The following is a 56,107-nucleotide window of genomic DNA, read 5'->3' on the forward strand; positions in this document are numbered from 1 at the left end:
CGTTGTCGCTGACGATCATGCCGGGCTTGCCACGCTGGGCGATCAGCTCGGTCAGCTCGCGAACGACACGGCGACCAGAGATCGAGGTATCCGGCACCGCTGCGAGACACTCCCTCGTCACGTCATCGACGACGTTGAGCACGCGGAACCGCCTGCCAGACGCCATCTGATCGTGAACGAAGTCGAGGCTCCAGCGCTGGTTCGGTAAGGCGAGCACCGGAGCAGGTGCCCTCGTGCCGACTGCGCGCCTGCGGCTGCGTCGACGCCTCACCGCCAAGCCTTCCTCCTTGTAGAGCCTCTGGGTCTTCTTCCGGTTGATCATGATCCCCTCCCGACGCAGCAGGATATGCAGACGGCGATAGCCGAACCGGCGACGCTGGTTGGCCAGCTCCCGCAGCTTCTCTCGCAGACCGGCATCATCGTCCCGGGTGGAACGGTAACGCACGCTCTTGCGATCGGCATCGATGACACGGCACGCCCGCCGCTCGCTCATCCCGTGGCATGCCTGAAGATGAGCGACAGCTTCCCGCTGCGCGGCGGGCGTCAGAACTTTTTTGCCAGAAGATCCTTCAGCGCAGCCTTGTCCAACATCGCATCGGCCAGCAACCGCTTGAGCTTGGCGTTCTCGCTCTCCAGCTCCTTGAGCCGCCGGGCATCGGATACCTCCAGCCCGCCATACTTCGACTTCCAGTTGTAGATCGTCGCTTCCGAAACCCCGTGTCGCCGGGCCAGGTCGGCGGTCTTCGCTCCCGCCTCCGCCTCCTTGAGCACGCCGATGATCTGCTCTTCTGAAAACCTCGTTCTCTTCATCTCGTCCGTCCTTCTGTCAGGGCCGGACTCTAATCCAACTTGGAGGAAAATCAGGGGGTCACGTCAGGTCGCTTCTACCATCTCCGATTTACGCGCTTTGAGCTGTGCGGTGGTGATCGTGCCTTCCGTATCGTGCCTTCCGTGACAAACTGAGCACAATCGGATGAGATTATGACGGTAGTGCGAGAGGGTCGCAGCCCACGACCCGATATGTGCAGTTTCTATCCGACTGCCGCTTCCACACCACGCGCATTGATTGCGGCTTTCCGCTTTGAGGTGGGCAACAATAGCAGCTGGTATTGATGGACGATCCTTCGCGCTTTTGCTCCAAGGCCGCTGCAAGATGCCGTCGAATGCATCGAGTTCGCTTTCAGCAAAGTGGATCGGGCCGGTGCTCTCCAGGGACCTGAGTGGCCGCGATGTTGCTCGCCCCGGTGCAAAGTTCGGCCGAGCATAAGCGGTCAGGAGTTCCGGCGTGATTCCGAGATGATGCGCAGCTTGAAGCGCTGAAAGGATACGATCAGACATCCGTCCCTGTTTCCAGGCGGGCAATGAAACTGCCAAGACGGCTCAATTCAAGAAGAACCCAGTCTTGATATCCAATTTTGCTCGCTTTGGTGTGTATGGAGAGCGTCATTGGAAACAATGAATGTCTCCCCATTAGTCCAGTGAAGGTTCGCATTCGGGTTCAGTGGGCAACAGGCCGCTACGTATCGCCTCGTCGCGACCGACGGCGTCGGACTGCTCTCTGTCCTTCACCAGGATGATAACCCCTGCCTTTGGCAAGTCTTTCTTTCCCAAGGCCTCAGGAGCGAAATCGTAGTTCCACGCTAACAGTCCCATCTTCGCTAGCGCCTGTTCTCCGCTGATCGAGGGTATATGGGTCCAACTATCTGATTTCGCTGAATTGAGGTCTAGTCCGGTTTCGAGCAGTTTGCGCAGATCCTCGGAGCTCTGGACATGAGAAAGAACAGCCCGCGCACCGGGCGCTACAAGATCGGGGTCCAGCTTATTGAGAGCATCCAAGACGCCATCGCAGCTTACATCGGTCATGACCAACCTCAGGGCCGGCTTCCCATTATCTTCTCGTCCAACGAAGCAGACCGCCCCGTCATTGAGAGCTGGAATATCTAGTCTTACCGGCACTCCTTCGCTGTCCGGATAATAGATCTCGACGTCGACAGCGAATGTCGCTGGCATAGCTGCCACCAGACCTACGCGTCCGAGGCCTGACAATACGCGTTGCTGGAGTTCCAAGGCATGCGCCTCGCGCAGACGTGCCACTACCTTCAGATCGTTATCGTCAAATGCCTTGCTCAGCTGTTCATGCGACACCGTATCGATATGCTTGAGGTTCCATTTTATCCAAGAAACCTCGTCGTCGAGGCGGATCGCTGCAGTCCGGGCATCGTCGCCGTACTTCCAGCTCGTTACTCCGAGTGGTTGCGTCTTGCCGACTAGGAGCAGAATGCGCGGAGCTCCGTTGCGCTGGAGATCGCACACCGGCGTGAGGACAAGAAGGACCGTATTGGCATCGAGATCGACGGCTATCGTGGTGCGAAGTCGGTCGAGGTCTGATCCTTCTGTGACCTGCAACACATCTCCAAAAGTCACTTGAGCTTCCAGCGAACCGGGAAGTCGCAATCGTTCGCTGTTTTGGGTCAGGAGACGTTCCACCAGTTCCTGAAGTGCGGGGGATCCGGCAACGTAGGGCGAAGGATGACTAACGGCGGAAAAGGCGTTTAAGGGAATTGCCGCATCGATGATTTGCCGCTCACGTTCGATCTCGTGTTGCAGAACACGATCGAAGACATCGACCAGATAGCTTCCCGCCGGTTCGCCCTCGGCGTTGAGTAGCAGTTGCTGGATCTGACCGATGTCCGAGAGGCGGAGATTTCGCAAAAGTTTGAGCGTTCGCGAAGTGGCGTCAGCCATTCCCTGTTCGAGGGATTCAAAGAATCGCGCGAGCATGCGGGAGTCATCCGCATTGTGGGCAAGGCGCTCAAGCTGGCGATCGAGTTTGCCTGCCTCTTCTAGCTCCGATTTCCTTATGATCCTGAAACCCGAGTCCAAGAGGCCCACTTCGTCTCGAAACTCTTCTCGCTTGTCTTCGAGCCGAGGACTGCGTGACATAAGGATAACCAGGGGCGGCGTGGCTCGACGCTTCTCTATGGCGTTGCGCAGCATCCTTTTGGATGCGTGAAGGGCCGCCTCGTCCTGCGCTTTGTTGAAGAACAGGTCGATAACAATGAGATCGACCTCCTGCGCAGCTTCGATGAAGTCGCGCCCGGATGTCCGACACTCGAGCCCGAGCTCTTGAAGCTTCTGGACCACCACATCGACATAAGTTTGGTCAGATGCCTGATCGGCAAGATACTGCTCGAACAAAGGAGCGGCGACTTCCGTAAGGGTATCGCGCAAGCCCCATACGGCTGCCACATAGGCATCATCGGACACCAGCTCATCGAAACTTCTGTCTTTCGCATCCTCATATGCAGCTTCGATAAGCTGGCGTTGTTCGGCGGTAAGGTCGTCATTGAAGATCGCCCAAGCCTCGTTCTCGGGTCCAATATCCGTCGCTGTCGGCACGGCGTCGCAGACGTCATCCACCACGAGAGCGGTTGTTATTCTCTTTTGCGCCAGAAGGTCTCCAAGCGTCACACCTGCGCTCCTGCTGGCAATTCGAGAACGAATTTGTGGAGTCTGCCGGTCTCCGGATCGCGCTCCTCGTCCAATTCAAGTGTGCCGCCGTTATGCATGGCCGCCTCGCGGGCGATGTAAAGGCCAAGTCCGCGCCTCCTGCGCGTATCCTTGAGCGAAAAGAACATCTTGAAAACCTGGTCTCGATTTTCCGGAGCAATGCCTCGCCCATTGTCTTCGAACATCATTACGGGTGGGTCACTTTCAAGCGAGATTGAAATTTTCGGCTTGAAGGAAGGTTCTCGCTCCGCGCGCATATCGAGCCAATAGACTGAATTCGAAATCAAATTTTCAATGATTTGAACGATCATTCCCTTGACTGCCCTGATCCGCAGAGGTCGCGTAGTCAGGTCGGTGGTCACGTCGATCTTGTGACGCTTGAATTGGGCATGATGGGCTTCAATGGCGTCCCGAATGACTTCGTCGAGTGCAAAGACTTCCGATCGTTGTCGACCAGAGACGCTCATCGGGTCGAGAACGCGCACGCGCTTGCTGACACTCTTCATTTCCGCCTGCAACGTATTGAAGTAGCTGCGCAGGCGGTCTGGGACATCGCGACCCTTCATATGGGCAAGAGCCTTCAGTGCATTTTCGGATGAGCGGGCTAGTTCGTGTGCGACCACTTCGACCATGAGGCCAACACCTGCCATCTCGATCATCTGTCGGCTTTCCTGTTCGACTTCCGCGATGCGCTGGCGCGCGCGCGCCGCGAACTCGGAGAACTCGAAAAGAGTTTGCTGGAGCTCCTCTATCGCGTCGTCGCCCTCGGACGGTGTAAGTCTCTTGAGTTGACGGATGGCGTTTTTGGCTCGGTCCTCGAGCTTGGTAACCTGTGCCTGCGCGTCGGACAGATCCACTTTTTGATGTTTGTACTGCCGTTCGACATCCTTCATGAATTTGCCGAGCATATCCTGCACGGCGTACCGCAGGACTTCCAAGAGCACATATTGCTCCGAAGTCTCGCGCAGCCCTTCACGGTTCGTTTGATCCAGCAGCTGCGGGTTCGCGATCCGCGAAATATTTACCCGCCCAATAAATTGGGTTTTGTTGAGAGTGTAGCCAGATCGACGCAGAGCCCGGCGGTCAAGTTCAAGCCAGTCGTCCTCATCCTCGCCGTAGGGAAAAACACGGAAGCGATCGCGGAACAGCAAGATCCCCGACCATTTCTGTTGCAACTCACGAACAGCTTTTTGCTCGCCAATAGTGTCGATTGCGCCGAGTCTGCGGCGGTTGTACCAATGTGCCTCGAATGAGAATGGCCCGATTGTACGCAGCGCACTATCCTCGACAGGTCCGTCTTTCCCGATGATCGTGGCTTGAAGATCTTCTTCCGTGAGCTTTACGGTTTGCGTCTCTCGCGGATGCTCGAACCCGAGATCCAACGCCTCGAAAGTGCAGGTCAGAACGGGTGCGCCATCGATAAGCTCATATGTGCCTGACACGCGTGCATGGGCAGCATCGAGCAGGGCACCGGACATTATGGGAATGCCGATCCTTTCTCCGTTCCAGAAGATGGCGATCCGAGGTCGCGTCGTCGCATTGGCGAAAGGGTCGGTCAGGCGGGCAAATTCATAGTCCGCCATGTCGCGGACCCTCGCTTCGGTCCAATTCTCGACAAGGTCGCTGATCGTCAAAGCTGTGCCGGACCACTCGGCACTGGGTTTTTTTCCTCCTTTCGTCGGGGCCACCGCAATTTGATCGAGCATTGCATCGACATTGCTGAACTCGGTCCAATCGATTTCGAGACGATTGAGTTTCTTGTCGGTTGAACGGGCCGTCTCAACCAGCAACCGCTCGCCAAGACGCATTGCCGAAAGGCGCCCGATACCTTTTTCGCCGAGATACGGGGTGCTCTTGTCTCCACGCGCAAGCGCTGCTTCGACCTCTTTTTTCCTTGATGGCGTTCCGATCACGAGGAAGCTTCGATCCAAATCCTCTAGCGACATTCCGCTTCCCGTGTCTGTCACGGTGATTGTGTTGAAGCGTCGCTGAGCTTGATCGAGCTTTTCGGTAAGCTCTTGTTTTGTAGTCGCTTCATCGATCAAATCGACGAAGCTCCCGTACGCTGCCTCTGAAGCAGTTGGAAGAAGTTCGTCTTTTATGAGCTTTTTCAGGTCCGGGAGGCTGGCTTTACCGTGGATTGTACCCTTGAGGCGTAGAAATGCTCTGCGTGTCAGAACAATGTCGAACTTTACGTCGACCCCTGCTTTTGTTCTAGCGTCGAAACCGTTCTTGATAAGCTCATAAAACGCGATAATATCCGAACTGATTAGTTCAGAGCCAAGTTCGAGAACAGTTCGGGCGGTAATACGGAACAAGCTTTAAGTCCTCTCGTGACGCCAAGGCATTGGTTTGCAACTGCGCGACACGGCCGTCAGTCCAACCATGGCCGTAAGCGATCCCATGCAATTTCCGCCAACCTTCGCGAGCGTTGACGCACAAATTCCCCGTCCCAGTCGGACGGACATTCGACGAGCGGGATCAACAATCTCGCGTGGGTTGCTTCGGCGAGGATCGCTTCCGATCTTTCGGGCAAGTCATACCCCAACTTTCTGGCTTCTTCGCGCGCGGCCTCGAACGCTTCGGGCGTTCTCGATGCCAAGGCGCGGTAGCTTGCCATCTTTTTCGGTTGGGGATGATTTGACACCACGATGTTGTGGTCGCGATGCAGCAGCGTGAGGTTGCCCAGAGTCTGGAACAGCTCTCGTTCATCGTAGAGGTCAGCGGGCCAGTCAGTGCTCGCCCCTTGCTGTGGAGCGATGTGCTCGACTTGCATGGGCGAAAGCAGGTTCCAGGCATCCAGCGTCAAGGTTGGATGAACACCTTTCCGGCCGGATACGACCAAACCCGGATTCTTGAGGTCGGGTTCTACGTCGTGCGCCGAAGCTATCAGAAGGAATTTCGCAACCTCGGTCGCGTGCTTGGCTAACAGGCTCGTTTCGACTTTACCGGACCAGCTCCCTTTCTCCGAAATGCCGGCCTTTTCCAGCGCATCGCACAGGACGCGTTTGTAAAGTGCGATGTCGAGCGCGCTCTTGCGTTTGGTGGATGGGTTTCCTGAGAAGGGCCGTGCCGCAAGGGCAGCCTGCCCGTCGCCGGAAAGCATGACATCGCGATACACCGCATCGATGCCCGACGTCGTGCCGAATGCTCCGCGCCAGATCGCAGTGAAGGCAGCGCTCGCCTTGATTGCATCGGCAAAGGCCACCGATTTCTGAAGGCGCTCTTCCGGATCGGCGGATAATGCGGCCCCGAAAAATCTGCTGAGCGGTGGAATCGTGACCGTATGCTTAAGTCCACGCAGAAACTCGAACGCGACCTTCGCCGGCTCGTCGATGTTCGAGAGGCCGCCGAAGCTGGGATTAAGGGTTTCTGCAGGATCCCACGAAGTCGACATGAGATCGGACACATCGCCCAAACGCTTTACGAAGCCCCGCCGGAATTCCGTCCGGGTCTTGTCGTCCGGATCGCCGTATTGTGCGCGCAAGTAACGCCGTTGCTCGTTGAGCTTCTTACCCAGCTTCTGGCCCGTTTCTGCGAGCGCGAAAGCGACAAGAAGTTCGGAGGTCGTGCGCTGCAGCTTGCTCGCGTCCTTGGCGTAGCGATCGACGTATTTCTCGGTCCGCAGCATGTCCGCGTGCGAAGGGGTGGATTGATAATCCTCTAGCCCTTCCGCGTCGATCACCCGGGGCCGAAAGGTTTCGAAGGCGGTGAGCGGTTCGCCGGTCGTATTGAGAGCCTCGAACATATCGAAAGCGTCATCTTCGCCTTCGCTTTCGACAACTGTGAAGGCCATTCGCCTTTGCAAATAGTGAGCAAAAATGATCGCGGCAAAGGCAAGCCGGAAACGCTTGCCCGTGGTCGTCTCGTCATCCTTGCGGAGCCTTTCGGCGACTTCGGATGGGACTTCGAAACCAAAGAGTGCTTCGCCGAAGCCCGCTTTGAGCGCGTGCTCGATCAGGCTGGGCATCTCCTCCTGCGGTTGCACGAGGTCGCGAAGGCGTTTGTTCATATGCCGGAAGACGGCGGCCACATTCTTGTGCGTCGAAGCTTTTTCGCCATCGGGCTCGCTCGGACGAAACTGCTTGGCCTCGGTCTCCTCGTTCTCGATATGCTTGAGGTAGTCCCAAATCAGGCGGGCGATCGCGCTCGAATACCGGGCTTCCGGTTTTGAAGACCACACATCGTCGAAGGATCTGATGAGACGTGGATAGTACCTGTTGAGCGCCTTTCCGCTGCGTTTGTCGAGAATGAAACAATCGCGAAGTTCCGCCATCATCTTCTGAATTTCTTCAAGCAGCCAGGCGCTGCCTTCTTCGTCATCTTTCTCGACCGAGGGCAGGCAGGTCGCCAGAAGATTGTGAATTGCAACAAAAAGCAGAATGAACGTCGAGATGCGCTGCTGGCCATCGATGATCGTCATCACCGGCCGTGGCATCTCGTTCCGGAAATGCGGCTTCACGGTCACATACTGGGTGTCGTGGATCGCGATGATCGTACCGAGGAAGCTGATCGTTTCCTCGCGCTCAGGGAGCAGGCTCAGGCCGTGAAGCGCATCCTCGAACAGTCGATTGACGTTTTCTTTATCCCACCGGTATTCCCGTTGATATGCGGGAATGTAGCAACCCTGCCCCGGGACCTGCAGGAATTGTAAGACGCTTCTTGGATTTGCCCGAAAGGCCTTTTCTACATCGATGGTCAAGAGACCCTACCCCCAGCGGTTGTATCCATGTGCTTTGATTACCTAGCGATATTTCGGCTGGTAAGAAAAGCATGCTCGGGCAAGAGGCAACAGAATTGTGATAGAAGAATTCTCGGACCCGGGACACTCCGAGGCATATACTGGGTGCGGGTTCGCGCCTTCGTTGAGCAGAAAGCTGGCGGCTGGCTATTTGTGGCAGACGAGGCAGCCGCTCTCCTCGTCGGCCAGCATCTGTTCCACCGTCTCATCGGTGATCCGTGCTCGCAGCGGATTTGGCATTCTGCGAGCGAGCGCCTGTGCCTTGCGCTCTTCATGATTACGCTCGATCTCGGAAACCCGCTCCGGCCGCGCCAGTTCTTCGAGACTTTCGTTCTGGGTCCAGGTGAACGGCGAACCGTGCTCGATGGCTGATTTTTCGTAGCGCTTGGCTTCCTCGAAGGCGTCCGGGTGCTCGCGCATCAGCCGCACCCATTCGATTTTCTGCTGGTAAAAGCAGAATGTGCAACCGCTGCGAGAGCGCCAGCGGTAATAGTCCGGCAGGCCGAGTCCGGAGTTTTCCAGCAGGCCGATGACCGATGCCTTGTCAAGACCGGCCTCCCTCAATGGGAAATGGACGTGCATGTTGGGGTGGGTTGCGATCATCCCCGAACGGCTCGGTTCGTCGGCGCGGATCGCGACATAGGAATGCACCTCCACGCCTGCGTCGAGATGCGGTTTGAGCCACTTCTGGAATGGCTGAATTTTCAACTGCCGGGTGCACCAGCGTGTCCGCGGGGAAGGCAGAAAATGGCCGTATTCGGCTAGCCAGAAATCGAAGTCCCGACCAGGGTTGAGCATTTCAATGGGCTTGCCAAGGAAGCCCTCAAGGCGGCCGAGATAATCGTAGACCTCGGGTAGCTCCTTGCCGGTGTCGGTGAAGAAATACCGCACATCGATGTCCGGGCGGTGATCGCGCATCCAGACCGCGAGGGCAGCGCTGTCTCGTCCACCGGACAGACCCAGAACATGCATCGCCTCGCCGGTCACGCTTCCTTCTCCGCGCTGATGGGCACAGTGACATCGCGCTCGCCGTCATCCTCGATATAACGCTGTGCGAGCTCCGCGATCACGGCGAGCACCATATCGGGCTCGAGCTGTGCGGCGTCGAGCGTCTTGCCGATCTCGTCGAGGAGTGGCCCGAGGCGCTTCTGCGCCTCGGTTGCAATCTGTGCTCTGCGGACGACGCTTCGTTCGGTCGACCCGACACCCGCCATCACCATCACCGCGGTCTGGGTCGGTTGCTGGTCGCTGTCGCCGAACAGTTCCACGCGGCGGAACCGGTAGGCGTATTCCGACAGCTGCATCCCCGCCCGACTCGGCTCGAGATCGTGCCACGTCGTCACCGGCTTACCCATCACGAGACCGCAAATTTCCGCCATGCTTTCCGTCGACCCATCGAACTCGGCCAGCCTCGTGATGAAGCCTCGAAGCTTGAGGTCGTCTCCCCCGTGACCCGCTATTCGCTTGGCTCGTTCCACCAACTCGGAGAGATTTCCTGCATCGCGGTGTTTCAGGCCCTCCAGCATCCGGGTTTTCAGATCCTCGATCATGTCTGGGTAAGCGTGATCAAGTTCGCTCAGGACCGTGCGCAGCGCAGGTGCGGTGCCTTCGCCCGAAGCCTCGAGCGCTTCGGGGATGTCGACGAAGAGGAGCTGGTAGGGATCGTCCGCATCTAGCAACAAGCGACGCACATCGATTGCTTGCTTGGAGAGCGTGGCTTGCGCCTTGCGCGACCAGTTGGGAAGGCTGTACGCAAACTGCACGAGCGCCTGTGCTATCTCGAGCGGCTCCTCCGACGGCGCCTCTTCGACGAATTCGCTCGCGACGGCTGCAAACTCCTTCAGCGCGACCGCATTCGCGGCATCGGTCGGAACCGATCTCAGCGCAATATGGTCGGGGTCCTGCAGCAGAAGATCCATGACCAGATCGGATATTGCCGGCTGGAAGGCCTCTTTCGCATAGATCGCAGTGCTGTGACGGCGCGAGAAAAGATAGGTCACGAGCAATAGGGGCATCACGCCTTGCTGCACGCCGTAAGGCGGCTCGCCCCAAGCCCGGTAGATGTCGGCAACACCAACCTGCTCGCCGGCTTCGAGCAGGCCATCGGTTAGCGACCAGAGAGGGGCGAACGTGCTGGTTTCGCCGGGCGGAACGAAGTCCCACCGCTCGCCTTGCCGGACATAGAGACCCGCGCGTTCCAGAACGGTAACCGCTAGGCCCTTCTCGGCCGGATAGCCCTTGATCCCGAAGTGCTGCTCGCCGCGGCCCACTACAATAGCATGCAACAGGGCTCGCAACGCCGCATTGGAATTGCTCGAAGGCCGCCGACGATTGATGAGTTCGGAATGCACGATCGGAGCCTGCCGGAAAGTCCGCCGGGCGATATCGCTTGCTGCTTGCGACAGGCCATAGGAAAGCGACTGCAAATCGAGCGGCTTACCAGTGTCGAACCAGTGCGCGCGCTCGAAACCCTCTCTCAGGAGACCTTCCAGCTGCGCGGACAAATGGGCAATGCGGGCATCGATCTCGCGCCTGGCGGCTGCATCTCCGGCCAGTTCGGGGCTTTCGTTGCGCACGTCTCGCGCGGCTTCGAGCTCGATCGCTGTTTTGCGAATGTCCGCACTGTTCGATGCAAGACCAACAATTACGGGCAGACCGTGCCGATGCTCCGTGCGCGAGACTTCGATCAGACTCGCCTCCGCTTGGCCGGGATCGACGTCGATCCCAGGCAGAAGCAGCAGGAACTTGCCAGCAGCCCCGGCGCTAACCCGAACGTCTTTCGGACCAAGCCCTTGCGGCGCCAGTTCGCCGATTTGTGCGTCGAACCAGCGCGGCGTGCCATATTCGGCGTAATGCCGCTTGGCCAGAATCGGCTGCAGCGAGGCGAGATCGTTCAGAGACGCTATCTCGAGCCGCCCGCGTTCGGCGATGCGGGCCTCGATTTCGCCCTCAATGTCGAAATCGCTGCCGGCATAGATTGCATAGGCGCCGAGATGGCGACGGTAGACCAGCGCCGAAATCTTCACGAGATCGGCAAGCTGCTCTTCGACGTCCGCATCGGAATGACCGAGGCTTGCCGCAATCGTCCGGGATGAGGCTGCCAGACCCGATCCATTGCTGAACAGATCGATGACCGCCACGGTCTTCGCGATCTGCAAGCGCAGGTGGGTGCCGTCGCGGCCCGCCCTCGCTATGGCCTCTGCGGCCTGTGCCCATCGATGGCCGTCGGGCGAAGCCATGATCGCAGGCTCCAGATTGACCTGCAGATAATCCCAAAGTTCTGCCGGTCCGAAGGTTCTTCCCGAGGCGAGTGTCGTGCGCTGAAGGAATTCGGTGAAGCCGCTGGGTTCCGCCGAGGCAAGAAAACCGAACAGGCTGCGTTCGTTCTGGCTGAAGCGCCGCCGGGTGATCGGCCCGAGCAGCGCTGCCGCCGCAGGGTTGAGAGGCCAGCAGTCGTCGAGCCTTTCCGCAAGATCCTTGGGCACACCTGGTCGCCGTTCGGCAATCTCGCTGGCAACAATAGCGGCAATTTGATGCGACTGAGGGTGCGAACGCTCTGTCGTGACGGCACGACCGACCAATTCGATGACCTCGTCGACCGCCGTAATGATCGGGACATCCGCAAAGCGGCCCTGAACCTTGCGCCATTCGTCCTGGACGCTTTGCCCGAGGCGATCCGCATAGCGCTCGAAAGCCTGGTGCAGCACGCCCACAACGATAAGTCTTCCCTCGCTGCGATTGGCCGCCTCTGCGAGATCCTGGAAGAAATGGATGTCGACGGCGTGATCGGCAGCACCTTCCAGATATTTGCCCAGTTCGTCGACAACGACGAGAACCCCGCCCTTGGGACGCGCTTCAACCTCGCGTTGCAGCCGCTCGACGATATCGCGCCCGTCAGCGGCTTCCATCCTGGACCGCTTGGTCCGAGCGTGGCCCGGCTCGCCAGCGATTGCGGATGCGACCGCTTCGCGCAGGTCCGCCACCGGGTTGCCCCGCCGACCGCTCACCGGCACGCAGAGCCAGTCTTTGGGCGCACGCCCGAAAACGTCGGCCACTTCGGGCACATCGCCAAGCAGTTGCTTCGCTTCCCTGTAGGCGGGCCCGCGCCCGAGCGAGTAGGAGGCAAGCGCAAGCGCGAGGCTCGACTTGCCGCCGCCGTAAGGGCCCGTCCAGGTGAACGCGCCCTGGCCGTTTGTCGCGAGGCGGAGCGTGGTGGTCAACGCATCGCGCGCCGATCCTTGAAGTACATAGCCGGAGAGGGGATCGGCCTGGCCAAAATCGGCATCGATCCTGATCGATCTTTGGTAGCGCGGGGCGACCGAAACATGGTCTGAGAGATAGGCCTGCGTCATGCCGCGAGCGCCTTGGTGTGCGGATAGGCGCTGGCGATGAAGGAGGCCGGATCAGGCAGGCCTTCTCCCCGCCTGGCAATCGCGCGCACACCTGCGCTGTCGGTCCACAGAAAGGCGCCCTTGGCGACCCTTTCGATATCGACAAGCCGGTCGATCAGCGCATCCTCGTCTAGCTTGAAGATCCGCCCCGGCGATCCGGGCTCGTATACCAGCGTATCGATGGCGAGCGTTGCTTGCTCGGGCGCACGCCTCGCCCAGAAATCTGCAAGCGCAAAAAGGAAGATACCGTCGGGCAAGCCGGGCTTGGGCCCATGGCGGAAAGCGAACGATCGCGATGACACTTCGCGCATAAGGCCAAGTTCGCCAAGTACGGTTTCCACCTGATCGTCAACCGCGCCCGCGCCGACCTTGGCGACATAGGATCTGACAAAGCATTCCACGTCGCGCTTGATCGTTGTGGAGGAGGCCCGCGACCGGTCGAGTTGGGCACACAGCAGCCGGATCGGCTCGGCAATGCCGTCGCGGTCGAACCCATGTGCATTCAGATGGTTGAACGCATAATACCACGTCGTGGCGCGCTCGAAATTGCTGGCGATCTGCCAATGGAGCAGCCATGTGGTCGCGAGGCTTTCCATGAACGGATCGAGACCTGAATCGCGGTCAAAGATGAGATCTCCGAAGGGCGTTGCCTTCAAGGCACCGACACCCCTCTCCGGGTCTTCTTCAATGATTCGGCACGCGAGCGCCCAATGCTTGATCGCCGCAACCATATTCTTGCCGACCCCGAACCGGATGATCCCTTCGTCCTTGTCGAAGGTATTGGGGGCCGGAGCTTCCGAATCCTCGCAGACGGCATCGTAAGCCTTGCGCAGCCACAGCCGCCTCAGCGGGAAGGTTTCATGTCCCGCGAAGCGCGTCTTGACGCCGGGCTGTCCAAGGGGTCCTCTGAGCATGATTTGTTCCTACTGGGGATTTCCCCCAGTTGGCAACCCTGCCCGCGCCTCTTGTACGAAGTTTTAGGCTTCAGGCAGCGGCGCGGTAGGCTTTCTCGTACGCAGCCAAGAGCGCAGTGACGGCACGGTCAATGTCCGCCTCGGAAGTGGTTCGGCCAATCCCGATGCGAACGGACGACGAAGCCTCGTCAAAGGAAAGCCCTTGCGCCAACAGGACGTAAGACGGCTCGATGCTGCCTGAGTTGCAGGCTGAGCCTGTCGATGCCGATAGTTCGCCGCGGGCATGCAAGAGGATGTCTTCCGCATTCACTCCCTCGGCCCTGAGGCTTGTGCAACCCGGGATGCGCTCGGCATGCGGATTGATAGTAAAAGGGCATCCCTTCCTGGTGATCCGATCTTCGAAAAGTCTTTGTAATGATTGAATATGTGTGCGTGCCGACTGGCCGTGGCGCTCGTAAAGCCGCGCCGCCGCTGCAAGCCCGGCGCAAAGCGGAACCGGCACTGTACCGCTGCGTCCGAGAGGCTGCTGTCCACCGCCATCAAGCTGCGGAACGAGCCGTAACCGCTCGGCGCGCGACACGGCAAGCCCGCCGATGCCTTTTGGACCGTAGAACTTGTGACCGGAGAAACTCAGCAGATCGGCACCGATATAAGTGAAATCGACATCGATCTTTCCGACGGTCTGCGCCGCGTCTGTGTGAAACAGGACACCTTGGCGATGACAGATTTCGGCAATCTCGCGCACGGGTTGAATGACGCCGGTTTCGTTGTTGGCGTGCATGACCGATACGAGCGCCGTGTCGGGCCTCAGGGCCTGCGCGATGGCTTCTGCGCGAACGCGGCAATCTGCCCCCGGTTTGACTTCGGTGACCTCGATCCCGGTTTTCACGAGCGAACGGGCGGCTTCCAGCACGCATTTGTGCTCGATCGACGACACCACCAGATGGTTTCCGCGTCGTTCCGCTGAGCTCATGACACCTTTGATGGCGAGGTTGTTCGCCTCGGTTGCTCCGCTGGTGAAGAGGATTTCGTCCTCTCCGGCACCGAGCAGCGTTGCGAGCGCTTCGCGCGATCGTTCGACAATTTTCGAGGCCTGCAGGCCATGCGCATGATCCGAATGCGGATTGCCCCAGTCATTGCTCATCGCATCCGCCATCGCATCGATCACCGAGGGATCGACCGGAGTTGAGGCCATGAAATCGAGATAGGCGGGGCCGAGTCTGCGCAAGGAACAACCTTCATTGAAATCGGTGCACCGATAAGACCAAACCTGGCCATGCAAAGCAACCATGATCGCGCGGCGTTGGAGCTTGGACGGCGGCGACCTTCCGATTTGGCCTTTTCCTTTCTTTCTTATTCTTCGCTCTTCTACCCTCATCGCAGATCGCTATTGCCTGAGGGCAAAGTAATGTCTTTTTGATCTGCCTCGCGAATGCAGCCGATGGTCGGTTGCCGCATCCGAGGCAGTCCATGAGGGTCATCCCCCTTCGATCCGAAGTCTCATCGCGCGGCGCGCGCATGCTGCGCACTGCGCTTGGCGGCGACATCGCCCGCTGGCTCGACGAGCCCGATGTCATCGAAGTCATGCTCAACCCCGACGGGCGTCTCTGGGTGGACCGGTTGGGCGAGGGTCTCGCGGCGACCGAATGTCTGATGAGCGCAGCCGATGGCGAGCGGATCATCCGGCTGGTCGCCCATCATGTCGGCGCCGAGGTGCATGCTAGCGCACCGCGTGTGTCCGCCGAACTGCCGGAAGGCGGCGAGCGCTTCGAAGGTCTGCTGCCCCCGGTGGTTGCCGCTCCCAGCTTTGCCATTCGCAAACCAGCCATCGCGGTGTTCTCGCTGGCCGATTACGTGACGACCGGGATCATGAGCAAATGGCAGGCCACAGCGCTTGCCGGTGCAGTCGCTGCGAAAAAGAACATTCTGGTGGTTGGCGGCACCTCGACCGGCAAAACGACGCTCACCAATGCGTTGCTCGCCGAGGTCGCAGCCACGTCCGACCGTGTCGTCCTCATCGAGGATACGCTGGAGCTGCAATGTGCAGCGCCCAATCTGGTGTCGCTGCGGACCAAGGACGGCGTTGCCACCTTGTCCGATCTTGTCCGGTCGGCGCTGCGCCTGCGGCCCGACCGCATTCCCATCGGCGAGGTGCGCGGTGCCGAGGCGCTCGATCTGCTGAAAGCCTGGGGCACCGGTCATCCAGGCGGGGTCGGCACGCTCCACGCCGGCTCGGCGCTTGGCACGCTGCGGCGGCTTGAACAGCTGATCCAGGAAAGCGTGGTCACCGTGCCGCGCGCGCTGATCGCCGAAACCATCGATATCATCGCCGTGCTCGTGCGCGACGGCACCGGGCGGCGCCTTGCCGAACTCGCCGAAGTGCGCGGACTCGATGCCGCCGGCGAATACGTCCTCGCACCCCTTCCATCCACAACAGGAGACCATTCGTGACCCATATCTTGTCGCGAGCGCACCCGCGCCTGTCCGCTTTGATCGTTGGCAGCGTCATTGCGCTGGCATTTGCGGCGCCCGCCCATGCCGCCGGCTCGTCGATGCCGTGGGAAGCGCCGCTCCAGGCGATCCTCGAATCCATCCAGGGCCCGGTCGCTAAGATCGTCGCGGTGATCATCATCATCGCCACCGGGCTGGCACTTGCTTTCGGGGATACCTCGGGAGGTTTCCGGCGCCTGATCCAGATCGTCTTCGGGCTTTCGATCGCCTTTGCCGCGTCCTCTTTCTTCCTTTCGTTCTTCTCCTTCGGCGGCGGAGCGCTGGTGTGATGGATAGCGGTCAATCTTCTCTGCCGAACGGCTTTGCCGTCCCTGTCCACCGGGCGCTGACCGAGCATATCCTGCTCGGCGGTGCGCCGCGCGGACTTGCCATCGCCAACGCGACGCTGGCGGGTGCGATCGGACTGGGTCTGCAGCTGTGGATCGCAGGCGTCGCGTTTTTCGCGCTCGGCCACATGGTCGCGGTCTGGGCCGCCCGGCACGATCCTCAATTCGTCGATGTCGCGCGGCGGCATCTGCGGTTCCCCGCGCATCTGCAGGTCTGAGCCATGCTGAGCTTGCGCGAATATCGGAACAAGGCCGACCGGCTTGCGGACTTCCTGCCATGGGCGGCGCTCGTCGCCCCCGGCGTCGTGCTCAACAAGGACGGCAGCTTCCAGCGCACGTCTCGCTTTCGCGGGCCGGATCTCGACAGCGCGACCCCTGCCGAACTGGTTGCAACGACGGCGCGCCTGAACAGTGCGCTGCGCCGGCTCGGTTCGGGCTGGTCGATCTTCGTCGAGGCCGTGCGCCGTCCGGCACTGGATTATCCCGTCTGCGCATTTCCCGATCCGGCCTCGGCACTGGTCGAACGAGAGCGCGCCGCGCAGTTCGCAGAGGAGGGCGCGCATTTCGAGAGCCGCTATTTTCTGACCTTCCTATGGATGCCGCCTGCCGAGGATGCCGCGCGGGCTGAAAGCTGGCTCTACGAAGGAAAGGCCGAGAAAGGCGTGGATCCGCGCGAGCTTCTCGAGGGCTTCGCCGATCGGACCGACCGGCTGCTGCGCCTGTTCGAAGGGTTCTTTCCCGAGGTCCAATGGCTCGATGATGGCGAGACCCTGAGCTATCTTCACAGCTGCATCTCGACGCGGATGCACGATGTACGCGTTCCCGAAACCCCGATGCATCTCGATGCGCTGCTTGCCGACGAGCCGCTGACCGGCGGTCTCGAACCGCGCCTGGGTTCGGCCCATCTGCGGACACTGACCGTGATCGGCTTTCCGAGCGCGACATTCCCCGGGCTGCTTGATGATCTCAATGCGCAGGGCTTTGCCTATCGCTGGGCGACGCGGGCGATCATGCTCGACAAGAGCGATGCGACGAAGCTGCTCTCGAAAATCCGCCGGCAGTGGTTTGCGAAGCGCAAATCGGTCGCCGCGATCCTCAAGGAAGTGATGACCAACGAGGCCTCGGTGCTGGTCGACAGCGATGCGGCCAACAAGGCCGAGGATGCCGATGCCGCGCTACAGGAGCTGGGCGCTGACCATGTCGGGCTCGCGCTGGTCACCGCGACCGTTACGGTGTGGGACGAAGAGCCAGCGCTTGCCGCCGAGAAGCTGCGGCTGGTCGAGAAGGTCATCCAGGGACGCGATTTTACCTGCGTGACCGAAGGCATGAATGCGATCGAGGCCTGGCTCGGATCGCTGCCCGGCCATGTCTACGCCAATGTTCGCCAGCCCCCGATCTCGACGCTGAACCTTGCGCATATGATGCCGCTTTCGGCCGTCTGGGCCGGACCGGAAAGCGATACGCATTTTGACGCGCCGCCGTTGTTTTACGCCAAGACCGAAGGCTCGACCCCGTTCCGATTTTCGCTTCATGTCGGCGATGTCGGACACAGCCTCGTCGTCGGTCCGACCGGGGCGGGCAAATCGGTCTTGCTGGCAATGATGGCGCTGCAGTTTCGCCGCTATGCCGGGTCGCAAATTTTCGCTTTCGATTTCGGCGGCTCGATCCGTGCGGCCGCGCTCGCGTGCGGCGGCGATTGGCAGGATCTGGGGTCGGGTCTTTCCGAGGACAGCGACGAGGCGGTCCTGCTGCAACCGCTGGCGCGGATCGATGAGCCGGCACAGCGCAACTGGGCTTCGGAGTGGCTCCAGGCGATCCTCGCTGCGGAGGGTGTCGCAATCGATCCGGAGACCAAGGATCATCTGTGGTCGGCGCTGAGCTCGCTGGCGAGCGCCCCGGTCGCTGAGCGCACGCTCACCGGACTTGCTGTCCTTTTGCAATCGCAGGCATTGAAGCAGGCGCTTGCCCCCTACTGCGTCGGTGGGCCGTTCGGACGGCTCCTCGATGCCGAAAGCGAACGGCTGGGCGAAGCGAGTTTCCAGGCGTTCGAGACCGAAGGGCTGACCGGATCGGCGGCTGCGCCCGCCGTGCTGTCATATCTGTTTCACAGTATCGGAGGTCGCCTCGACGGCTCGCCCACACTCATTATTATCGACGAAGGCTGGCTGGTGCTCGACAGTCCGGCCTTCGCCGCGCAGCTGCGCGAATGGCTCAAGACCCTGCGCAAGAAGAATGCGAGCGTCGTTTTCGCCACTCAAAGCCTTGCCGATATCGAGACCTCGGCGATCGCGCCGGCGATTATCGAAAGCTGTCCGACGCGAATCTTCCTGCCCAATGACCGGGCGGTCGAACCCCAGATTTTGGGTATCTATCGCCGCTTCGGACTGAACGACCGCCAGATTGAAATCCTCAGCCGGGCAACGGCCAAGCGCGATTATTACTGTCAGTCCTCTCGCGGTAATCGCCTGTTCGAACTTGGCCTTGGCGAAGTGGCGCTCGCCTTTGCCGCCGCTTCTTCCAAGAGCGACCAGCTCGCTATGTCCCGCATCATCGAAAAGCATGGTCGGAGCGGCTTTGCCGTCCACTGGCTGAGGTATCGCGGCCTCCACTGGGCCGCCGAATTGCTCGGCAGCGATGCGCACTCTTCCGACCCCCCAAACCCACCAGAAGGAGACCTGAAGTGACCTCTCGAAAAATCTTCCGCAGCATGGCCATGGGCATTGCGCTCGCCTTGGCGAGTACGAGCGCCTTGGTATCGACGCCTGCACACGCCCAGTTCGGCGGGATCGTTTACGATCCGTCCAATTACGCGCAGAACGTGCTGACTGCCGCTCGCACGCTTGAGCAGATCAACAACCAGATCCGCATGCTGCAGAACCAGGCGACGTCGCTCATCAACCAGGCGAAGAACCTCGAGCGCCTGCCGACGAGCATCCTTCAGCCCTTGCAGGACCAGATCCGGCAGACACAGCAACTGCTGAGCCAGGCCCAACGCATCGCCTACGATGTGCGCGAGATCGAGACGGCCTTCGCGGCCCAGTACCGGAACGTTCCGCTCGGCGCCTCGCAGCAGGCCATGGTCGAAGGCGCCGAAGCACGCTGGCAGAACAGCATTGCCGGCTTCGAGGACGCGCTGAAAGTCCAGGCGGGCGCGGTCGCCAACATCGAAGGCTCGCGCGCGGCGATTGGCAGCCTGGTCGGCGCGAGCCAGTCCGCCACAGGGGCGCTGCAGGCGGCCCAGGCCGGCAATCAGCTGCTCGCGCTGCAAGCGCGCCAGCTCGCCGATCTGACGGCAACGCTGGCGGCCTCGAGCCGCGCGCAGGCGCTCCACGCGGCCGACCGCGCGGCGGCCAAGCGCCAGGCGCACGAACAACTCCGGCGTTTTCTCGCCGATCGGCCCCGCTACGTGCCCGGCGGATCGGACTGATCCGTCATGGACGGAAAGCTCATCGCGCGGATTGGTGCGGCCGTTTTTGTCGGCCTCGCGCTCGCCATGACGCTCGTGCAGTTGCGCGAGGAGCCCGGGCCACGCGTCGAGCCGGCCGCTACCGTCCGGGTGCCCGATGGCGATCCGCTGCCCGCCCGTCTCGGAGCGTGTTCGGATATGGGAGAGCTCGCGCTGTCTTCGCCCGATTGCCGGGCGGCCTGGGCCGAGAAGCGGCGACGATTCTTCGGCGTCGAGCATCCCGATGCCTATTCCGGGCTGAATAAGGAGTCGGCTTTGTCCGATCCGGTCCTTCGCTCGTCGCCAACGCGCGAGGAGCGCTGACATGGGCGGGACCGGCGTCGTCGATCGCTTCCTGGCGGTATTTTCGCGGTACATCGACAGCGGCTTCGGGCTGCTTTCGGGCGAGGTCGCCTTCATCGCGACCACGCTGATCGTGATCGATGTGACGCTGACTGCCCTGTTCTGGAGCTGGGGCGAGCAGGACGACATCATCGCCCGCCTCGTCAAGAAAACGCTCTTTGTCGGCATCTTCGCCTACATCATCGGCAACTGGAGCGCGCTCGCGAACATCGTCTTCAACAGCTTTGCCGGGCTCGGCCTCAAGGCCAGCGGCTCCGGGCTCGGGGCTGCCGACCTCCTGCAGCCGGGCCGGGTCGCGCAGGTCGGCATCGATGCCGCCTGGCCACTGCTCGAATCCATGGAAGACCTGCTCGGCTATGTGAGCTTCTTCGAGAACTTCCTGCAGATCGTCATCCTGCTCGTCGCATGGGCGGTGGTCATCATCGCCTTCTTCATCCTCGCGATCCAGCTGTTCGTCACCCTGATCGAGTTCAAGCTGACGACGCTTGCGGGTTTCGTGCTCATTCCTTTCGGCCTGTTCGGCAAGACAGCCTTCATGGCCGAGCGCGTGCTCGGCAATGTGGTCTCCTCGGGGATCAAGGTGCTGGTGCTCGCCGTGATCATCGGCATCGGCTCGACCCTCTTCGCCGAGTTCACCGGCGCCATTCCGGGCGAGCCGACGATCGAGGATGTCCTGGCCATCGTGCTCGCCAGCCTGACGCTGCTCGGCCTCGGCATTTTCGGCCCCGGCATCGCCAACGGGATCGTCGCGGGCGGGCCGCAACTGGGTGCCGGCGCGGCAGCCGGGACTGCCCTTCTCGCAGGTGGTGCGGCGGTTGGCGGCGTCGCCGGGGCCAAACTGGCCGGCGGTGCGGTTGCCAGCGCCGCCTCTTCGGTCGCGCGCGGCACCTCGCGCGCCGCCGGCGGTGCGACCATGGCCTATGCCACGGGTTCGGCGGGCAGGAGCGGCGGAGCAGCTGTGGCGGGCGGTATGGCCGGTGTCGGGCGCGCCGCGGGCGGCGCGGCGATGTCTCCGCTGCGCGCCGCAACCGACAGTGCCCGAGGCAATTTCCGGGAGGGTGCGCGCTCGGCGGTCGGTCACATGGGAGGGCGTATCGTGCCTGCCCCAGGTTCCCCGCCGTCCGATAGCGGACAGGCAGCGAGCAGCGACGGCCCGCCATCCTGGGCCAGATCCATGAAGCAGCGCCAGAGCCTCGGCCACTCCGCATCGCTCGCCGCGCACACCGTGCGCGCCGGCGACGGCCATGGCGCAGGCGCCTCGATCGACACACGAGAAAAGGACTGACGGCAAATGTTCAAACGCCCTTCGATCCGGTACGGCAAGACCCCGCAGGCAGAGACGCCATACCAGCGCGCGGCGCAGGTCTGGGATGACCGCATCGGTTCGGCGCGCGTCCAGGCGAAAAGCTGGCGCTTCGCGTTCTTCGGGGCACTTGGTCTCTCGGCCATCCTGACCGGCGGTCTCATGTGGCAGAATGCGCGCGGAACGATCGTCCCCTGGGTCGTCGAGGTCGACAAGCTGGGCGAAGCGCGCAGCGTTGCCCCCGCCGACGCCGGCTTTACGCCCGGCGATACCCAGATCGCCTTCCATCTCGCGCGCTTCATCGAGAACGTCCGGTCCATTCCCGACGACGCGATCGTCGTGCGCGAGAACTGGCTGCGGGCCTACGACTTTGCGAGCGATCGCGGCGCGCTCGCGCTCAACGAGTATGCGCGCGCCAACGATCCGTTCGCTGTGGTCGGCCACGAACAGGTGGCGATCGAGGTCACCAGCGTGATCCGCGCTTCGCCGAAGAGTTTCCGCGTCGCCTGGGTCGAGCGGCGCTACCGCGACGGCGCGCTTGCCGAGACGAGCCGCTGGACCGCGATCCTGGGGATCGCGGTCCAGCCACCGCGCGATCCAGATGTGCTGACGCGCAATCCGCTGGGAATTTTCGTCACCTCTATCAACTGGTCAAAGGAGCTCGGCTGATGTCCCGCCCGCAAACCTTCATTCGTTCCAGCCTCGTCGGCGTTCTCTCGCTTGCAGCCGCCGCGCCCGCGTCGGCGACGCCTGCCCCCCAGTCGCAGGCCGCTGCGGCGGCGTTGAGCGCCATCGTTCGATTACCGCCGAACGCAGGCCATCGTGTCGCTGGCGCACGCCTCCTTCTTTCGCGGCAGTCCTCCCCCGCTGCCGCGCGCCGCTCCCCTGCCTCCGATCCCGCCCCCGATCCTCAGGAGCAGGTTGGAGCGGCGAACGATTCCGCCCGGGTCCAGCCCGACAATGCCGGATTCCAGAATGCCATCCAGCGTTATGCCTATAACGAAGGCGCCCTGTTCCAGGTCTACACCAAGCCGGGGCAGGTGACCGACATCGCTTTGCAGGAGGGTGAGACACTGGTCGGACCCGGGCCGGTTGCCGCAGGCGATACGGTGCGCTGGATGATTGGCGACACGATCAGCGGTAGCGGTGCGACTGCCAGGGTGCATATTCTCGTCAAGCCGACCCGGCCCGATATCGCGACCAATCTCGTGATCAATACCGACCGGCGCACCTATCATGTCGAGTTGCGCGCCAACCCGCGCATCTACATGGCCTCGGTCAGCTGGATCTATCCGCAAGACGAGTTGATCGCGCTGCGCAAGGCGGAAACCGAAGCCACACGGACCGCTCCGGTCGCCGAAGGATTTGCGCTCCAAGACCTGAATTTCGCCTATCGCTTGTCCGGCGACCGTCCGGACTGGCGACCGGTCCGCGTCTTCGACGACGGACGGCGCACGCTGATCGAGTTTCCGCCCGACATCGCGCAGGGCGAGATGCCACCTTTCTTCATTATCGGCGAAGACGACGGGGCCGAGCTCGCCAACTACCGGGTATCGGGCCGCTACATCATCGTCGATCGCCTGTTCGACAAGGCCGAACTGCGCCTGGGCGCCGGCCGCGGGCAGGTGCGCGTCAGGATCACCAACCGTGCGCGCGGGTCGTCATGAGCGAGGAGCCTCTCGACCGCCAACCGGACAATGCGGAGTCGATCGTGAGACTGCGCGGGGAAGGGCCGCGCGTGGTCCGGTTGTCGCGCAAGGCCATTGGCATCACCAGCGCCGCCGGTCTGGCCCTGGTCGGCGGCGCCTTGCTGTTCGCGCTCCGGCCGGCGTCGCACGAGCAGGGCGAGGAATTGGTGAATACCGAAAGCACTGCTGTCGCGGACGGCCTCGCGTCGGCGCCCCGGGACTATACGCAGGTGCCCAGGCTCGGGCCGCCCTTGCCCGGCGACCTCGGCAAGCCGATTCTCGATGCGCAGGATCGCGGCGCTGTCGCCGCGCTTCCGCCCGTGGGCGCTCGGCCGGCTTCGCAATCGCCAGCGATCGCCGCGCGGGAGGCCGCGCGTCAGCGCATCGCGCAGGAGAGCGAAGCTGCGAGAGCCAGCCGCCTGTTCTTTGGCGGCGGGGCTCAGCCCGCCAGTCTCGTGCAAACGGATGTCGCTAGCGGGCTCGGGTCAGCCCCGGGTATCGGTGCTGACGCGCCACCGGCCGCGCGCGCATTCCTCGACCGGCCGGCCGAACGCAGGACGGCTTCGATGCAGCAACTTGAGGCGGCGCCGACTGCAGCCGTCCTGCAATCGGGTTCGATCATTCCCGCGGCGCTCATTACCGGGATCCGGTCCGACCAGCCCGGGCTGGTGACCGCGCAGGTGACCCAGAACGTCTATGACAGCGTGACGGGACAACGCTTGCTGATCGGGCAGGGCGCGCGGTTGATCGGTGATTACCAGTCCGATGTCGGCTTTGGCCATCGCCGCGTGCTGCTGGCCTGGAACCGCCTGATCCTCCCCGATGGTCGTTCGATCGTGCTCGAGCGCCAGCCTGCCGCCGATCCCGCCGGATATGCGGGGCTCGAAGACCGGGTGGATTACCACTGGGGCGGGGTGCTGAAAGCCGCGCTGGTCTCGACGATACTCGGCATCGGCGGCGAACTCGGGGCAGGTGGGGACAGCGAACTGGTCCGCGCGCTGCGCCGCGGCAGCCAGGACAGCATCGGCCGGGCTGGTGAGCAGGTCGTTTCCCGCGAGCTCGATGTTCGCCCGACGCTCACCATCCGGCCCGGCTACCCGGTGCGCGTGCTGGTTACGCGCGACATTGTGCTGGAGAGTGGGTCATGACCCGTTTGAAGATGTCCGATATCACCGATGAAAAGCCGGTCCGGCTGTCGGTCGAGATCCCTGCACGCCTGCATCGCCAGCTGGTCGATTACGGCACCATCCTTAATGGCGGAGCGGTCAAGGACGCGCCGCAACCAGCCGCGCTGATCGGGCCGATGCTCGAACGCTTCATCGCCAGCGATCGTGAATTCGCGAAGGCCCGGCGCCGCGCTGCTGGGCGCGAGAAAGAATAGAAGGTCCGCCAGCAATGAATTGCCTATTTTCTCGATACTGCGCGTAAAGGTCTTGCGAACAAGTTCTTTGCTTCGGCGGTGTTTCCGTCATATATTTAGGCCGGGAACTCAAATTCCCTGCGACCGGGCATCGATACGCATGTCCAAGCCGCAAGCCAAAGGTATCGAGGTACTTGCCAACGAGTGCTTCCATTGCCCGGTCGCACCCTTTGGGCCGGGTGCCGATTATAATTACATTATAAATTGGAATGATCGTCTTTGTCGAACCAGTCTTGGTTGGCGGCATTTGGAGTCGCGATTTTGACAAGGAGAAGATCAATGAAAGAACCACAAGCAATCGAAGAGCCGGTGGTGGAACTCGGACAGGCGTCCGTCGAAACCAAGGGCAATGCAATCTTCGATGTCGATCTGAGCACCGGTCCCTCCCGTTACGCGATGGGAATGGCCGACGACTGAGCCGGTCGGGCGCGCGCGCCTGCGCGGTGCGCGCGCCACCCGCCGTCATGGTGCCTCCGGACCCTGATCGCGACGCTTTGGCGTGGCGTGAGATCGATGGACAGCTGATCTTCCTCGACCTGGCCGCGGACCGGTATTTTCGACTTGGCCGAGACCAGAACCATACATTTCTCGACATGGTCGCACGAAGCGGACGCGAGCGCTGGCGCCAGCCGCCGGATTTCCCGCGGCCTTTGAACTGGGCACCGCCGACCCGGACATCGCAGGCTATCGAGTTCGGCGCATTCAGCCTGTCCGAGATTGCCCACTCGCTCTGGACGCAGCGGCGTGTCGAACGGCGAATTGCGACTTCGGGCTTCCATTCCGTTCTCAGCGAGACCCGGCAGCTTCTTGCGCGCCGGGGTCGCCCCCGCAGCGATTCTGCGATTGCGGACCGTATCGTCCGTTCCTTCGAACATGCCCGCATCTTGCGCACCGCCGCGAACCGGTGCCTGCCGCGATCCATTGCGCTGGCCGTTCGGCTCGCGGCCCGTGGCGCCCCTGTGAACGTCGTCATCGCCGTAAAGCTCGCGCCGTTTGCGGCCCATTGCTGGGCGCAGGCGGACGATGTGGTGCTCAACGACAGCGTCGAGGAGGTGCAGCGCTATACCCCGCTGCTGGTGCTGTGAGCAGCCCTGGATTCGCACTGGCAGTTCCGCTCACCAACAGTGCGCTACTTTCCGCTCGCCCACGGCTGCATTCCGATCTCGGGACGCTTCGCGCAGATGAGCCGCGGGTTTGGCTTGGCGGCGGCATGCCAGTGATCGACATGGGCTCCCGGGGGATCGTGATCGGTACGCTTTTTTCCCGTCCCGACGGGGCGGCCTGCCGTTCGATCGTGTCCGACCGGGAAGTGGACGAAGACGCACAGAGCATGGCTCGTCGTCTGCTCGATCGGTGTTGGGGTGCCTACATCGCTGTATTGACTGACCCTGACGAGCGCGGGACCTCCGTTCTCGTCGATCCTTCTGGACTGCTGCCGGTGTATTCGGTCACCACCGAGAACCACGTGGTGATATCCTCTAACGTTCGGGTGCTCGAACGATGCACGCATGTGCACCTGCGGGTCGACTGGAAGGACGTCCATGCGTTTCTTTGCCGACCCGAGCTGCGCTCGCGCGCCACCTGTCTGAAAGGCGTGCGAGAGGTACCGCCCGGCAGCCTGACCACCATCTTCGGACGCTCGATATCGGAAAAGCTCCTCTGGCGACCCGATGCCTTCATGCCTGTCGCCCCCCATCCCTCGTTCGGCGATGCGGCCAACCAGCTGCGCGAGACGGCGATTGCCGTGATAGGCGCCTGGGAAAGATCGCTGGGGCCAGTCACCGTGGCCGCATCGGGGGGCGTCGATTCCTCGTTCATCTGTGGCGCACTCCATTGTGGCGGTGCGGCGTTTTCATGCGTCACGGCCGCCACCGCCGATCCCAGCGGCGACGAGCGACCAGCCGTCCGGCGTCTGGCCGAACACCTCGATGTCCCTCTCGCGGAAGGCATCTACGACCCTGCGCTGTTCGACCCTCTCGAAAGTGCCTCGGGTGCCTTGCCTCGCCCTTCGCGCAAGTCCTTTCTCAACGGCGTCGATCGGTTGTTCGCCAAGGCTGCCGATGATCTCGGCGCGGTTACGATCATGGACGGCAACGGCGGTGACAATCTGTTCTGCTATCTACACTCGGCAGCACCGATTGACGATCGACTGCGAGCCGAATTCACACTTTCGGGCTGGGCCTCGACTTTCCTCGACAGCTGTCGCGTAACCGGCTGCGATGTTCCCGAAATGGCGACAGCGATCTGGCGCAGGATGACGAGGCCCGCTGGTTTCCCGCCATGGCCTGCTGACGAGCGTCTGCTGTCACGTCCCGCGCCGGACTTCGAAAGTGCCGAACCGGTAGCGCCCTGGACCAGGGTTCCCGTCGGGCCGCACGGCGGCAAGCATGATCACCTGGCGCTGATCATGCGATGCCAGAACCATCTTCACGGACTGATATCGCCAATGTCCCGCTTTTCGCCCTTGATGAGCCAGCCGCTCATGGAACTGTGCCTCGCTATTCCGACCTGGTTATGGTGCGAGGGCGGATTGAATCGCTCTGTGGCGCGGCGCGCTTTTGCGGACGCATTGCCACCCTCGATCCTCACGCGCACAGCCAAGGCCGGCCCCGATAGCTATATCCGCGCGATTTTCGATCGGAACCGGCAGGCTGTCAGGCACTCCCTGATGGACGGCCTTCTCGCACGCCAGGGCCTGCTCGACCTGCCGGCCGTCGAACAGGCCCTGGGGATCGACGCTTACACCGGAGATTCGATTATCTACCGGTTGCTCGACCTTGCCGAAGCCGAACACTGGGCTCGGGCGTGGCAGGATTAGGACCCGGGCGAGCAGGTCAACTCGGCCCGTGTTGGAGCGCCTTCCATCGTCAGCCACCGGTCGTATTGCCGGTCGCGCTCGGAGACACAGTTTCTGCGCTTCATGAGCCAGAACTCGAGCCATTCGGTGGTCCGTTCGTAGACCGCACTGCGATGGGCAGGCTGCCATTTGTAGTGCGTCTCATCCTCGAACACGTGAAGCTCGATCGGCTTGCCCTTGTGGCGGTAGACCTCGACCACATCGAGGCCGCCCTCATATTCGCTGTCGGCATTCTGGATGAGGATCGGGACATCGACGCGGTCCACGTTGAGGATCAGCGACATCGGGCGCCAGAATTCCTCCGCGCCGTCCTCGAGGAACCGGTAGCCGATGCTCCGGGTGAATGCACTGTAGGCGGGCCCGGCGGACAGCACGTAGCTGTACATGTCCTCGCAGCACGATCCGAGGCTGGCGACCTTGTATCGAGGCGAATTGATCAAGGCGAACTGGGCCGACGAGACCCCATCGCTCCAGCCGGTGAGGCCTATGCGACTGGCATCGACAGTGCCGGTCCCGATCGCGTGATCGAGCGCGATATCGAGCGAGGACTGGACATTGCGCCGGTCGAGCCAGTCGACCCTGTTGGCGCTCAGCAGTTCGGTCGCGGTTTGCGCTTGTGCGACAGCGGGGGCGAGGTCGGGCTTGGCGAAACTGAGAACGGCAAAACCGCGAGCAGCCAGTGGCTGTACGGGGACTTCGTCCCCCGAGCCTCCGCGCAGGAACCCGTGGCTGATATATTGGACGACGACCAGCGGATGGCGTTGACCCGGCTGATGATCGGGAGGCAGCACGAGATCGGCATAGCTTTCCACACCATAGGCATTGCTGAACCGGAAACGCTGGACCGAACCAAGGTCGAGCGAGGAAACCAGAGGATTGGGATCGTGAATCAGTCGCGCCTCGCCATTGTCGAGGCCGATCCCCACCAGCCGTCGCGGGGTTGTCGCTCCTTCGCGCGCGCAGATGATCTCGTCTGCGGCCAGAGCGCATCCGATCAGCATGTCGTCGCTGACCATCAGGCGGCGCGGTACACTGGCACCGATATCCCAGCGCAGGATTCCCATGCTGCTCTGCCCCCAGCCTGTCTTCTGGACGGCGAAGAGCGCGCGTTCGGAAGGCGACCACCACATCCGCATGATGCCTTCGCACAGCTTTGCAGGGCAGCTGATCCGGGTGTCCGTCGGATCGGACAGAACCAGCCGCGTCGGAGAGATATAGCGGTCGGGAAACTTGGGCTCGAGCCACGCGGCCCATCCTTCGGGACCGGCGACGTAGCCACGCGCCCGCTCGGGGAGACCTTGCGGTCCTTCCGGAGACAGCACGGCTATCTCTTCTGGCGTGGAGCTTCGGGATTCCCCTGTCGCGAGATCGATGGTGGTGTATTCCGTCGCGATTGCTTCCCGCGGGATCGGGCGGGACGTGAATTGCGGCGAAATGCTCTCGTCGTAGAGGAAGCCCCGGCGCGCCTGCTGCGCGATTCCCAGCGCCGCCCGTCTTATTCCGGGCCTCGTGGCGACGACGAGCGCTTCGCCGCCGCCGAGCCAGGCGAACGCATCGACATCGTCGGGGAGGGTGGTGACTTGCCGCGCGTCCGTTCCTCCCGCGCTGTCCGCCAGCCAGACCTGGGTCGACCCTTCGATCCGCTTGAGATAGGCGATCGCGCGTCCGTCCGGAGAGAAGCGCGGCGTGTTGACCTTGACCCAGCCCGCGGTGACCGACGGAAATTCGCGCAGCCGAAAATCGTCACGCAGGTATTCACCGCCCCGATCGAGCTCCCGCGGTGCCTGGCTCCTGTCGAGCGGCATGACCACCAGCCGCTGGCAATAGCTGTTGGTCTCGGCATTGCCGCGCCGAACGACAAAGGCGATCTGCGTCATGTCGGGAGACACCCCGAAGGCGCTTGGCGTTTCGTTGGGATCCGACCGCCCGATATCGGCCAGTTGCACCAGGTCCACTGCCGTCATGGTGCGCTCCTCGACATGCGACGAAGCGCCGTCGAAAGCTGCGCAGGGGTCTTGAGGCGACCGGGGCAGTTCGGCGGTGGGGATGATCGAGAAGGACAGGGCAGCAGCCAGGAAACCCATCACCAGTGCCTCCTGATACCGAAGGCGATGAAGCGGCCGATTGGCGAATAATTGGTCGAATCATACGGTGTGTCGTTCGGCCCGGTAATGGCGATGACCTCGGGCTCGTCATCGAAGACGTTCTGGATGGTAAACGAAACCTCCAGGCCCGGATCCCTGTCCGCGCCTTCGATAATCTCGTAACTGAATCCGAGATCGAGAGTTGCGCTCGGTGCAATCCGGCTTTCTTCGGCAAATCGTCGATCTCTCAAGGCTCCGGTGTAGTTGAGCGCGGCATTCGCCTTGAACGCGCCCGTTTCGTAGCGGGCGGTCCCCCGGGCGCGGATGCGAGGAGGATTGAACACTGTTCCCGAAAGCTGCACCTTGGGGAGCGCGGCGGTCAGCTGCTGGTCGCTGTCGAGCCAGCTGCCGGCGAGCTCGAGCGACATGGAATCGTCGCCGTGCAGCCTGCGGGTCCATGAGATGCGCGCATCGATGCCTTCGATCTGCTGGACCGCGACGTTGATATTCCGGTTGTCGACCAGGGCGACCACATTGGCCGCATCGTAGGGCGAGCCGGAAAAGTTCTGCAGGCCCAGCTGGGCTCCGGAGATGAGTCCTGCCAGCAGATCGGCCTGCGGCGAGAAATCGATCAGGCTCGCGAAACCCGGATCGCGGAAGGCAGCGGCAATCGATCCGGCAATCGGCTGCACGACCCTGTCGCTGTAGCGAATATCGTACCATGTTGCCGAAACGAGCAGGCCGGGGACGCCCGCCGGCTCAAGCTCGACCCCGGCGGTCCAGCTGCGTGCACGTTCGGACTGGATATCCGGATTGCCGCCGCTGGTGAACAGGACGGTGTCCGGACCGGAGCCCGCGCCAAAAGCTACAGCGGGGAGCAGGAATGCCTGATAGGGCGTAAACTGCTGAAACAGCGTGGGCGCCTTGAAGGATCGCGACCAGCTTGCCCGGAAGGTCAGCCCGGCGACAGGCGAATAGATCGCACCGAGGCGCGGCGTGGCCAGCTGATCGAGGCCCGGGTAGTCCTCATAGCGCAGCGCGGCCGAGAGACTGAGCCGTTCGATCCCGGAAATATCATTGCTGCCCGAAATGATGGGGAGAAAGAGCTCCCCGTAAGCGAACCGGCTGCGCCGGGTGATATCGAAGGCCGCCGAGGGACTGGCATTGATTTCCCGCGAGAAGTCGAGACGATTGTTGCGAAATCCGGTGCCTACCGCAAGCCTTGCAGCCCCGCCGGGAAGCGTGAACAACGGACCCTCGGCACCGATCTCTCCCGAAGCGATGGCGTTGCAGAAGCAGCCTGTCGTGACCGTTTCCGCGCCATTTTGCGTGGAATTTGTCTGGAAATGCGTTCGATCGCGCCCGAACACGCCAAGCGCCGTCGCCATCCAACCCGAGCCGAGCTCGATCTCGAGCGAAGGGGCGAAAGTGATCGCTTCGACATCCGGCTCGGACACGAACCGCGCCGCCGGCGTGCCGCTGACGATTCTTGAGCTACGTGTGGAATAGAGCGCATCGAGGCGCGCGGTCACACCGGACGCGACCATCTGGTGCCCGGAAAAGATTGCCGCGTGGCGACGCTGCGAAGGATACAGCGAGGTCTCGGGATCGAGCGATGCCGCATAGGAGCGCTGGCGCGCAGCGATCCTGGAGTTGTTGGAAAAGTCGTAGGCGAGCAGGAAACCGCCACTGCTCCAGCGCGTGCCTCCGACGATGTCAGCCTGCTGGCGGAAGTAGCCCCCGTCCGTGCTCGCTCCAATCTGCCCCGACGTGGTGATGCCTTCGAAGTCTCGCCGCAGAACGACATTGACGACCCCTCCCACGGCGTCCGAGCCATAGATAGCCGATGCGCCGTCCGGTACGATTTCGATCCGGTCCACCGCAGGCAGGGGTATGGCGGAGATATCGACACCCTGGAGCGCCGAATCGTATGGCAGGCGGTGACCATTGAGGAGGGTCAGCGTGGCGTCGGGGCCAAGGCCCCGCAAATTGGCGCTCGACGCTGAGTTGACATTGCTGTTCGCGCTGCCCGCACCGAAGCCGATCCCCGGGTTTTGACCCCCTGAGAAATTCTGCGGCAGCGAGCGGATCGCTTCCCCGAGATCGACTTGCCCTGCTTCCACGATGGCCTCTCCATCGAGCGAAATGACCTCGCCGACCACCCGCGCGCCGCGAATGCGGGTACCCGTGACGACTATGGTGTTTCCTTCATTCCCGCCCTGCGAGGTTTCCGCGTCGTCGGGCGCTGGGCCGGGCTGTTCGCCCGCCTGTGCACGAAGCGGCGTGGCAAATACGACGAGAGCCGTGCCCGCGAGGAGGGCTGGCAGCCCCCTTGATTTCAGCATCATCCTGATCTCCCTGTTCAATCGCGACATGCCGTTCTGGCTTCGCCGTTGCAGGGGTTGACGCATGGATGGGCTGGCACCCTAGTTGCACATGAAATTAAATTGAGCGGGACTCAGACGTCCTCGGCGGCCAGCTCGCGCCGCAGGTGAGCGAGAGCTCTCGTCATGTGGTATTCGACCGTCGACAACCCGACACCGAGTTCGAGATGAATTTCCCTGTAGGATTTTTTCTCGAAGCGGCTCATCGCGAACACCCGCGCGGTCTTCGCCGGGAGTTCGGCCAATGCTTCCTCGAGAAGCTGTTTGGTCTCCACCGCGTGTAACCGGTCTTCCTGGCAAGGTAGACTGGTGCCATCGCCATTTTCGGTGAGCGACAGGGTCACGATCCGGCACCGACTCCTCCGGGCGAAGTCGATTGCCAGGTTCCTCGCGATACAATGCAGGAAACCGCCCGGATTGCGCAGTTCATTCAGTTGCGCGCTCCCAGCAGCACGCAGGAAGACCTCCTGCGCAAGATCGCTGGCGTGCTCGTGACCGACCTTGCGCTTCAGGTAAGCCAGCACTCCGGCACGCTCATCCCGGTAGAGAGCTTCGAGCAGGCGGCTGCGCGGAAGCGATGCCCGCGTGGTTTGCGGTGACGAGGGCGAGGAAAGCGATTGTGTAGCGTGGTGCCGGGATCCGGCAGCGAAATCGGTCATGCTCAGCGGGAGCAGGCGACCGCACTCGTCGGCTCGTCAGCATGAGCCGGATGCGGAGTCCAGGTCTTTGCCGCCGTTCGGGACGCCGCGACGTCCCTTGACCGGATCGGCCGCCGGGCCTTGGCCGGACCGGCGTGCATGATGTCTGGCGGAACTGTCCACGCGTCCGTTGCCAGCAATTCGGTGCGCGCCAACCAATCGTGCCCAAACGCGATTGATCATGCAAGGCGCAACTACTCCATACCGGAGGTGTCGGTACGCAAGCTCTGCGCGTCCGACCGTCTTCGAATCGTCGTGCCCGCATCACCATTTCTGGGGAGGCGGCTGCCCGGATAGGAGAATGCCGGGCGCAAAACCGTTGCGGTAGCAGGACCATCGAAAGGAGGGGCTCCATGGTCCGCATCCCCGAATGGCAAAGGCGCTTCGACGGTTTCGATTTTTCGGACTTCGCGCAGGAATTCCTGCGGCGCAATCCGGACTATCGTGCCCAGTTCGCCCGCTTCCGCCGTGCGGGTGACGGCAAAACGCAAGCTCTCGCCAGCCGGCGAAGCGCGCGTTCATGGGGCCTCGAATTTCCTCGTGGATCCCGCATCCGGAGCCGATGTCTGTCCGGCATTATGGCGCCCCGAAGACAATCCGAGCGTCGTTGTGGTCGCATCTTCAGCCGTGTGTCGGACGGAGCTCGCGTCCGCGTTTCACATGCGATCGCTGCTGGTTGAAGCGGAAGCCGGCGCAGATCGGCACCTGGTGCTGGCGGGAAAACACACGCGCCACCGTCTCGTGGTGACCCCGCCGGCCGCTCGCGATGGCTATATCGTCCCGGCCGATCGCTCGATGTCCGTTCGACTGGCGGCGCTCAGCGCGCTTCATGAGCATCCGCGCAGTCGGCAGGCCATTGCAGCTCGCGCTGCGCTGACACCCTCGCCCTATCTCAGACATCGGCTGGTTCTCCTGATCGCAATTCTCGACAGGCTCGACCCAGCTTCAGGTGAACCCGCAACGGTTCGGCAGATCGCGCGCGATCTGACCTTTCCCGGTCGGGATTACGATCGCGCGATTGAATGGAAGTCATCTTCCGACCGGCGCCAGACCCAGCGTCTTGTCGCCGAAGCGCGCCGCATGACAACGACGGGCTATCGTGATCTCCTGACCGGCTCCACGCGGCTGGCCTCGCGCACTGAGCGCTGCGACGGAAGCGATGAGGGCCGCGATTAGCAATCGACCGGAGGCCCTTTCGAAGGGCGTGGGCATTCCCGCTACTTTCCAATCTTACTGTTTAAGCTATCGTTTTCTGCGGTGCCGGGTCTTGTGTTCGGTATCGCCACAAACCGAACCTTCAGGGGGGCGCGCAACAGCAACTGCCGGTGCCGATGGCATGGAACCATTGGTGAGGCATACAGCAGGCGATCGAGCGGCGGTGTGTTGGATTGCACCCTCGTCGGTCGAACAGGCCGGACTATGTATGCCTACTTCGCAGAGGAGTTCGCTACTGAACTCATAAATGTACAATCGGACACCGAACTGAGTGGGGCTCTTGCCGAGGTATCGCGGCGCCTCGGTTTCGACCATTTTGCCCTTAGTCTCGAATTGCGCTCGGGATCGCGCGAGGCGCCGGGCTTGCTTCTGCACGATTATCCCGATGAGTGGGCAAAGGTCTATGTGGCGTTTGATCTGGCGGGCCAGGATCCCGTCCGGCGCGCTTGCGACAAGAGTTTTATCGGCTTTGCATGGGATATGCTGGAGGAGATGATTCCGCTTACCCGCGGGGACCGGCAGATGCTCGCCGTCGGGAAGGAATGCGGAATCGGCGACGGCTATACAGTGCCACGACACCTGCCCGGGCTCGCGCGCGGAACGTGCACCTTTGCCGTGTGTCCGGACAGGGATCTTCCCCGTTGTCGCCTGGCCCTTGCCGAGATCGTCGGCACGCTCGCGCTCAGTTGCGCCCTTGCCCTTGGTCCCTCTCGTAGCACGGAAACCGTTCCCGTGCTTAGCGATCGCCAGCGCGAGTGTCTGTTGTGGACCGCGCGCGGCAAGACCGCCGCCGAGACCGCGATCATACTGGGTATCGGCACCGAAACCGTCATCCAGCATCTCAAAATGGCCCGCGAACGCTATCAGGTTCATTGCAAGCAGTCGCTCGTGGTCGCAGCTCTTTTCGATGGGCTGATCGGATTTGCCGACATTATCCGGTGGCGAGACACGGGCTGAATTCCGCCCATGCAGTTGGGACGCTTCGCAATTCCGCGGAAGCTTACATCCCCTGTTCTTGGTATGTCGAAGCGGAACCAGATCGATCAGTTGCTACCTGTCTTTTCAATCACAGGCAGCAACAATGCAGAACCATACCAGTCCCGCCGATCCGGTGCTCCGGACCATGTTCGCGGCCCGTAAGCGGGTCTTCGTCGATCTCCTCAAATGGGATGTCCCCGTGCTCGAAGGAGTCTACGAAATCGACCAGTTCGATACGAGCGAAGCGTCCTATGTCATTCTCACCGATGACAAGGACAGTCACCGCGCATCTGCGCGGCTGCTCAAGACCGACAGGGCGCATATTCTCGGCGAGCTGTTTCCGTCTCTTTGCGATGGCCCCGTCCCGGTGCGCGAGGACTTTCGCGAGATCACCCGCTTCTGCATCGAGCCGACACTCCCGCGTCTGGAACGCCGGGCCGCGCGGGACGAACTTGTAACCGCGCTCGCGGATCACGCGCTGATCGCCGGGATAGGCGCGTATACCGCGGTCGCTACGCCGAACTGGTTCCGCCAGATTGCGAAATTTGGCTGGCGATGCCGTGCGCTCGGACCCGGCAGCCGGATCGGCGATGAAAACCTCATCGCGCTCCAGATCGATATCGATGCGGGCACGTCTGCGGATCTCGCCTGCGGTGGTGTCTACCGCCAGGCATCCTATCGCGTGGTCGACTACGAGCTGGAGATCGCGGCATGACTGGGGCAGCGCATTCGCCCTGGCTCGACCAGATCAGAAAGCAGGGTTATTGCATCATCCCCAACGCTCTGCCGAGTGCAATCCTCGCAGCGCTCGATACGGACCTCCAGCAGACCTACGCAAAGACGCCTTTCGGTGATGGCGAGTTCTATGGCTACAAGACGAAGCGGTTTGGGAGTTTGCTGCGCCGCTCGCGCTGGGCGGGAGACCTGGTCCTTCAACCACTCATCCTCGCGCTTGCCCGTGAAATTCTGGGCAAAGCCTGCGAACGCATCCAGCTAAATGTCGCGCAGGCGATTGCAGTCCATCCCGGCGAGATCGAGCAGTTCCCGCATTGCGACCACGACATGTGGGCAGGGGAGAAGGGCACGCATGAATATCTGCTCAATGTCATGTGGCCCCTGACCGAATTTACGGCGTCCAACGGCGCGACGCGAATATATCCCGGCACCCACAGGCAGAAAATTGAATCGCTAGACCAGCTCGGCACGCCAATCGCGGCCGAGTGTCAGCCTGGCGATGCCATTTGCTTTCTCGGATCGACGGTGCACGGAGCGGGACCTAATCTGACCAGGCACGTGCGCCGTGCGGTGGTGATCGGTTACAGTCTTGGCTGGCTCAAGCCCTACGAGAATCTTTGGCTCGCCTATCCGCCAGAAGTCGCGCGGGAATTTCCCGCAGAACTTGCCGAGCTTGCGGGCTATTGTCAGCACCGGCCCAATCTTGGCAATTACGAAGGCCAGTGCCCATCTATCTTGCTGCGCGACGATATTGCCGAGTTTCCGCGGGCGACCGATGCGCTTCGCGACGACCAGAAAGCCGCGGTGCGCGAATTTGCCGAGGCGCAGCGCGGCGAAAAGTGAGCCCTGCCCACGTCCTTGAGCCCACCTATCAACGCCTCAAGCGTGCGCTGATGGAGGGAACCTGGGCCAATGGGGCCAAGCTCGAGGCAATGCGGCTTGCCGACGATTTCGGCGTCAGCATGACACCGGTGAGGGACAGCCTGAACCAGCTGGTTGGCGAGGGGCTGGTCGACCTCACCCCTGGCGACGGCTTTCGGGTGCCGGTCCTGACCGAACAGGGTTTGCGGGATGTCCTCCGCGTAAATGCGGTTTTGCTTGAAACAGCGAGCGATGAAGCTTGGCGAATCCCGAACGTGCGCGATCTCGACGACTGGCCTGACGATTATGCTGGCCGCATGGCAGCGGTGTTTTTGGTACTTGCAACCGGGTCGGGCAACCGGTGCCTGGCGGTCCTGATCGATCGGATCAGTGATCGGCTGCACCGGGTTCGGATCCATGAACCCGACGTATTGCCCGACGCTGCAGAAATCCTCGCTGAAATCGAGGCGAGTCTGCGAGGCTCGCGTAACGAACGGCTGCGCGCCTTGCGGCGTTACCATCGCAGATGCGAGGAGCGGGTTCCGCAATTGGTCAGTCGCCTGTCGGGATAGTTTTCCGAAACTCAATTCTGTGCCGCTTTCAACGCGCCCATCGAACCGAATGCACCGCCGCCACGAGATCGTTCGTCAGAACCGAGCCATTGTAGGTTCGTCCGCATTCGAGGATGGGAGGATAGCGCGCAAGCAGGCTGGGCTCGGCCATAGCTTCGACTACTCCTGCAGGGCTTTATGACTGGGATTCCATCGAGCGAAAGATCAGCATTCCGGCCAGCATAGCCATCACGAAGACTGCTGCCTTTGCAGGCTCGATGACGAGCGCTGCAAAGCCCGGCCCGGGACACAGGCCTGCAATCCCCCAACCGGTGCCGAACAGCGCCGCGCCGCCGATCAGGCGGGGGGTCAGGTCGGTCCGGTCGGGAAGAGCGAATGTCGTGCCAATCAAAGGCTGCGCCATGCGCGCCTGAATCCGCCAGGCGATCGCCATCACGATAACCGCGCCGCCCATCACAAACGCGAGGGTGGGGTCCCAGTCCCCGAATATGTCGAGAAAGCCGCGCACCCGCGCTGGGTCGACCATGCCGCCCAGTGCCAGCCCGGCACCGAACAGGCTGCCTGACAGGAGAGCCACTAGCCACGAGCGGGTCATGACAGCACTTCCAGCCCCAATGCATTCATGATGGCGACGGTTGCGATACCAGCTGCCATGAAGGTTGCCGTGGCGACGATCGAGCGCTGCGAAAGCCGGCTGACACCGCATACGCCGTGGCCGCTGGTGCAGCCGCTGCCGATGCGCGTGCCGATGCCGACCAGGAGGCCCGCCGCCACAAGTGGAAGGTACCCGGCAAAGCTGGCCTCGATACCGCCGGTAGTCCAGGCAACCAGCAAGGCGCCGAGTGGCAGGCCTACAACAAACGCCCACGCACCGGACCGGGGCATACCGTCGCCGCTGATACCGAAGGCGCGCGCGGCGATGCCGGACACGCCGGCAATTCGTCCTGCACCCAGCAACATCAGCGCGGCGGCCAGGCCGATCAGCACTCCACCAAGCAATCCGGCGAGCGGGGCGGCATCGGGAAATCCGGGAAGCATCACAGCTTGTTGACCGGCATCTTGAGGTAAGACGTGCCGTCGCTTTCGGGCGGCGGCAGATGGCCGCCGCGCATATTCACCTGGATGGCGGGCAGGATCAGGCGCGGCATTTCCAATGTCGCATCGCGCTGGGTGCGCATCTCGACGAACTGGTCCTCATCCACATCTTCGTGAAGATGCACATTGGCTGTGCGCTGCGCGAGCATGGTGGTCTCCCATACGAATTCCGTGCGATTGGGCGCCTTGTAATCATGGCACAGGAACACCCGCGTCTTGTCCGGCAGGCGCATCAGCCGGCGGACCGAGCGGTACAGCTTGCGCGCATTGCCGCCCGGAAAATCGGCCCGGGCGGAGCCATAATCGGGCATGAACATCGTATCGCCGATAAAGGCCGCATCGCCGATGATATAGGCCATGTCCGCTGGGGTATGGCCGGGCACGTGAAGAGCGATCAGCGGAATATCGCCGATCATCAACGCGTCGCCATCTTCCATCAGCCGGTCGAATTGCGATCCGTCACGCTCGAAATCGGTGCCTTCGTTGAACACCTTGCCGAACACGCCCTGCACGGTCACAATTTCGCGGCCGATGGCCAGTTCGCCGCCCAGCTTTTCCTGCAGATAGGGCGCGGCGGAAAGGTGATCGGCATGGGCGTGAGTTTCCAGGACCCAGTCGACGGTCAGACCTGCATCGCGCGCATAGTCGATAATTTCGTCCGCCGCTTCCAGGCTGGTGCGGCCCGAAGGCTGATCGAAATCCCAGACGCTGTCGATAATGGCCGCGCGCTTGGTCTGATCGTCGCTGACCACATAGGTCGCGGTAAAGGTCGGCTCGTGGAAGAAAGCCTTGACGTGCGGTGCTCGCAGATCGCCCGCAAGCACATCGTTCACCTGTTCGATGGCCTTTTCGATATTCGTGTCGTCGCTCATAGTGTTTCTCCGGCGTCGCCGCTCGGCTGGGGGGATTGGCCAAGCTCGGGGCAAAAGATGTCGTGCAGCAATTCGAGAACCCGCTGCGCATTCGGGTCGCACACACGGTAGAACACCGATTGGGCATCCTTGCGGGTCGCGACGAGATCGTCTTCGCGCAATTTTGCGAGGTGTTGCGACAGGGCGGACTGGCTCAGCCCGACGCTCTGCGCCAGATCGCCGACGGACAGCTCGCCAGCCTCGGCAAGGAAGCAAAGAACGAGCAGGCGCGACTCGTTGGCCATCAATTTCAGCAGGCGGCTGGCCTCGCCGGCCTGCCGCGTGAAATCCGTATCTGGAGACCCATTGTGGCTCATGATTTGCTCCGTTAGTATTCACTAATTTAGAATAATCTAATGTATTTTCAAGAGGGAGGGGTATCCGCCTCGCTTCGGTAGGGAAGTCATTTTCTGCAACCGACCATCTGTGTTCACGGGGGCGCTTCGTGCGACACGATTTTTCGATGGCGGCGTCGGAACCCGTAGCCACTCCAGCTTCATTGACCGGGCAGGAGAATCGATATGAACTACGATTTGATGGTAATCGGTACGGGGACGGCAGCCATGGTTTGCGCCCTGCGCGTTGCGAAGGCGGGTTGGAAAGTCGCGGTTATCGACGAGAAGCCATTCGGTGGCACCTGCGCGCTACGCGGCTGCGATCCCAAGAAAATGCTGGTGGCCGACGCAGAAGTGATCGACGCGAAACAGCGCATGACAGGTCACGGGGTGAAGGGGGATCTGCGCATCGATTGGCCCGACCTTATCCGGTTCAAACGCAGCTTTACCGACCCTGTGCCTGAAAAGCACGAGCGGCGGTATGAAGAGGCCGGCATCGTGACCTTGCATGGTACGGCAAAATTCACCGGGCCAAATCAGCTCTCCGTAGGCGACTATGAAATCGAATACCGCAAAATCCTGATCGCGTCGGGAGCCAGACCGATACCTCTAGCCATCCCAGGCGAAGAGCACCTGATCGACAATGAGGGCTTTCTCGAACTGCCTTCGCTGCCGAAGCGCATCGTTCTGGTCGGGGGCGGATATATCGCTGCCGAGTTTTCCCATATCGCTGCCCGTGCGGGAGCCGAGGTCACGATCCTTCAGCGGGGACCGCGCATGTTGACGCAGTTCGAACCCGAACTTGTGAACTGGCTCATGGATGCGTTCGACCGGATCGGTGTGCGAGTGATTACCGATACGGCGGTCGATGCCATTCGAAGATCGGGCGGAAAATATGTGGTTCATGCGAATGGCAAGGGCGGCCCGATCGAAGTCGTCGCCGATCTTGTCGTTCATGCGGCAGGACGGGCTCCCGCCATCGAGCGGCTCGATCTCGAAAAGGCCGGGATCGCAGCCGAACATGGAAAGCCGAAGCTGAACAAATTTCTGCAGAGCGTAAGCAATCCGGCCGTCTACGCTGCCGGAGATGCTGCCTCGAACGGGCCGCCACTCACCCCCGTTTCCAGCCATGATGCAAAAGTTGTCGCGGCCAATCTAGTCGAAGGCAATCACCGCGAACCCGATTACAAAGGGGCGCCGAGCGTGGCCTTCACTCTTCCGCCTATCGCCCGCGTTGGCCTCACCGAGGCAGAGGCGAATGAGGCGGGGCTGAGATTCCGGACAAAGTGCGAGCGGACCTCTCAGTGGTTCACCGCCAGGCGGGTCGCCGAACCTGTCTACGGGCACAAGACACTAATCGAAGAGGAGACAGGGACAATACTGGGCGCGCACCTCGTCGGACCCGGCGCAGACCAGGCCATCAATATTTTCGGACTGGCGATCCGCCATGGGCTCACCGCGGACGATCTGAAGACTACAATGTTCGCCTATCCAACCGGCGCGTCTGACATCGGATACATGGTCTAGGGCCGAGCGGTCTCCAGCATGTCGATGACTGCACAGTCGGGCACATGACCGCCCGAACACTGCTCGACGGTAGCGGTAAGATGCCGTTCCAGGCGAGTGAGATCGTCGATCTTGCGCCGTACTTCTTCGAGGTGATGAATTGCAATCTCGCGCACTTCGTCGCAGCATGCTTCGGCAGGACCGCCCAGGTCCAGAAGTGTCCGCACCTCCTTCGGCGCAAAGCCTAGCTCGCGCGCCCGCTTGATGAATTTGAGCGTGCGGAGGTGCCCATCGTCGAAAACCCGGTGTCCGCCTGCTGTACGATCCGGCGCACCGAGCATTCCGATCTTCTCGAAATACCGGATCGTCTCGATATGGACGCCCGTCTTGCGCGCCAATTCACCTATCGACAGGCGGCCCACGCCGAATCTCCTTGAACCTATATCTACTACAGGACGTACATACAGTTCGAATCGAGCGGAGGCAAAGATGACCGAGCAGGCTGTCCAATACGGTGAGGCGAAAAGCGTAAGCGATCGCGGGGTTGCTGGCGTTGGAATGCTGGCGAGTGCAGGGGCGCTTCTCTCTGCGGCTGCCTGCTGCGTCCTGCCGTTGGTCCTCGTTGCTGTCGGGCTCGGTGCTGGCGGGCTCGCATGGTTTGTTCCCTACCACTTGCCGCTCACAATCGCAGCCTTCCTAATCGTGGCCTTTGGGTGGTTCCTTCACGTGCGCCAACTGCGCATCTGCAGTGCTGATGGCTGTGAGAAACCTGCTCGCAGCAGCGCTGCGCGACTGACATTGCTGATTGCCACCGCGATGATCGTCCTGTCTGCGCTATGGGGCTTTATTGAACAACCGCTGATGCGTGCGCTTGGAGGAGCCTGATGCAGATTGTTTCGACGATCACGTGCCCCCATTGCCAAGCGGCCACCACCGAAACCATGCCGACCAACGCATGCTGGTTCTTTTATGAATGCCAGCATTGCCGGAAAAGACTGCAGCCATTGGCAGGAGACTGTTGTGTATTCTGCTCTTATGGCGATGCCCCATGCCCCCCGATTCAGGAAGCGTGGGAAGATGGTGACGGTGCTACCTGCTGTCTACCGCAGTAGTGGTGGTCGCATCACGCAAGACACACACGAGATGCTTGTTCCAGTCATTAAGGGCATTGCGTTTTTCGTCTTTCCAATCGTGGCGCTGGTAAACTCCCGCCACGCCCGCACGTGAACCGCTTACATGGTTCAATACCGCCTCGGTAACCTCGAACCTTACACCTAAGCGCTGGAAATTCGTTGCGAGCGTCCGCCGCAAGTCATGAAGGCGCCAGGGAGGCAAAGGTTCGCCTTCGGCTTCCTCGATGGCGCTATCCAGCTTCATCTTGCCTTTATGGTAGCCGGTGAAGCCCGCTCCACTTGCAGTCGCAAACACTCTGCCCTTGCGCGGCCATTTCCCTCCACCTGCCAACCGATCGAGCTCGATCATGGCGAGTTCGTTCAATGGAATGGTGTTGAACTCTCTGTTTTTCGTGCGCCGGCCGGGCAGGGTCCATAGTCTTTCTGCTCTGTCGAGCTCCTGCCAGTGCATCCCGCAAACCTCTTCGCGGCGCTGTCCGGTCAAAATCAATAAGCGGACAATCGGCCCGAAACAGGGATGGCATTCGGGCGTGGCATACCAGATCATGCGCAGCTCCTTGTCAGAAAGCCAGCGATCCCGCGGCCTTACCGGCGGCGGCGTCTCCATGCCCTCAATCGGACTGCGATCGAGATCGCCGCGACTGATAGCCCAGCGGAACAGACGGCGCATCACTGCAAATACGTTCCGGCGATTGGCGACCTGCTCTTCCGGCATCTGGTCGAGAACGGATACGATATCTGCCCTGGTGATCGAAGGCAGCGGCTTCTTGCGTAGAACCGGCTCAAGATGAAGCCTGACCACTCGTTCGACCAGACGTCTCCATCCCTCGCCTTTGCAGGAATGGGTGAAATGCCGCGCGTAATTGTTGAAGGCGAGATCGACGGCCTCACGGCGCCTCTGCTTTTCAGCCTCCACTGGATCGACGCCTTGGCCGACGAGCAGGAGAAGGCGTTCGGCTTCCGAGCGGGCCGTCGTAGGTGTCCACGGAGACCCATGTGCGCCGATCGTATAACGCCGTGCGATTGTCTCGCGCCCGCCCATCCTGAATTGAAGGACGTAAGAGATATTTCCTGAAGGCGTAATCTTGGCGCCAAAACCTTTGAGATCAGTGTCCCAAACGAATTGGCTCGAGCTGCTAGCCTCGAGCGCATCTATCGATTTTTTCGTGATTTTTCCTGTTGCCATCCGGAACCTCGTGTCCTTCTTCTGGCAATCACCGGGTAATCACGCAAGCGGAAAAAGGAGCGAAATGGAGGCAATGCCAGCGTAGGAGGATTCAGCTAAGTACATTGTTTTACAAGGATTTCGCACTTTAGCGTCGTCTAAATCTAAAGTACCAGACTTCGTGGCCGTAGACCTCGCGCGCCTTTGCCTCGTAGCGGGTCTCGCACCAGCCGCCGGGGCGCTTCTCCCAGCTTTGCCGCCCTTCGACCTGCCATTCGAAGCTGTCGGTGTGACGGCGCATGACCGAGAGGGCATGGCGCAGGTAGACCGGGTGGTCTGTGCCGAAGCGCAGTTCGCCCCCCGGCTTGAGCTTGGCCGCGAACATTTCCACCGGCCCGTCGTTCATCATCCGCCGCTTCGCATGGCGCGCCTTGGGCCAGGGATCGGGATGCAGCAGGTAGAGCATCGTCAGCGCGCCGTCGGGCACGCGGCGCAGGACTTCCAGCGCGTCGCCCAGGTGCAGGCGGACATTGCCCAGCGCGCCGTCGCGCACGTGGACCAGCGCCTGGGCCACGCCGTTGACGAACGGCTCGGCCCCGATGAAGCCGTGATCGGGCAGGAGATCGGCCCGGTAGGCCAGGTGCTCGCCCCCGCCGAAGCCGATCTCGAAGTGGAGCGGGCGGTCGTGGCCGAACAGTCGCTCCGCCGTCACCGGCCCTTCGGCCGGGACCGCGATCTGGGGCAGGAGCCTTTCGACCAGCTCGGCCTGGCCCTTGCGCAGGGGCTTGCCCTGGCTGCGGCCGTAAAGGCGGTTGAGGGTGGTGGGATCGCCGGGCTTGTTCGCGCTCATGACCGGGCCGAATACAGGAATCCCCTGCCGCCTCAAGCCGGGCGCGCGGCGCGGCAGGGCCTCAGGCGAGCGCGGCCCAGATGCCGTAGGCGCTGGTGGCGCTGAGCGCCGTGCCGACCAGGACGAGCATCAGCCGGGGGCTGAACCGGCGCGCCGCGACGGCGCCGAGCGGGGCGGCCGCGATCCCGCCGATCAGCAGGCCTAGCGTCGCCCCCGCAAGGTCGGCAATGCCGATCTGGAACACGAACGTGGCCGAGATGGTCAGCGCCAGGAAGAACTCGACCGCGTTCACGGTGCCCACGACCTTGCGCGGCTCCGCCCCCTGGACGAGCAGGTTGGAGGTGACGACCGGCCCCCATCCGCCGCCGCCCGCCGCGTCGAGGAACCCGCCGACGAGGCCGAGCGGCGCGACGTGCTTCGCCTCGCGCAGCCGCGGGGGGTAGAGCAGCCCGCGCGCGAGGAGGTAGAGGCCCATGACTGCGAGATAGGCGAGGACGACCGGCTTGACGATCGAGGCATCGATCGCGGCGAGCAGGTAGGCGCCGGTTATGCCGCCGGCCATGCCGGGGATCAGCAGGCGCAGGAACAGCGCGCGGTCGATATTGCCGCTCAACAGGTGGCTGATGCCGCTGGTCGCGGTGGTGAAGCATTCGACCACGTGGACCCGCTGCGAGGCTTGCGCGGGCGGCAGCCCGAGGACGCCGACCAGCAGGGTATTGGTGATGACCCCGAAGGCCATGCCCAGCGCGCCGTCGACCAGTTGCGCGGCGAACCCGATCGCGATGAACGGGACGATCCCGGCCAGCTCGATTCCGAAGATGTCCATCGCGCGCTATTCGTCCCGGCCAATCGCCGGGGCAGCTACGCGCGATCGGACTGGCTGGCGACAGCCGAAATCCTACGCCGGCTGATAGAAAAGCGCGTCAGCGCACCAGGCGCGCGACAGCCCGCGCGCGCGGGTTCAGGCCGCTTCGGCCTGGCTTTCCGGGTCGCGCAGCACGTAGCCGCGGCCCCACACCGTTTCGATGTAGTTCTCGCCCCCGCAGGCATGGCTCAGCTTCTTGCGCAGCTTGCAGATGAAGACGTCGATGATCTTCAGCTCGGGCTCGTCCATGCCGCCGTAGAGGTGGTTGAGGAACATTTCCTTGGTCAGCGTCGTGCCCTTGCGCAGGCTGAGCAGCTCCAGCATCGCGTATTCCTTGCCGGTCAGGTGGACCCGCGCGCCATCGACCTCGACCGTCTTGGCGTCGAGGTTCACGGCCAGCTTGCCGGTGCGGATGATCGACTGGCTGTGGCCCTTCGAACGGCGCACGACCGCGTGAATGCGCGCGACCAGTTCCTCGCGATGGAACGGCTTGGTCACGTAGTCGTCGGCCCCGAAGCCGAAGCTGCGGATCTTGCTGTCCATCTCGGCAATGCCCGAAAGAATCAGGACCGGGGTCTGGACCTTGGCGACGCGCAGCTTCTTCAGCACGTCGTAACCGTGCATGTCGGGCAGGTTGAGGTCGAGCAGGATGATGTCGTAATCGTAGAGCTTGCCGAGATCGAGCCCCTCTTCGCCCAGGTCGGTCGAATAGACGTTGAAACCCTCGGTCGTAAGCATGAGCTCGATGGCCTTCGCCGTGGTCGGCTCGTCCTCGATCAACAGTACGCGCATGGGAATCCCCCTTTGCCCCTTCGGCCCGGTCACTCGAAACGCGGCCGCGCTGCCCCGTGTTCGATAAACAAGCCTGACATTAACCACACAAGGTGTGAACGGAAAAGGTTAATAACCTATAAACGCTGGAAATACGGCGAGTCGTGCGTGGTTGCTGACAGGCCGAATCGCGCGATCGCCGTGCGCTAGCCGCCGGCCGCCAGCCGTTTCTGCCGCCGGCGCTGGACCGAGCTGCCAATGCCCATCGCCTCGCGATACTTGGCCACCGTACGGCGGGCGATGTCGAACCCTTCGCCCTTCAGCAGGGCGACCAGCGTGTCGTCCGACAGGATCTTCTTCGCGTCCTCCGCGTCGATCAGCGCCTTTATCCGCGCCTTGACCGCCTGCGAACTGGCGCCTTCGCCATCGGCGCTGCCGACGCCGCTGGTGAAGAAGTATTTCAGTTCGAACGTGCCCCGGTCGCAGTTCAGGTACTTGTTGCTCGTCACCCGGCTGACCGTGCTTTCGTGCATGTCGATCGCCTCGGCGACGTCGCGCAGGGTCAGCGGGCGCAGCTCGGATACGCCAGCGCGGAAGAACCCTTCCTGCTTCTTCACGATCTCGGCCGCGGTCTTGAGGATCGTCTTCTGCCGCTGGTCGAGCGCGCGGATCAGCCAGTTGGCATCGGCCAGCTTCTCGCCCAGCCAGGACTGCGCCTCCTTCCCCGCGCAGCCGCGGCGCAGCTCGAGATAATAGGCGCGGTTGACTACCAGGCGCGGCAGGGTCTCCTCGTTCAGCGCGATATCCCACCCGCCGTCGCGCGCCGCGGTGACCAGGATATCGGGCACGATCGCGGCCTCGCCCGCGCCGCCGAACCGGCAGCCGGGCTTGGGATCGTAGCCGCGCAGTTCGGCCAGCATGTCGGCGAAGTCCTCGTCGTCGACTTCGCACATCCGTTTGAGGCGGGCGAACTCGCCGCGCGCGACCAGGTCGAGGTTGTCGATCAGCCGGGCCATGCACGGATCGTAGCGGTCCGCCTCGCGCGCCTGGAGGGCGAGGCATTCGCTGAGGCTCCGCGCGCCGACCCCGGTGGGATCGAGCGATTGCACGACGGCCAGGGCGCGCTCCGCCTCGGCCACGGGAATGCCCAGTTCGGCCGCCACCTCTTGCAGGTCCGCGGCGAGGTAGCCGGCCTCGTCGAGCAGGCCGACGAGGTGCCGCGCGACGAAGGCCTCGCGGCTGTCGCCGGCCGCGGCCCCGACCTGCTCGGCGAGATGTTCGGCCAGGGTCGGGCCGTCGCCGCCGCGCTCGTCGATCGAGGGCAACTCGCCGGCCGGCGTCGCCCCGTGCGCCGCGCCCCATTCGCCGTCGCCGGTATCGCGGTCGCGGTCGAGCGCGCCGGGATCGATGTCGAGCGCGCTCTCGTCGCCCGCGGCGCTGTCGGCGGCTGGTTCGCTTTCGCCCGCGGGGGCCGTCTCGCCGTCTTCCCGCGCGACTTCGCCCGCTTCCAGCAGCGGGTTGGCCTCCAGCGCGTCGCCGATGAAAGTCTCGATCTCGAGGTTCGACAGCGCCAGCAGCTTGATCGCCTGCTGGAGCTGCGGCGTCATGACCAGCGACTGCGTCTGCCGCAGATCGAGGCGGGGGGCCAGCGCCATGGCCGGCCTATGCGCGGTCGTGCGGGGCCGGGGCCGCGGCCCTTGCATGGCGCAGGCGTGCCGCGGCCGCGCCGGTCACAGCGTGAACCCTTCGCCCAGGTAGAGGCGGCGCACGTTCTCGTCCGCGACGAGATCCTGCGGCGTGCCGGCGAACAGGACCTGGCCACCGTAGATGATGCAGGCGCGGTCGACGATGTCGAGCGTCTCGCGCACGTTGTGGTCGGTGATCAGCACGCCGATCCCGCGCTGCTTCAGGTCGATCACGAGGTCGCGGATATCGCTGATCGAAAGCGGGTCGATCCCCGCGAAAGGCTCGTCGAGGAGCATGATCGAGGGCTTGGCGGCCAGCGCGCGGGCGATCTCGCACCGGCGGCGTTCCCCGCCCGACAGCGCCATGGCGGCGCTGTCGCGCAGGCGGGTGAGGCCGAATTCGTCCAGCAGCCGTTCCAGTTCCGCCGCGCGGGTCTGCGCGTCGGGCTCGACCATTTCGAGCACGCAGTTGATGTTCTGCTCCACCGTCATCCCGCGGAAGATGCTCGTTTCCTGGGGCAGGTAGCCGAGGCCCAGGATCGCGCGGCGGTACATCGGCAGGTTGGTGACGTCTTCGCCGTCCATCAGGATGCGGCCGGCATCGGGCTTCACCAGGCCCATGATCGAATAGAAACAGGTCGTCTTGCCCGCGCCGTTGGGGCCGAGCAGGCCCAGGACCTCGCCCTTGTCCACCGTCAGCGAGATGTCGGTCAGCACGCTGCGCTTGTCGTAGCTCTTGGCGATCGAGACGACTTCCAGCCCGCCGTGCGGCATGGGGGCGGTTGCGGTCACGCTCTGCGCGTGGTCGGCGGCGGGCTCGGCAGTGTCCATCGCGCGATCATGTAGCATTGCTGCGCCCTCAGGAAACCCCCCGGTGCGGCGATCTGGCAGGATTCGTGCATGGCGCGCGGGGCCGCCGCCCGGTTATCGCGCTTGTCTTCGTGTCTTGCGTCTGAAATACTCCGATTCGGATGGGGGAAAACGGAGGAGAGGGCGCTATGGCAAGGGCGCTTCACGATATCGGCGGCGGGGGCGAGCGCGATCATGCGCCCGAGAGGGCGCGCGACTGGCGCAAGGGGATGAGCGACAACGTCGCCTATGCTCTCCTGTTCTACACCGCCCTGCAGATTTTCGTCACCGTGCACGCGATGAAGGCGATCGGCTCCTCGATCCTGCCCTACCTCGCGCTGGTGGCGCTGGTGGCCGGCATCATCCCGGCCTGCCGCTGGTTCGAGAAGCGCTGGCGCGACCTGTCGGACGAGCAGGCGGCCGACCCGGCGCTCGCAGCGGCCTATCGCCGCGACCAGGCGATGCTCTGGGCGCTCGCGATCCTGCTGCCGCTCGCCCTTACCGCGCTGTTCCGCGGGATCGCGCTGCTCGTCGGCTGACCGCTCGCCTTGCGGGCGGCGCGCGCGGACTCTAGCTGGGGCGCATGACAACGCCCGGAACCAATCGATGATCGACGGGGCCACCGCGCTCGATCGCTGTGCCAGCCTGATCGAGGCCGCGCGCCGCCACGGGGCCGATGCCGCCGACGCCGCCGCGCGCGCCCAGTCGTCCGAGGCCGTCGGCGTGCGGCTGGGCAAGCTGGAGGAGGTCGAGCGTTCCGAAGGCGAAGGGATTGCCCTGCGCGTTTTCGTCGGCCGCCGGTCGGCCTCGATCGAAACGAGCGATTTCACGCCCGGCGCGCTGGACGACCTGGCCGCCCGCGCCGTGGCCATGGCGCGGGTCGCGCCCGAAGATCCCCATGCCGGCCTCGCCCCCGAGGACCGGCTCGACCGGGGCGAGGCCCCGCCGCTCGATCTCGAGGACCCGGCAAGGCCCGGCCCGGACGACTTGCGCCGGCGCGCCGAGGCGGCCGAGGATGCCGCGCGCGCGGTCGAAGGGGTGACGAACAGCGAAGGGGCGTCGGCCTCCTGCGGCCGTTCGCTTTTCGCACTCGTGACCAGCCACGGTTTCGCGCGCGCCTATGGCGCCACCCATCACTCGGTCAGCGCGGTCGCGATCGGGGGCAGCGGCGCCGGGATGCAGCGCGATTACGCGCAGCGCAGCGCCCGCCACCTGGAAGACCTGCCCCCGCCGGAGGAGATCGGTCGCCTCGCGGGGGAGCGCACGGTCGCGCGTCTCCATCCCGAGGTGCCGCGCGGGGGACGCATGCCCGTGCTGTTCGACCCGCGGGTCGGCGCCTCGCTGATCGGGCACCTTGTCGGCGCCATGGCGGGCCCGGCGATCGCCAGCCGGTCGAGCTTCCTGCTCGGGCGCGAAGGCAGCGCCGTTTTCCCGGCCGCGATCGACGTGCTGGAGGACCCGCACCGGCCGCGCGGCCTGCGCTCGCGCCCGTTCGACGGGGAGGGGCTGTCGTGCGTGCCGCGCAAGCTGGTCGATCGCGGCGTGCGGGGCGACTGGCTGCTCAATGTCGCGAGCGCCAGCAAGCTGGGCCTCGCCCCGACCGGCCATGCCTCGCGCGGGGCGGGCGCACCGGGCGTCTCGGCGAGCAACCTGCACGTCCCGGCGGGCCCGATCGGCCGCGCCGAGCTGATGGCCGATATCGGGGAAGGCGTGCTGGTGACCGAGCTGGCCGGCCAGGGCGTGAACGCGGTCACCGGCGACTACAGCCGGGGCGCCAGCGGTTTTCGCATCGTCGGCGGCGAGATCGCCGGGCCGGTGGCGGAATTCACCGTGGCGGGCAATCTCCTCGCCATGTATGCCCGGATGCATGCGGCGAACGACCTCGAGATGCACCGCGCGATCAATGTCCCCACCTTGCGGGTCGACGGGATGACGGTGGCCGGCGCATGACGCGGGCGCGCCCGGTCCGGCACGCCCTTACCCGCCTGGCGGCGGCTTTCCTGGTCCTGCTCGCCGCGCCGGCGCTTGCCGTTCCGGCCCTGCCCGAAGGGGCCCCGGCCACGCCCGCCCCGGCCGCCGAAGCGGCGATCGCCGATCACCAGGATGCGGGGGCGGACGCGCGGATTGCGGGGCGGATCCGCGCGATCTTCGGCGAGATAGAGGCCCTGTCGCAAGTCGACGTCGCAGTCAGCGAAGGGGTCGTGACGCTGGCCGGAACGGTCCCTGCCGCCGGGGACGGCGAGCGCGCCGAACGCATCGCCAGCCGCGTCGCCGGCGTCGCCACGGTGGAAAACGCGATCGTCCGCGACGTCTCGATCGATCGCAACCTCGGTTCGCTGGAAAGCCTTTCGGCCGGGTTCGCCGGCCTCGTCGCGATGCTGCCGCTGATCGGCGTCGCGCTCGTCCTGGCGATCGCGATCGCCTTCGTCGGCCACCTGATCGCGGGGTTCGGCGCGCTCTGGCGCCGGCTCCTGCCCAATGTCTTCCTGGCCGACCTGGTCGCGAGCGCGATCCGGTTCGCCTTCATCCTGATCGGCCTCGTGGTCGCGCTCGACCTGCTGGGCGCGGGGGCGCTGATGGGGGCGGTGCTGGGCGGCGCGGGGGTGGTCGGGATCGCGCTCGGCTTCGCCATGCGCGACACGATCGAGAACTACGTCGCCTCGCTGATGCTCAGCCTGCGCCAGCCGTTCCGGGCCAACGACCACGTCCTGATCGACGACAAGGAAGGGCGCGTCGTGCGCCTGACCAGCCGGGCCACCGTGCTGATGACGCTGGAGGGGAACCACCTGCGGATCCCCAATTCCACCGTCTTCAAGGCGGTGATCCTGAACTACACCCGCAACCCGCAGCGGCGGTTCGAATTCGACCTGGGGATCGACGCCGACGACGATCCCGACGCGGGCCGGCGCGTCGGGCGCGAGACGCTGGCGCAGCTGCCGTTCGTCCTCGCCGACCCGCCGCCCGACGCGGCGGTGATGGAAGTGGGCGATTCGAATATCGTCCTGCGGTTCTTCGGCTGGATCGACCAGCGCGAGAGCGACTGGGTCAAGGCACGCAGCCGCGCGATCGCGGCGGTCAAGCGGGCGCTGGAGGAAGGCGGCTTCGCGCTGCCCGAGCCGATCTATCGCCTGCGCTTCGACCAGCGCACGATGCCGCTGCCGTTCGAAAATGTCGCCGGGCCGCAAGGCGATGCGGGCCGCGCACGGCCGGCACGCCAATCGCCGGAACCCGCTCCGCCGCCGGACAGCGGGCCGGAGGGGGACGATGCGGCGGACGTGCGCCCCGATGCGGAGATCGAACGGATGGTCGAGGCCGAGCGCGCGCAGGGCGAAACGCGCGACCTGCTCGATCCCAGCCGGCCGGTGGAATAGGCCCGGCGAAGGCCGCCGGCCGCCGGCCGGCGGCGGCCGCGCCTGCCGTCAGCCCCTGGCCCGCTCGATCGATTCGAGCACGATCCGCTTGGCCTCGGCCGCGTCGCCCCACTGGCCGATGCGGACCCACTTTTCCTTCTCCAGGTCCTTGTAGTGGGTGAAGAAGTGCTCGATCTGCTGGAAGATGATCGAGGGCAGGTCCTTGGTTTCGGCGACGTCCGAGTAATAGGGGAACGTGGTGTCGATCGGGACGCAGATCAGTTTCTCGTCGCCGCCGTGCTCGTCCTCCAGGTTGAGGACCCCGATCGGGCGGGCGCGCACGATGCACCCGGGGATGAACGGGCTGCGCGAGATGACCAGCGCGTCGAGCGGGTCACCATCGGGGCTCAGCGTGTGGGGCACGAAGCCGTAGTTCGCCGGGTAGCGCATCGGCGTGTGCAGGATCCGGTCGACGAACAGGGCGCCCGAATCCTTGTCGAATTCATACTTCACCGGTTCGCCGCCGGTGGGCACTTCGATGATGACGTTGAGGCTGTCGGGCGGGCTGTCGCCCACGGGAACCTTGTCGATGCGCATATTGTCTCTCTGTTGCGGTCGGCCCCTCTCCCAAAGGACTTCGCGCCGGGGCCTCTAGCGGGCCGGCGATATTGCGGCAAGCCACGCTCTCGCCTAAGCGCGCGCCATGGCGAAGACATCCGGCAAGACCCCCCAGGCGATCCGCGGAACGCAGGACATTTTCGGCCCCGATGCGGAAAGCTTCGCGCACGTCGTCGAAACCTTCGAGCGCGTGCGCCGGCTCTACCGCTTCCGCCGGGTGGAAATGCCGGTGTTCGAGAAGACCGAGGTCTTCGCCCGCTCGATCGGCGAGACGACCGATATCGTCTCGAAGGAAATGTATTCGTTCGAGGACCGCGGCGGGGAATCGCTGACCCTGAGGCCGGAGTTCACCGCCGGGATCGCGCGCGCCTGGATCACCAACGGCTGGAAACAGCACGCCCCGCTCAAGGTCGCGACGCACGGGCCGCTGTTCCGCTACGAGCGCCCGCAGAAGGGCCGGTACCGCCAGTTCCACCAGATCGACGCGGAAATCATCGGCGCGGCCGAACCGCAGGCCGACGTGGAATTGCTGGCCATGGCCGACCAGCTGCTGCGCGAGCTGGGGATCGAGGGTGTCACGCTGCAGCTCAACACGCTGGGCGATGCCGATAGCCGGGAGGCCTGGCGCGCCGCGCTGGTCGAGCATTTCCGTGCCGTGAAAGGCGAACTGTCGGAAGATTCGCAGGAACGGCTGGAAAGGAACCCGCTGCGCATCCTCGACAGCAAGGATCCGCGCGATCGCCGGTTCGTGGCCGATGCGCCGAAGATCGACAGCTTCCTGTCGGACGAGGCGCAGGCTTTCTTCGGCCAGGTCACCGACGGGCTCGATGCCGCGGGCGTGAAATGGCGCCGCGCCGAAAGCCTCGTGCGCGGGCTGGATTATTACCGGCACACCGCGTTCGAATTCGTGCCCGACGAAGGCTCCGCCGCAGCCGCCGCGCTCGGCAGCCAGAGCACGGTGCTGGGCGGCGGGCGTTACGACGGGCTGATGGAATCGCTCGGCGGCGCGGCCACGCCCGCGGTCGGCTGGGCTGCGGGGATCGAGCGGCTGGCGATGCTGGTGGGGGAGAAGCAACCGGAGATTGCCGACGTCAGCATTGCCGTCGAGACCGATGCGCTGCTCAACACCGGCATTGCAGCCAGTACCGCGATCAGGACTGCCGGCCTCTCTGCCGAGATCGTAGCGACCGGCTCCCCGCGCAAGCGCTATGACAAGGCCGCAAAGATCAACGCGAGGGTACTGCTCAGCATTTCCGCGAAGGACGGCGAAACCGTCTTCAATCTCAAATCGGCGCCGGGTGTCGAGGAATATGACCGTGTCCGCGACATTCTCGAAAACCTCGGGAAATGACTATCCCCGCAGTCCCTGCAATTCGTCACCCTGAACGCGTTTCAGGGTCCATTTCTTCTCTCGCCCCATCGATTGGTGGAGCGCGATGGATGCTGAAACGAGTTCAGCATGACGGGCTTCGGGAGAATGGGGTGGCAAAATGACCATCCCCGCCGAACGCCTGGACCAGATCGCGCACCGCTTCGCCGAACTCGAGGCGCGGCTGGCGTCGGGCACGCTGGAGGGCGAGGCTTTCGTCGCCGCCAGCCGCGACTATGCCGAGCTGGAGCCGGTCGCCCGCGCGGCGCAGGAGGTGCGCGCGATGCGGGCCGAGCTGGCGGACCTGGAAACGCTCGACGATAGCGATCCCGAGATGAAGGCGCTGGCGGAGGAGGAAATCGCCCGCCTGCGCGAACGGCTGCCCGAGGCCGAGCGCCAACTGGCGATCGCGATGCTGCCGCGCGATGCCGCCGATGCACGGCCCGCAATGCTGGAAATCCGCGCGGGCACCGGCGGGGACGAGGCTGCGCTCTTCGCCGCCGACCTGTTTCGCATGTACGAACGCTACGCCGCGGAAAACGGCTGGCGGGTGGAAACGATCAGCATGAACGCGTCGGACATCGGCGGGTTCAAGGAAGTGGTCGCCAATGTCAGCGGCACCGGCGTTTTCGCCAGGCTGAAGTTCGAAAGCGGCGTCCACCGGGTCCAGCGCGTGCCGGTGACCGAGAGCGGCGGGCGCATCCACACCTCGGCCGCGACGGTCGCCGTCCTGCCCGAACCGAGCGAAGTCGATGTCGAAATCGACGACAAGGACCTGAAGATCGACATCTACCGCGCCAGCGGTGCCGGCGGGCAGCACGTGAACACGACCGACAGCGCGGTGCGCCTGACCCACCTGCCGACCGGCCTGGTCGTGATCCAGCAGGACGAGCGCAGCCAGCACAAGAACCGGGCCAAGGCCATGCAGGTCCTGCGCACCCGGCTCTACGACCTGAAGCGGGCGGAAGCGCAGGGCGCGGAGGCGGAGGCGCGCAAGGCCATGGTCGGCAGCGGCGACCGCTCGGAGCGGATCAGGACCTACAATTTCCCGCAGGGGCGCGTCACCGATCACCGCATCGGGCTGACGCTGCACAAGCTCGACGAAGTGCTGGCCGGCCCGGGACTGGGCGAGCTTGTCGATGCCCTGATCGCCGAAGACGAGGCCAAGCGTCTCGCGGCGATGGATGGCTGACGGCGTGCCCGGGGTCGCGGTCGCCGCTGCCCTGCGCGCGGCGGCAGAGCGGCTTTCGCCGGTGTCCGATACCGCGCGGCTCGATGCCGAGCTGCTGATGGCCCACGCGCTGGGCGTGTCGCGCTCCGACCTCCTCCTGCGGCACATGCAGCGCGATGCGCCGCCCGCCTTCGCCGCGCTGGTCGAACGGCGCGCCGGGCACGAGCCGGTGGCCTATATCCTCGGCCGGCAGGAGTTCCACGGCCTCGCCCTGCAGGTCACGCCCGACGTCCTGATCCCGCGCGACGACAGCGAGACGACGCTTGCCGCCGCGCTGGAGGGGGCGGGCGAGGACGGGCGCGTGCTCGACTGCGGGGTCGGCTCGGGCGCGCTCCTGCTCGCTTTCCTGGCCGAGCGGCCGGGCTGGCAGGGCATCGGTATCGACCGCGCCCCCGCCGCGCTTGCCGTCGCCGCGGCCAATGCCCGGGCGCTGGGGCTGGACGGGCGCGCGCGCCTGGCGGAGGCGGACTGGCACGCGCCCGGCTGGGCAGGCGAGCTCGGCCGGTTCGATCGCGTCGTGGCCAATCCGCCCTATGTCGAAAGCGGGGCGGATCTTGCGCCCGACGTCGGCGCGTTCGAACCTGCCGGCGCGCTCTATGCCGGGCCCGAAGGGCTGGACGATTACCGCGTGCTCGTCCCCAGCCTTCCGGGCCTGCTCGCGCCCGGCGGGATCGCCGTGCTCGAAATCGGCGCGACGCAGGATGCCGCGGTCGCCGCGATCGCCGCCGACGCCGGGTTTTCCTGCACGTTGCGGCGCGACCTCGGCGGGCGGCCGCGCGCATTGATTTTGCGTTAGGGGTTGGCAAAGACCCTCGCGATAGCTAACTCTTGAGACAGGCCACCGGATCGCGACGCGCTCGCCACCCGGAAGGGCCTGGTTCCGACATTTGCAAACCGGCCGGGCGTTGGGCCCGCGCACAGGTGCAGATGGAACATCCGCGATCCGCAACGAAGCGGACGCGGCGAGGGGTCATGCGACCGCACGGGCAATGGTGCCGGCTGGGCGGTCCCGAATGAGGAAGAGCATTCCTTGAACAATCACCGCAGTAATCGCCGTCGCGGACGCGGCAATCGCCAGCAGGGCGGCGGCAACCAGGCTAACAGGATCGACAGTCGGGCTCGCGGCAACGCGCCCCAGCTGCTCGACAAGTACAAGAAGCTGGCCCAGGACGCGCAGCACAACGGCGACCGGGTGCAGGCCGAATACTACCTGCAGTTCGCCGATCACTATTTCCGCGTCATCGCCGACAACAAGGCGCGCCAGGAAGAACAGCGCAGCAAGCGCCAGGACGATCGCGACCAGGACGACGACGATGGCGACGACGACGAGGGCGAAAGCCCGCGCCGCCGCCAGTCGCGCAACACCCGCAATCGCCGC

Annotated in this window: 53 protein-coding genes and 1 pseudogene (1 of these 54 cut by a window edge); 30 read left to right on the plus strand and 24 right to left on the minus strand. The window is 63.5% G+C overall.

The window, feature by feature from the left end:
* The 9 genes and pseudogenes from GRI72_RS13065 to GRI72_RS13105 form a co-directional block, all read right to left on the minus strand.
* Positions 1-810, minus strand: a pseudogene (locus GRI72_RS13065) (IS3-like element ISEli1 family transposase); the annotation flags it as partial.
* Between the two features lie 63 nt (positions 811-873).
* Positions 874-1,338 carry a hypothetical protein gene (locus tag GRI72_RS13070; RefSeq protein ID WP_160734382.1) on the minus strand — a complete coding sequence of 155 codons (465 nt, stop codon included), beginning with the start codon at positions 1,336-1,338 and terminating at the stop codon, positions 874-876.
* Positions 1,339-1,470: 132 nt separating this feature from the next.
* On the minus strand, positions 1,471-3,471 hold the full coding sequence (locus tag GRI72_RS13075; RefSeq protein WP_160734383.1) for a hypothetical protein: 2,001 nt from the start codon (positions 3,469-3,471) through the stop codon (positions 1,471-1,473).
* Positions 3,468-5,828 carry a sensor histidine kinase gene (locus GRI72_RS13080; protein ID WP_160734384.1) on the minus strand — a complete coding sequence of 787 codons (2,361 nt, stop codon included), beginning with the start codon at positions 5,826-5,828 and terminating at the stop codon, positions 3,468-3,470. The genes GRI72_RS13075 and GRI72_RS13080 overlap by 4 nt, the downstream gene beginning before the upstream one ends.
* A gap of 56 nt (positions 5,829-5,884) precedes the next feature.
* Positions 5,885-8,212: a GmrSD restriction endonuclease domain-containing protein gene (locus GRI72_RS13085; RefSeq protein ID WP_160734385.1), complete on the minus strand. Its 2,328-nt coding sequence runs from the start codon at positions 8,210-8,212 to the stop codon at positions 5,885-5,887.
* 186 nt (positions 8,213-8,398) lie between these two features.
* Positions 8,399-9,238, minus strand: a complete 840-nt coding sequence (locus tag GRI72_RS13090; protein ID WP_082836103.1) for a phosphoadenosine phosphosulfate reductase family protein — start codon at positions 9,236-9,238, stop codon at positions 8,399-8,401.
* Positions 9,235-12,603 carry a hypothetical protein gene (locus tag GRI72_RS13095; protein ID WP_066558475.1) on the minus strand — a complete coding sequence of 1,123 codons (3,369 nt, stop codon included), beginning with the start codon at positions 12,601-12,603 and terminating at the stop codon, positions 9,235-9,237. Before GRI72_RS13095 ends, GRI72_RS13090 begins: the two co-directional genes overlap by 4 nt.
* Positions 12,600-13,556 carry a DUF4007 family protein gene (locus GRI72_RS13100; RefSeq protein WP_066558474.1) on the minus strand — a complete coding sequence of 319 codons (957 nt, stop codon included), beginning with the start codon at positions 13,554-13,556 and terminating at the stop codon, positions 12,600-12,602. The genes GRI72_RS13095 and GRI72_RS13100 overlap by 4 nt, the downstream gene beginning before the upstream one ends.
* A gap of 70 nt (positions 13,557-13,626) precedes the next feature.
* Positions 13,627-14,934 (minus strand): cysteine desulfurase family protein, encoded by a 1,308-nt coding sequence (locus GRI72_RS13105; protein ID WP_160734386.1) that lies wholly within the window; start codon positions 14,932-14,934, stop codon positions 13,627-13,629.
* A 92-nt stretch (positions 14,935-15,026) separates the two neighbouring features.
* Between GRI72_RS13105 and trbB the strand changes: the two genes are divergently transcribed.
* The 14 genes from trbB to GRI72_RS13175 all read left to right on the plus strand — a co-directional run bounded on the left by trbB (position 15,027) and on the right by GRI72_RS13175 (position 27,430).
* Complete coding sequence (gene trbB / locus GRI72_RS13110; RefSeq protein ID WP_066558463.1) at positions 15,027-16,007, plus strand: P-type conjugative transfer ATPase TrbB; 981 nt, start codon at positions 15,027-15,029, stop codon at positions 16,005-16,007.
* A gap of 5 nt (positions 16,008-16,012) precedes the next feature.
* A complete protein-coding gene (locus tag GRI72_RS13115; protein ID WP_255356053.1) occupies positions 16,013-16,336 on the plus strand; it encodes a TrbC/VirB2 family type IV secretion system protein in 324 nt (107 codons plus the stop codon).
* On the plus strand, positions 16,336-16,611 hold the full coding sequence (locus GRI72_RS13120; protein ID WP_066558458.1) for a VirB3 family type IV secretion system protein: 276 nt from the start codon (positions 16,336-16,338) through the stop codon (positions 16,609-16,611). The genes GRI72_RS13115 and GRI72_RS13120 overlap by 1 nt, the downstream gene beginning before the upstream one ends.
* A gap of 3 nt (positions 16,612-16,614) precedes the next feature.
* The gene (gene trbE / locus GRI72_RS13125; RefSeq protein WP_160734387.1) at positions 16,615-19,077 is read left to right on the plus strand and encodes a conjugal transfer protein TrbE; all 2,463 of its coding nucleotides are present in this window, start codon (positions 16,615-16,617) and stop codon (positions 19,075-19,077) included.
* Between the two features lie 23 nt (positions 19,078-19,100).
* On the plus strand, positions 19,101-19,820 hold the full coding sequence (gene trbJ / locus GRI72_RS13130; RefSeq protein WP_156500552.1) for a P-type conjugative transfer protein TrbJ: 720 nt from the start codon (positions 19,101-19,103) through the stop codon (positions 19,818-19,820).
* A 6-nt stretch (positions 19,821-19,826) separates the two neighbouring features.
* A complete protein-coding gene (trbK-alt, locus tag GRI72_RS13135) occupies positions 19,827-20,162 on the plus strand; it encodes a putative entry exclusion protein TrbK-alt (RefSeq protein WP_066558444.1) in 336 nt (111 codons plus the stop codon).
* 1 nt (position 20,163) lies between these two features.
* Complete coding sequence (gene trbL / locus GRI72_RS13140; RefSeq protein WP_160734388.1) at positions 20,164-21,486, plus strand: P-type conjugative transfer protein TrbL; 1,323 nt, start codon at positions 20,164-20,166, stop codon at positions 21,484-21,486.
* A gap of 6 nt (positions 21,487-21,492) precedes the next feature.
* Positions 21,493-22,173 carry a conjugal transfer protein TrbF gene (trbF, locus tag GRI72_RS13145; protein ID WP_160734389.1) on the plus strand — a complete coding sequence of 227 codons (681 nt, stop codon included), beginning with the start codon at positions 21,493-21,495 and terminating at the stop codon, positions 22,171-22,173.
* Positions 22,173-23,171, plus strand: coding sequence for a P-type conjugative transfer protein TrbG (gene trbG / locus GRI72_RS13150; protein WP_066558439.1), 999 nt, complete (start codon positions 22,173-22,175; stop codon positions 23,169-23,171). Before trbF ends, trbG begins: the two co-directional genes overlap by 1 nt.
* A complete protein-coding gene (locus GRI72_RS13155; RefSeq protein ID WP_066558438.1) occupies positions 23,168-24,340 on the plus strand; it encodes a TraB/TrbI/VirB10 family type IV secretion system protein in 1,173 nt (390 codons plus the stop codon). The genes trbG and GRI72_RS13155 overlap by 4 nt, the downstream gene beginning before the upstream one ends.
* Positions 24,337-24,573, plus strand: a complete 237-nt coding sequence (locus GRI72_RS13160) for a DUF2274 domain-containing protein (RefSeq protein WP_066558432.1) — start codon at positions 24,337-24,339, stop codon at positions 24,571-24,573. The genes GRI72_RS13155 and GRI72_RS13160 overlap by 4 nt, the downstream gene beginning before the upstream one ends.
* 318 nt (positions 24,574-24,891) lie before the next feature.
* Positions 24,892-25,029, plus strand: a complete 138-nt coding sequence (locus tag GRI72_RS13165) for a hypothetical protein (RefSeq protein ID WP_160734390.1) — start codon at positions 24,892-24,894, stop codon at positions 25,027-25,029.
* 47 nt (positions 25,030-25,076) lie between these two features.
* Positions 25,077-25,697 carry a lasso peptide biosynthesis B2 protein gene (locus GRI72_RS13170; protein WP_160734391.1) on the plus strand — a complete coding sequence of 207 codons (621 nt, stop codon included), beginning with the start codon at positions 25,077-25,079 and terminating at the stop codon, positions 25,695-25,697.
* A gap of 140 nt (positions 25,698-25,837) precedes the next feature.
* Positions 25,838-27,430 (plus strand): asparagine synthase-related protein, encoded by a 1,593-nt coding sequence (locus tag GRI72_RS13175; RefSeq protein WP_237487189.1) that lies wholly within the window; start codon positions 25,838-25,840, stop codon positions 27,428-27,430.
* Here the strand turns inward: GRI72_RS13175 and GRI72_RS13180 are convergent.
* From GRI72_RS13180 to GRI72_RS13190, 3 genes are all read right to left on the minus strand, one after another.
* The gene (locus GRI72_RS13180; protein WP_160734393.1) at positions 27,427-29,553 is read right to left on the minus strand and encodes an Atxe2 family lasso peptide isopeptidase; all 2,127 of its coding nucleotides are present in this window, start codon (positions 29,551-29,553) and stop codon (positions 27,427-27,429) included. The genes GRI72_RS13175 and GRI72_RS13180 overlap by 4 nt on opposite strands.
* The gene (locus GRI72_RS13185; RefSeq protein ID WP_160734394.1) at positions 29,553-31,901 is read right to left on the minus strand and encodes a TonB-dependent receptor plug domain-containing protein; all 2,349 of its coding nucleotides are present in this window, start codon (positions 31,899-31,901) and stop codon (positions 29,553-29,555) included. The genes GRI72_RS13180 and GRI72_RS13185 overlap by 1 nt, the downstream gene beginning before the upstream one ends.
* 110 nt (positions 31,902-32,011) lie before the next feature.
* The gene (locus GRI72_RS13190; RefSeq protein WP_160734395.1) at positions 32,012-32,596 is read right to left on the minus strand and encodes a sigma-70 family RNA polymerase sigma factor; all 585 of its coding nucleotides are present in this window, start codon (positions 32,594-32,596) and stop codon (positions 32,012-32,014) included.
* Between the two features lie 392 nt (positions 32,597-32,988).
* Here GRI72_RS13190 and GRI72_RS14620 point away from each other — a divergent pair, with 392 nt between their 5' ends.
* From GRI72_RS14620 to GRI72_RS13220, 6 genes are all read left to right on the plus strand, one after another.
* The gene (locus tag GRI72_RS14620; RefSeq protein ID WP_202389122.1) at positions 32,989-33,315 is read left to right on the plus strand and encodes a transcriptional regulator domain-containing protein; all 327 of its coding nucleotides are present in this window, start codon (positions 32,989-32,991) and stop codon (positions 33,313-33,315) included.
* Positions 33,296-33,811 carry a DNA -binding domain-containing protein gene (locus GRI72_RS13200; protein ID WP_160734396.1) on the plus strand — a complete coding sequence of 172 codons (516 nt, stop codon included), beginning with the start codon at positions 33,296-33,298 and terminating at the stop codon, positions 33,809-33,811. Before GRI72_RS14620 ends, GRI72_RS13200 begins: the two co-directional genes overlap by 20 nt.
* Before the next feature lie 243 nt (positions 33,812-34,054).
* Positions 34,055-34,807, plus strand: a complete 753-nt coding sequence (locus tag GRI72_RS13205; RefSeq protein WP_066558421.1) for a LuxR family transcriptional regulator — start codon at positions 34,055-34,057, stop codon at positions 34,805-34,807.
* A 124-nt stretch (positions 34,808-34,931) separates the two neighbouring features.
* Positions 34,932-35,543, plus strand: coding sequence for an acyl-homoserine-lactone synthase (locus tag GRI72_RS13210; protein ID WP_119082084.1), 612 nt, complete (start codon positions 34,932-34,934; stop codon positions 35,541-35,543).
* Entirely contained in the window at positions 35,540-36,406 is an 867-nt protein-coding gene (locus GRI72_RS13215) for a phytanoyl-CoA dioxygenase family protein (protein ID WP_066558412.1), read from the plus strand. Before GRI72_RS13210 ends, GRI72_RS13215 begins: the two co-directional genes overlap by 4 nt.
* Complete coding sequence (locus GRI72_RS13220; RefSeq protein WP_119082085.1) at positions 36,403-36,996, plus strand: GntR family transcriptional regulator; 594 nt, start codon at positions 36,403-36,405, stop codon at positions 36,994-36,996. Before GRI72_RS13215 ends, GRI72_RS13220 begins: the two co-directional genes overlap by 4 nt.
* A 175-nt stretch (positions 36,997-37,171) precedes the next feature.
* On the opposite strand, the gene GRI72_RS13225 is transcribed toward GRI72_RS13220, so the two are convergent.
* From GRI72_RS13225 to GRI72_RS13240, 4 genes are read right to left on the minus strand one after another with little or no spacing between them, the layout of a single operon-like run.
* Positions 37,172-37,591, minus strand: a complete 420-nt coding sequence (locus GRI72_RS13225) for a DUF6691 family protein (protein WP_119082086.1) — start codon at positions 37,589-37,591, stop codon at positions 37,172-37,174.
* Positions 37,588-38,034: a YeeE/YedE family protein gene (locus tag GRI72_RS13230; RefSeq protein ID WP_066558405.1), complete on the minus strand. Its 447-nt coding sequence runs from the start codon at positions 38,032-38,034 to the stop codon at positions 37,588-37,590. The genes GRI72_RS13225 and GRI72_RS13230 overlap by 4 nt, the downstream gene beginning before the upstream one ends.
* Positions 38,034-38,963 carry an MBL fold metallo-hydrolase gene (locus GRI72_RS13235; protein ID WP_066558403.1) on the minus strand — a complete coding sequence of 310 codons (930 nt, stop codon included), beginning with the start codon at positions 38,961-38,963 and terminating at the stop codon, positions 38,034-38,036. Before GRI72_RS13235 ends, GRI72_RS13230 begins: the two co-directional genes overlap by 1 nt.
* On the minus strand, positions 38,960-39,319 hold the full coding sequence (locus GRI72_RS13240; protein ID WP_066558399.1) for an ArsR/SmtB family transcription factor: 360 nt from the start codon (positions 39,317-39,319) through the stop codon (positions 38,960-38,962). Before GRI72_RS13240 ends, GRI72_RS13235 begins: the two co-directional genes overlap by 4 nt.
* A 204-nt stretch (positions 39,320-39,523) precedes the next feature.
* On the opposite strand from GRI72_RS13240, the gene GRI72_RS13245 reads away from it, so the two are divergent.
* Positions 39,524-40,864: a dihydrolipoyl dehydrogenase family protein gene (locus tag GRI72_RS13245; protein WP_066558396.1), complete on the plus strand. Its 1,341-nt coding sequence runs from the start codon at positions 39,524-39,526 to the stop codon at positions 40,862-40,864.
* On the opposite strand, the gene GRI72_RS13250 is transcribed toward GRI72_RS13245, so the two are convergent.
* A complete protein-coding gene (locus GRI72_RS13250) occupies positions 40,861-41,265 on the minus strand; it encodes a MerR family transcriptional regulator (RefSeq protein ID WP_066558394.1) in 405 nt (134 codons plus the stop codon). The genes GRI72_RS13245 and GRI72_RS13250 overlap by 4 nt on opposite strands.
* Positions 41,266-41,332: 67 nt before the next feature.
* Between GRI72_RS13250 and GRI72_RS13255 the strand changes: the two genes are divergently transcribed.
* Positions 41,333-41,728, plus strand: a complete 396-nt coding sequence (locus GRI72_RS13255; RefSeq protein ID WP_066558392.1) for a hypothetical protein — start codon at positions 41,333-41,335, stop codon at positions 41,726-41,728.
* Positions 41,728-41,955 carry a GDCCVxC domain-containing (seleno)protein gene (locus GRI72_RS14860; RefSeq protein ID WP_272916381.1) on the plus strand — a complete coding sequence of 76 codons (228 nt, stop codon included), beginning with the start codon at positions 41,728-41,730 and terminating at the stop codon, positions 41,953-41,955. Before GRI72_RS13255 ends, GRI72_RS14860 begins: the two co-directional genes overlap by 1 nt.
* Here the strand turns inward: GRI72_RS14860 and GRI72_RS13260 are convergent.
* From GRI72_RS13260 to lptB, 6 genes are all read right to left on the minus strand, one after another.
* Complete coding sequence (locus GRI72_RS13260) at positions 41,933-43,162, minus strand: tyrosine-type recombinase/integrase (protein ID WP_160734398.1); 1,230 nt, start codon at positions 43,160-43,162, stop codon at positions 41,933-41,935. The genes GRI72_RS14860 and GRI72_RS13260 overlap by 23 nt on opposite strands.
* 127 nt (positions 43,163-43,289) lie before the next feature.
* Positions 43,290-43,991 carry a tRNA (guanine(46)-N(7))-methyltransferase TrmB gene (gene trmB, locus GRI72_RS13265; RefSeq protein WP_160734399.1) on the minus strand — a complete coding sequence of 234 codons (702 nt, stop codon included), beginning with the start codon at positions 43,989-43,991 and terminating at the stop codon, positions 43,290-43,292.
* 61 nt (positions 43,992-44,052) lie between these two features.
* The gene (locus GRI72_RS13270; protein ID WP_160734400.1) at positions 44,053-44,817 is read right to left on the minus strand and encodes a sulfite exporter TauE/SafE family protein; all 765 of its coding nucleotides are present in this window, start codon (positions 44,815-44,817) and stop codon (positions 44,053-44,055) included.
* 135 nt (positions 44,818-44,952) lie between these two features.
* Entirely contained in the window at positions 44,953-45,648 is a 696-nt protein-coding gene (gene ctrA, locus GRI72_RS13275; protein ID WP_160734401.1) for a response regulator transcription factor CtrA, read from the minus strand.
* 185 nt (positions 45,649-45,833) lie between these two features.
* A complete protein-coding gene (gene rpoN / locus GRI72_RS13280) occupies positions 45,834-47,282 on the minus strand; it encodes an RNA polymerase factor sigma-54 (RefSeq protein WP_160734402.1) in 1,449 nt (482 codons plus the stop codon).
* 75 nt (positions 47,283-47,357) lie between these two features.
* Positions 47,358-48,143: an LPS export ABC transporter ATP-binding protein gene (gene lptB / locus GRI72_RS13285; RefSeq protein WP_160734403.1), complete on the minus strand. Its 786-nt coding sequence runs from the start codon at positions 48,141-48,143 to the stop codon at positions 47,358-47,360.
* 167 nt (positions 48,144-48,310) lie between these two features.
* On the opposite strand from lptB, the gene GRI72_RS13290 reads away from it, so the two are divergent.
* From GRI72_RS13290 to GRI72_RS13300, 3 genes are all read left to right on the plus strand, one after another.
* Complete coding sequence (locus GRI72_RS13290) at positions 48,311-48,700, plus strand: hypothetical protein (RefSeq protein WP_160734404.1); 390 nt, start codon at positions 48,311-48,313, stop codon at positions 48,698-48,700.
* 67 nt (positions 48,701-48,767) lie between these two features.
* Positions 48,768-50,111, plus strand: a complete 1,344-nt coding sequence (locus tag GRI72_RS13295) for a TldD/PmbA family protein (RefSeq protein WP_160734405.1) — start codon at positions 48,768-48,770, stop codon at positions 50,109-50,111.
* Positions 50,108-51,532, plus strand: a complete 1,425-nt coding sequence (locus GRI72_RS13300) for a mechanosensitive ion channel family protein (RefSeq protein ID WP_160734406.1) — start codon at positions 50,108-50,110, stop codon at positions 51,530-51,532. The genes GRI72_RS13295 and GRI72_RS13300 overlap by 4 nt, the downstream gene beginning before the upstream one ends.
* A 48-nt stretch (positions 51,533-51,580) precedes the next feature.
* Here the strand turns inward: GRI72_RS13300 and ppa are convergent, their stop codons facing one another.
* Positions 51,581-52,108, minus strand: a complete 528-nt coding sequence (ppa, locus tag GRI72_RS13305) for an inorganic diphosphatase (RefSeq protein WP_160734407.1) — start codon at positions 52,106-52,108, stop codon at positions 51,581-51,583.
* A 106-nt stretch (positions 52,109-52,214) separates the two neighbouring features.
* On the opposite strand from ppa, the gene hisS reads away from it, so the two are divergent.
* The 4 genes from hisS to GRI72_RS13325 form a co-directional block, all read left to right on the plus strand.
* Positions 52,215-53,480, plus strand: coding sequence for a histidine--tRNA ligase (hisS, locus tag GRI72_RS13310; protein WP_160734408.1), 1,266 nt, complete (start codon positions 52,215-52,217; stop codon positions 53,478-53,480).
* A 139-nt stretch (positions 53,481-53,619) separates the two neighbouring features.
* Entirely contained in the window at positions 53,620-54,690 is a 1,071-nt protein-coding gene (gene prfA, locus GRI72_RS13315; RefSeq protein ID WP_160734409.1) for a peptide chain release factor 1, read from the plus strand.
* On the plus strand, positions 54,683-55,525 hold the full coding sequence (gene prmC, locus GRI72_RS13320) for a peptide chain release factor N(5)-glutamine methyltransferase (RefSeq protein ID WP_160734410.1): 843 nt from the start codon (positions 54,683-54,685) through the stop codon (positions 55,523-55,525). Before prfA ends, prmC begins: the two co-directional genes overlap by 8 nt.
* Before the next feature lie 234 nt (positions 55,526-55,759).
* Positions 55,760-56,107, plus strand: the 5' portion of a protein-coding gene (locus tag GRI72_RS13325) for a DUF4167 domain-containing protein (protein WP_160734411.1). 381 nt of this gene lie beyond the right edge of the window; 348 of the gene's 729 nt are visible here — the first part of the coding sequence; it begins with the start codon at positions 55,760-55,762; its stop codon lies off the right edge, out of view.

It is taken from the genome of Pelagerythrobacter marinus, from assembly GCF_009827515.1.
Classification (GTDB): Bacteria; Pseudomonadota; Alphaproteobacteria; order Sphingomonadales; family Sphingomonadaceae; genus Pelagerythrobacter; species Pelagerythrobacter marinus.

What these genes read in the sequence shown, in the direction of transcription:
- GRI72_RS13200 (WP_160734396.1), top strand. Translation starts at nt 33,296, where the DNA reads ATGCGATCGCTGCTGGTTGAAGCGGAAGCCGGCGCAGATCGGCACCTG.
- GRI72_RS13230 (WP_066558405.1), bottom strand. Translation starts at nt 38,034, where the DNA reads ATGCTTCCCGGATTTCCCGATGCCGCCCCGCTCGCCGGATTGCTTGGT.
- trbK-alt (WP_066558444.1), top strand. Translation starts at nt 19,827, where the DNA reads ATGGACGGAAAGCTCATCGCGCGGATTGGTGCGGCCGTTTTTGTCGGC.
- prfA (WP_160734409.1), top strand. Translation starts at nt 53,620, where the DNA reads ATGACCATCCCCGCCGAACGCCTGGACCAGATCGCGCACCGCTTCGCC.
- GRI72_RS14860 (WP_272916381.1), top strand. Translation starts at nt 41,728, where the DNA reads ATGCAGATTGTTTCGACGATCACGTGCCCCCATTGCCAAGCGGCCACC.
- GRI72_RS13295 (WP_160734405.1), top strand. Translation starts at nt 48,768, where the DNA reads ATGATCGACGGGGCCACCGCGCTCGATCGCTGTGCCAGCCTGATCGAG.
- GRI72_RS13300 (WP_160734406.1), top strand. Translation starts at nt 50,108, where the DNA reads ATGACGCGGGCGCGCCCGGTCCGGCACGCCCTTACCCGCCTGGCGGCG.
- trbL (WP_160734388.1), top strand. Translation starts at nt 20,164, where the DNA reads ATGGGCGGGACCGGCGTCGTCGATCGCTTCCTGGCGGTATTTTCGCGG.
- GRI72_RS14620 (WP_202389122.1), top strand. Translation starts at nt 32,989, where the DNA reads ATGGTCCGCATCCCCGAATGGCAAAGGCGCTTCGACGGTTTCGATTTT.
- GRI72_RS13290 (WP_160734404.1), top strand. Translation starts at nt 48,311, where the DNA reads ATGGCAAGGGCGCTTCACGATATCGGCGGCGGGGGCGAGCGCGATCAT.
- GRI72_RS13240 (WP_066558399.1), bottom strand. Translation starts at nt 39,319, where the DNA reads ATGAGCCACAATGGGTCTCCAGATACGGATTTCACGCGGCAGGCCGGC.
- trbG (WP_066558439.1), top strand. Translation starts at nt 22,173, where the DNA reads ATGTCCCGCCCGCAAACCTTCATTCGTTCCAGCCTCGTCGGCGTTCTC.
- trmB (WP_160734399.1), bottom strand. Translation starts at nt 43,991, where the DNA reads ATGAGCGCGAACAAGCCCGGCGATCCCACCACCCTCAACCGCCTTTAC.
- GRI72_RS13180 (WP_160734393.1), bottom strand. Translation starts at nt 29,553, where the DNA reads ATGGGTTTCCTGGCTGCTGCCCTGTCCTTCTCGATCATCCCCACCGCC.
- GRI72_RS13165 (WP_160734390.1), top strand. Translation starts at nt 24,892, where the DNA reads ATGAAAGAACCACAAGCAATCGAAGAGCCGGTGGTGGAACTCGGACAG.
- GRI72_RS13270 (WP_160734400.1), bottom strand. Translation starts at nt 44,817, where the DNA reads ATGGACATCTTCGGAATCGAGCTGGCCGGGATCGTCCCGTTCATCGCG.
- GRI72_RS13100 (WP_066558474.1), bottom strand. Translation starts at nt 13,556, where the DNA reads ATGCTCAGAGGACCCCTTGGACAGCCCGGCGTCAAGACGCGCTTCGCG.
- ppa (WP_160734407.1), bottom strand. Translation starts at nt 52,108, where the DNA reads ATGCGCATCGACAAGGTTCCCGTGGGCGACAGCCCGCCCGACAGCCTC.
- GRI72_RS13215 (WP_066558412.1), top strand. Translation starts at nt 35,540, where the DNA reads ATGACTGGGGCAGCGCATTCGCCCTGGCTCGACCAGATCAGAAAGCAG.
- GRI72_RS13155 (WP_066558438.1), top strand. Translation starts at nt 23,168, where the DNA reads ATGAGCGAGGAGCCTCTCGACCGCCAACCGGACAATGCGGAGTCGATC.
- GRI72_RS13225 (WP_119082086.1), bottom strand. Translation starts at nt 37,591, where the DNA reads ATGACCCGCTCGTGGCTAGTGGCTCTCCTGTCAGGCAGCCTGTTCGGT.
- GRI72_RS13160 (WP_066558432.1), top strand. Translation starts at nt 24,337, where the DNA reads ATGACCCGTTTGAAGATGTCCGATATCACCGATGAAAAGCCGGTCCGG.
- ctrA (WP_160734401.1), bottom strand. Translation starts at nt 45,648, where the DNA reads ATGCGCGTACTGTTGATCGAGGACGAGCCGACCACGGCGAAGGCCATC.
- GRI72_RS13205 (WP_066558421.1), top strand. Translation starts at nt 34,055, where the DNA reads ATGTATGCCTACTTCGCAGAGGAGTTCGCTACTGAACTCATAAATGTA.
- prmC (WP_160734410.1), top strand. Translation starts at nt 54,683, where the DNA reads ATGGCTGACGGCGTGCCCGGGGTCGCGGTCGCCGCTGCCCTGCGCGCG.
- GRI72_RS13095 (WP_066558475.1), bottom strand. Translation starts at nt 12,603, where the DNA reads ATGACGCAGGCCTATCTCTCAGACCATGTTTCGGTCGCCCCGCGCTAC.
- GRI72_RS13210 (WP_119082084.1), top strand. Translation starts at nt 34,932, where the DNA reads ATGCAGAACCATACCAGTCCCGCCGATCCGGTGCTCCGGACCATGTTC.
- trbF (WP_160734389.1), top strand. Translation starts at nt 21,493, where the DNA reads ATGTTCAAACGCCCTTCGATCCGGTACGGCAAGACCCCGCAGGCAGAG.
- GRI72_RS13245 (WP_066558396.1), top strand. Translation starts at nt 39,524, where the DNA reads ATGAACTACGATTTGATGGTAATCGGTACGGGGACGGCAGCCATGGTT.
- GRI72_RS13255 (WP_066558392.1), top strand. Translation starts at nt 41,333, where the DNA reads ATGACCGAGCAGGCTGTCCAATACGGTGAGGCGAAAAGCGTAAGCGAT.
- hisS (WP_160734408.1), top strand. Translation starts at nt 52,215, where the DNA reads ATGGCGAAGACATCCGGCAAGACCCCCCAGGCGATCCGCGGAACGCAG.
- GRI72_RS13235 (WP_066558403.1), bottom strand. Translation starts at nt 38,963, where the DNA reads ATGAGCGACGACACGAATATCGAAAAGGCCATCGAACAGGTGAACGAT.
- GRI72_RS13070 (WP_160734382.1), bottom strand. Translation starts at nt 1,338, where the DNA reads ATGTCTGATCGTATCCTTTCAGCGCTTCAAGCTGCGCATCATCTCGGA.
- trbJ (WP_156500552.1), top strand. Translation starts at nt 19,101, where the DNA reads ATGGCCATGGGCATTGCGCTCGCCTTGGCGAGTACGAGCGCCTTGGTA.
- lptB (WP_160734403.1), bottom strand. Translation starts at nt 48,143, where the DNA reads ATGGACACTGCCGAGCCCGCCGCCGACCACGCGCAGAGCGTGACCGCA.
- GRI72_RS13105 (WP_160734386.1), bottom strand. Translation starts at nt 14,934, where the DNA reads ATGAGGGTAGAAGAGCGAAGAATAAGAAAGAAAGGAAAAGGCCAAATC.
- GRI72_RS13190 (WP_160734395.1), bottom strand. Translation starts at nt 32,596, where the DNA reads ATGACCGATTTCGCTGCCGGATCCCGGCACCACGCTACACAATCGCTT.
- GRI72_RS13260 (WP_160734398.1), bottom strand. Translation starts at nt 43,162, where the DNA reads ATGGCAACAGGAAAAATCACGAAAAAATCGATAGATGCGCTCGAGGCT.
- GRI72_RS13185 (WP_160734394.1), bottom strand. Translation starts at nt 31,901, where the DNA reads ATGATGCTGAAATCAAGGGGGCTGCCAGCCCTCCTCGCGGGCACGGCT.
- GRI72_RS13175 (WP_237487189.1), top strand. Translation starts at nt 25,838, where the DNA reads ATGGGCTCCCGGGGGATCGTGATCGGTACGCTTTTTTCCCGTCCCGAC.
- rpoN (WP_160734402.1), bottom strand. Translation starts at nt 47,282, where the DNA reads ATGGCGCTGGCCCCCCGCCTCGATCTGCGGCAGACGCAGTCGCTGGTC.
- GRI72_RS13120 (WP_066558458.1), top strand. Translation starts at nt 16,336, where the DNA reads ATGGATAGCGGTCAATCTTCTCTGCCGAACGGCTTTGCCGTCCCTGTC.
- GRI72_RS13170 (WP_160734391.1), top strand. Translation starts at nt 25,077, where the DNA reads ATGGTGCCTCCGGACCCTGATCGCGACGCTTTGGCGTGGCGTGAGATC.
- trbE (WP_160734387.1), top strand. Translation starts at nt 16,615, where the DNA reads ATGCTGAGCTTGCGCGAATATCGGAACAAGGCCGACCGGCTTGCGGAC.
- trbB (WP_066558463.1), top strand. Translation starts at nt 15,027, where the DNA reads ATGAGGGTCATCCCCCTTCGATCCGAAGTCTCATCGCGCGGCGCGCGC.